This window comes from Blochmannia endosymbiont of Camponotus sp., from assembly GCF_023586085.1.
Lineage (GTDB): Bacteria > Pseudomonadota > Gammaproteobacteria > Enterobacterales > Enterobacteriaceae > Blochmanniella.
Map to the genome: position 1 here is coordinate 576,713 of NZ_CP097757.1, position 57,671 is coordinate 634,383.

The following is a 57,671-nucleotide window of genomic DNA, read 5'->3' on the forward strand; positions in this document are numbered from 1 at the left end:
AATCAATCCAATAATTACTTATATTATCATTTATAATTAAATTAAATCTACGAAACAAAATGGTACAGTCATATTTACATATAAATTATGATATCTACCAAAATTAATGGATAATAAATTCATTAATTGCGCTTAGTACATGTGAGGGATTATCCCAATGTACCCAATGACTTGCATGAGATATCATACAAATACGGGTTTGCGGAAATTGATGGTATATGTCATGTAAATAATGATTATCAATATATGGAGACAATGAACCCCTAATAAATAATACTGGACCCCACCAAATTTGATACGTATTCCAATCACTAATATGTTTATAATTATCTCTAATAGATGAAACATTGAACATCCAAGATCCTTGACGGAAAGATTTTAATAAAAACAATATTAATGTTCGATCAATAAAATACTGCTGCATAATGTATGCAGCTTCGTCTCTATTTTTTACTCCGGATACATTAATACACTCAATCGCATTAAAAATATTATCATGCTTCCAAATATTATATTTTACTGGCGCTATATCAATAACCACAACCTTACTTACCCGAGTAGCTGCCAACGTACACAGCCTCATCGCAACTTTTCCACCCATTGAGTAACCAATAACTATAAATTGCTCTATGAACAACTGATCAAGTAAGTCCAAAATATCTTTTGCCATTATAGAATAAGTCATAGATTTTGAATGAGGAGAATGACCATGATTACGTAAATCAACTTGCACAACACAACAATACTGAGCTAAGCTCTCAGCAATTATTCCAAGATTGCTAAGATCACCAAAAAGTCCATGGATTAGTACTACTGGCGTTCTCTGATATATAGTTTTAAGAATTCGTAATCTATAATTAAGTTGCATAATATACGTTATGCCAATAATAACAACATTTAGATATTTTATTAATCACAATCAAACAACATATGTTTATTATATATAAAAGTCTCATTTAATCAACATATGCAATTATTTCTTAGATATTAAACCAACGATAATTTTTATAAAATATCGTAATATTTTTGTCTAATTATATAAAATAATCAATTAAGGAGATCTGTATATGCAGAATCACATTCGCGCTGGAAAACTAGCATCACATAATGAAACTATTAATACATCTCAATTAATAACACAATATTATACTTTATCTCCAGATCCAAGCAATGATGCTCATAGTATTGTATTCGGAACATCGGGTCATCGTGGCAGTTCCCAGAAATATAGCTTTAACGAAGCACATATATTAGCAATCAGTCAATCAATTGTGCAAATACGTACACAACAAGGTATAACTGGCCCATGTTATGTTGGAAAAGATACTCACGCTCTTTCCGAGCCAGCATTTATATCTGTACTTGAAGTATTAGCAGCTAATTATATTGACGTTATCGTTCAAAAAAAAAATGGTTATACTCCAACTCCTGCTATTTCTCATGCTATTACTCAATATAACAAAAATCATCATAATAATCATACAAAAAAAGCTGATGGTATCATTATTACATCTTCTCATAATCCACCTGAAGATGGCGGGATAAAATATAACTCAGTATATGGAGGACCAGCTTCTACTAATATTACTCGTGCAATTGAACTAACTGCTAACAGGTTTTTAATAAATAATTTAAAAAATGTACATCGTATGACATTGGATAACGCTTGGAAAAGCGGATATATACATACACAAGATTTTATTTTAAATTATGTAAAAAAACTATCTACAATAATCAATATGAAAGCTATACAAACATCTGGTTTAAAGTTAGGAGTACATCCTTTAGGTGGATCAAGTATAGATTATTGGCAAAATATTGCTCAATATTATCAATTAAATTTAAACTTAATCAGTAAAAAAATTGATAAAACCTTTAGTTTTATGCATCTTGATTATGATGGCTGCATTCGAATGGACTGTTCTTCTAAACTTGCAATGACTGGGGTATTAAAATCGTCTAAAAATTTTGATCTGATTTTAGTTAATGATCCCGACTGTGACAGACATGGTATTATTACTCCTTTTGGTTTAATTAAATCCAATCGTTACCTTACTATTGCAGCTGATTATCTTTTTAACAATCGGCCATTGTGGCGTAATCGTGCATTATCTATAGGAAAAACTTATGTATCTAGTATTATGATAAATCGAGTAGCATATAATCTTAATCGTCAACTATTAGAAGTACCAGTAGGTTTTAAATGGTTTGCAAAAGGATTATTTAATAATCGTTTAGGTTTTGTAGGAGAAGACAGTGCAGGAGCATCTTTTTTAGATTTTTATTGTTCTCCATGGTCTACTGACAAAGATGGAATGATTATGTGTTTATTAGCAGCTGAAATAATTGCTGTTAGCGATAAATCTTTGCAGAAGTATTATGATCAGTTAATTAAAAATTTTGATATATCTAGTTATAATCGCATTCAATTACCTATTAATTACGCACAAAAATCCCTCATTTCTAACACATTGTTTAGTCAAATTAATATGCAAGAATTAGCGAACGATCCTATCATTAGAATCTTAAATATAGTGCCATTAAAAGATCGAATATCCATGGACGGCGTAAAAATAATAACTCACAACGGTTGGGCAGCATGTAGATTATCTGGTACTGAGCCAATATATAAAATTTATTGCGAAAGCCTTTTACATGTTTCTCATAGAGAAAAAATTGAAAGAGAAATAATAGACACCATCCAGTCTATAATAAATTTATCTTGACACAATATGCATAATACATGAGCTAAATAAAATTATTATTCGACAACAATCTCATGTCATTAGTTACTATATTATAGATATTTATAATTTCGAATCTATTTTTCAAATATATTATTCTTAAATAAAAGTCGAATAAATTTGGTAGTCATCGGTACCTTTTTCCATTTATTTTCCGTAGCCATTATATATTAGCTATATAATGGCTACGGAAAATAAATCTTTAACTACAATTTCGCATCGTACCGCATCTATTATTCATCCTATAAAAAATTCATTATATAAAACCATAGTAAATATGAATATTTCAAGATATCCACATCTTTTAAAATAATATTTATATAAGAACTAATAATAAGATAATTTTTTTATTTAATACAATAAAACCCATGTAACCTAAAGTTGTAATTATTACCATATCTAATAACATCTATAGATTAAACCACACTGTATCAGTAGTATTTTCAATATATAAATAAATCTATTATTATTTTTATAAATTATCTTATACATTCTTTAAACTACTATGCTAAATAATTACGATTTACATATATCTATTTAAATGTGATCATAAACACATTTGTTGATAATAAAATCAACAAGATGCATAAAACAAAAATACAATTTATTATTAGTTTTACAATAAATATACAGATAATCCATTATATAAAAGTACAACATAATACACGATCAAAATTAACATACAAACTTATTGTTAAGAATGAACAAAACTTGGTCTTAATACATTCTCAAAATAACACAAATATTAATACTGAATAAAAACTAAAAATATTCTTAGACAAACCAATCTATAACATATTTTACATTCATTAAAATAATTACAAATTTTGTAGTTATTTATATGCTACATGCTTTGTAATCTATAACTTCAATAATTTCTAAAAATTTAATGAAAATACACTAATATTTTTTATTTATTATAAATTTACTATCAATTTAATTATTTTTGTCCATAAACAATAAATTTTTAAAATCTATAAAATTAATAGGCATAATATCAAAATTACAAAATAAAATGTCCACACCAGTTATTAACTTGTATCTTACTAAACTATACATATCTCTTCTTTAAGAAGACTGATGAATACTTCAATTTTTTTACAAAATAAGTATGCCCAACTTTAGCCTATATCAGGATAAGGTGAAAAATAATAAAAAAATTTAATTTGGTGATTATATTATTAGGATTCTGAAATTTTCAGCTTTTTAAAATTTTCACCTTATCCTGATATAGGCTAACAACCAAAGTTATAATTAATCTTTCCCCATTATTATAAAATATATTATTTATCAAACATAAAAACAACTGAATCCATTTCAAATTTTATAATATTATTAAATTGTTAATAATATACAAGATATAGTATTACATATAGGCTTATCATTTGTTATAATACAATGGAGATTAACATAACTTAAAGATTTTAGATTTAAAGATGACATATTATTAAAATAATTATATTTGCAATATAAATCATAATAATAATCATTAGTTATCTGTTGTTGTATGACTTTATATATAAATCATCATCATTATGATGATATGTTTGCCATTATATAACTTAAGAGTATTTATATGATCAAAGAAAATCGAAAACCAATACATTTAAATCTAAGAACCATACAATTCCCTATCACTGCTATTGCTTCCATTTTGCATAGAATCTCAGGAGTGTTGTTATTCATAATCATGGGACCAATTCTTTGGTTATTAAAATTATCTTTATCTTCTAATAACGAATTTTATAAAATTTATAACTTTTTACTAGTAAATTACTATATTTCAAAATTTTTATTTTGGATAACTATAATAGTGATAATTTATCATATAGTCGCTGGCATTCGTCAAATTTTAATGGATTTTGGATATTTGGAGCAAACACTATTAATGGGAAAAATAAGTGTAAAAGTTATATTTATCTTAACTATTTTATTATCTGTTTTAAGTGGAATTTTAATATGGTACCCATTAAATCGACCTTGAAACGTCATGGAGTATATGAATGGTTATTGGTCCGGTTTTCCGCCATTCTAATATTATTATATATTGTATATATATCTATTTTTATTATTTTTACTAATACCTTATCCTATGATGAATGGTATGATTTCTTTGGTAAAAACACCACCAAAATTTTTAGCATAATGGCCCTAATTTCCGCTTTAAGTCATACTTGGATTGGCATACATCATGTGTTAGAAGATTATATAAAATCAATTATATTAAGACGAATAAGCATATGGATAACCAATTCTGTATTATTCATATACCTATTATTAGGAATAATTATTATTTGGAGTGTATAGATGCGCCATCATATACCAATTAAAGAATTTTTTTCTGTTGTCATTGGAGCTGGCGGAGCAGGTATGCGCGTTGCCCTGCAAATTTCTAAAATGGGATTCTCTTGTGCCCTAATATCCAAAGTATTCCCTACACGTTCGCATACAGTGTCGGCTCAAGGAGGAATTACAGTTGCTCTTGGTAATAATCACGAAGATAATTGGCAATGGCATATGTATGATACTATTAAAGGATCTGATTATATAGGCGACCAACATGCCATTGAATACATGTGCAAAACAGGACCCAAAGCAGTCTTAGAATTAGAACATATGGGATTACCATTTTCTAGGTTAAAAAACGGTCGCATTTACCAACGTCCATTTGGAGGACAAACTTTACATTATGGCAAAAAACAAGCAGCGCGCACCGCTGCAGCTGCTGATCGTACTGGACATGCGCTATTACATACTTTATATCAACAGAATTTGAAAAATAAAACAACTATATTCTCAGAATGGTACGCATTAGATTTAGTACAAAACCAAGACGGAAGAATACTAGGTTGCACTGCTTTTTCTATTGAAACAGGAGAATTAGTATATTTCAAAGCACGCGCTACAGTACTTGCGACTGGAGGTGGAGGACGTATTTATCAATCCACTACTAATGCTCATATAAACACCGGGGATGGAATTGGAATGATATTGCGTGCAGGTATTCCTGCTCAAGATATGGAAATGTGGCAATTTCATCCTACTGGTATAGCTGGCGTTGGAATTTTAGTAAGTGAAGGATGCCGTGGTGAAGGGGGGTATCTTTTAAATATTTTAGGAGAAAGATTTATGGAACGATATGCGCCTAAAGCAAAAGATTTAGCTAGTAGAGATGTAGTAGCTCGAGCAATTATGCTAGAAATTCAAGAAGGTCGAGGTTATTCAGGCACATGCGGTCCCCATGTCAAATTAAAGATAGATCATTTAGGCAAAGAATTACTAGAATTACGATTACCTGGTATTTTAGAATTAGTGCGTACTTTTTCCTATATAGACCCTGTAAAAGAATTAATTCCAGTGTTTCCAACTTGTCATTACATGATGGGTGGTATCCCTACGACAATACACGGAGAAGTAATCACTATAAATGATTCAGGCATAGATACAACAGTACCAGGTTTATTTGCAGTTGGAGAAACTGCTTGCGTATCAGTACATGGTGCAAATCGACTCGGTGGAAATTCTTTGCTAGATTTGATCGTATTTGGGCATGCCACTGGAGCATATATACAATCATATTTATCAGAAGAAGAATGGCCAGTTCGTGGACCTACCGATTCTGATATTGAAATATCATTAGCCCGTTATATTCGTTGGAATAATAATAAATCAAGCGAAAAAGAAGACCCAGTAACAATACGTCAGGATTTGCAATTGTGTATGCAAAATAATTTTTCTGTTTTTAAAGAAAAAGAAAAAATGTTAAAAGGTTTATCAGAACTAAAAGAAATACGTAATCGATTAAATTATGCTACTCTAAGCGATAAATCTTACACATTCAATACACAACGTGTTGAATGTTTAGAATTGGATAATTTATTAGAAACTGCTTATGTAACCGCCATGGCTTCAATTTTTAGAACTGAAAGCAGAGGAGCTCACAGTCGTTATGATTTCCCTACGCGTGATGATAAAAATTGGCTATGTCATACATTGTATTTACCAAAAAATGACCTTATGATCCGTCGTAATGTAAATATGCAACCAAAATTTCGTCCTCCTTTTCCTCCAAAAATCCGTGTATATTAAAAATAGAGTCTTAACGTATGAAAATTAAATTTTCTATTTATCGTTATCATCCTGAATTCAATAAAAATCCTTATATGAAAAATTATACTCTTAATTTATTACATGCAAAAAATATGACGTTATTAGATGCTTTAATCAAATTAAAAGAACAGGACCCAACTTTAACATTTCGTCGTTCTTGTAGAGAAGGAGTATGTGGTTCTGATGGAATGAATATAAATGGCACAAACAATCTAGCATGTGTCACTTCCCTAACAAAATTATATGATGATAATCATCATAATGTAATTGTAGTACATCCATTGCCTGGATTTCCAATAATTCGTGATTTAGTAGTAGATATGAGTCAATTTTACCTTCAATATGAAAAAGTACAACCGTTTCTAATTAATGATCACTCCAATCAACAATCTAAATTGTCACACGAATATTTACAATCTCCAGAGGAGCGCTCTAAATTAGATGGATCTTATGAATGTATATTATGTGCGTGTTGCTCCAGTTCTTGCCCCTCTTTTTGGTGGAATCCGGATAAATTCATTGGTCCCGCTGGATTATTAACATTATATCGTTTTTTAATGGATAGCCGGGATACTAATCATAAAGAAAGACTGAAGAATTTTAAAGATTCTTTTAGCGTTTTTCGTTGTCATAACATTATGAATTGCGTTAATGTATGTCCTAAAAAATTAAATCCAGCTAAAGCCATAGGTCATATTAAACGAATATTAGCAAAAAATGCAATAAGCATTAAATAACATAAAATGCAAATAATAATAACTATTAAAAAATAATTTAAAATAACATACAGATAAAAATTTAATGAAAATATCAACATTATCCGTACACAATTATAACAATTAATATAGTTAAAAATCAATTTATTAATAGTATAATGCTTTATCAAATTAGTTAATTTAACATTAGGTATTTAGACATTAAAAATATAAATATAACAGAATACAAGGATTTTTGTAATGTATAATAACACACTAAAACAATGGTTAGATTCCTCTTATTTGTCAAAAAATAATCAGTCTTACATAGAGCAAACTTATAAGGATTTTTTAAAAAATCCTAATTCTGTAGATTCTAGTTGGATAAAAATCTTCAAACAATTATTTATTGAAAAAAAATATGAACATAAATTTCTTGATAATTTAACAAATAATACCTATATTCAACTAAAAAATAAAACTATACCTAATGAATCATATATCAAAACTAATACGTACTGCAGCAATATTACTTATACACAGATAGCACAATTGATAAATTCTTTTAGAACATATGGGCATCAACATTCTACATTAGACCCTTTAAGATTATGGAAGCATATATCTAAAAATAATCTTTTAAACTTAAAAAATTATAATTTCTCCTTGCAAAATATTCACAAAAAATTCGATATGAAAATTTTTGGAATAAACAAAGAGTCAATGACTTTATCAGAAATATATCAATTCCTTAAAAAAACTTATTGCGACTCTATAGGCATAGAATATATGCATATTCTTGATATAGATATAATGCTGTGGATTCAAAATTATTTTGAATCCACAGCAGGAATATTTGATTTTAATTCTGATGAAAAAAAACAATTTCTTAAAGAAATAATTGCAGCAGAAGGAATAGAACGCTATTTAGCAACGAAATTTCCAGGAGTTAAAAGATTTTCATTAGAAGGAGGTGATGCTTTAATTCCTATGTTAAAAGAAATTATACGTTATTCCGTCTGTCATCAGAATATTAAAGAAATATTTTTAGGAATGGCTCATCGTGGGCGCCTAAATGTTTTAATTAATGTTTTAGGCAAAAACCCTCAAGATTTATTTAATGAATTTTCCGATAAACACCAAACTACATTTGGAAGTGGTGATGTCAAATATCATCAAGGATTTTACTCAGATATTACGGTTAATAAACAAATTATACATTTATCTTTATTATGCAATCCTTCCCACCTCGAAATTGTTAGCCCAGTAGTCATGGGGTGTGCTAGAGCACGAATTGATCAACTACTTAAAAAATCGACCTATAACAATGACAAAAAAGAACATAACACAGTACTTCCGATCTCAATACATGGAGATGCAGCAATCAGTGCGCAAGGAATAGTTCAAGAAACTTTTAATATGTCTAAAGCTGATGCGTATGACGTAGGAGGAACAGTACATATTATTATCAATAATCAAATAGGATTTACAACATCGAATATCCATGATATTCGTTCTACACAGTATTGTACAGATATTGCAAAAATGATACAAGCTCCTATCTTTCATGTTAATGCGGATGATGTAGACTCCGTTATTTATGTTACTCGTGTTGCGTTAAATTTTCGTAATACTTTCAAACGTGATGTAATGATTGATCTAATTTGTTATCGTAGACATGGACATAATGAAGCTGACGAACCTAGTGTCACTCAACCTCTTATGTACAAAAAAATTCGTAATCATCCAACTTTACTCAGTATTTATTCCAATATTTTAAATAAAAATGGGATACTAAGTATAAATGACACCTCTAACATAATTAATGCGTATCGTGAAAAATTAGATAAAAAGTGTTGCGTTCTACAAAAATGGCAACCAATTCATATTCGCAATTCCCTGTGCACAAATAATTTAAATAATAATAAAACCACGCTGTATTCTGATAAAATAGATAACCAATACTTAAAAAAATTAGCCTATCGTATCAACGATATTCCATCAAGTATCACTATGCATTCTAGAGTAGCAAAAATATATCATGACAGAATAGAAATGGCGTTAGGTAATAGATTGTTTGATTGGGGAGCAGCAGAAATTCTGGCATATGCAACTTTATTAGATCAAGGAATTTCTATTCGTTTATCCGGAGAAGATGCTGGACGAGGAACATTTTTTCATAGACATGCTGTGATATATGATCAAAATAATGGAACAAAATTTACTCCTTTAGCGTATTTTAATAAAAAATCAAATGGAAAAGGATCTTTTTACGTCTGGGATTCAGTATTATCTGAAGAAGCAGCTTTAGCATTTGAATATGGTTATGCCAGTTTGTCAAATAATATGTTAGTAATTTGGGAAGCACAATTTGGGGATTTCTCTAATGGAGCGCAAATCGTCATTGATCAGTTTATTAGTTCTAGTGAACAAAAATGGGGTCAATTATGCGGGCTAGTAATGCTTTTACCTCACGGATATGAAGGTCAAGGACCAGAACATTCTTCTTCCAGAATAGAACGATATTTACAATTATGCGCTGAATATAATATATACATCTGTGTACCTTCTACCCCAGATCAGCTCTATCATATATTACGTCAACAAGCAACATATAGTATCAAAAAACCACTAATTATTATATCTCCAAAATCCCTATTAAGACATCCCATGGTGACGACCTCATTAGAAAATTTAGTACACGGATCATTTAAAACAGTATTTAATGAAATAGATAATAATATCATTCCACATCAAACCAATCATGTGATAATGTGTACTGGAAAGATATATTATGATTTGTTAAATCAACGACGTAAAAATAAACAATATAATATAGCTATTATTCGTATTGAACAGCTATATCCCTTTCCTTATGAAAATGCACGAACTATTCTTAATTCCTATTCGAATGTAAAAAATTTTACTTGGTGTCAAGAAGAACCTAAAAATCAAGGAGCTTGGAATTATATACAACATTATCTTCGCAACATAATACCTGCACATATTACATTAAACTATATAGGACGACCTGATTCTGCCGCGCCTGCAGTAGGATTTTTTTCAGTACATCAACAACAACAAAAAAAAATAATTGACGATGCATTAAATATAAATTAATTTTTAAAAGGATATAAAATGAGTAGTGTAGACATTTTGGTTCCGAATTTACCTGAATCAGTTGCAGACGCCACCGTTGCTGTTTGGCATAAAAAAGTAGGCGATAAAGTTAGCCAAGATGATATCTTGCTTGAAATTGAAACAGATAAAATAATGCTAGAAGTACCTGCGCCAGACACAGGAACATTAGAATCAATTTTAGAACAAGAAGGATCAATAGTAATATCTGGTCAGATTGTGGCACGTCTAAATATTATTGATCAAATCGTTGCTAAAAAAGATATAAAACAAATAATTAAAAATCAAAAATCTGTTGCATCAATAGAATCTCAGGAACATATCACCACCCAAAAAAATGAGGAGGAACATCATAAAATTTTAACCCCGTCTATTCGAAAATTAATAGCAGAACACAATTTACAATCAAAAAATATTAAAAGTAGCGGAACAAAAGGACGTCTAACTCGTCAAGATGTAGAAACACATATTCATTCCACAAAGGAAACACACTATACCGATCAAAAAAATTATATAGACACAAACCATCATCAAATAAAAAATATAAAAAATGATCGTAAAGACACACGTATCTTGATGAGCCGCTTACGCAAAAAAATTTCAGAACGTCTGCTGGCCGTTACTAACACTACAGCTATGTTGACTACTTTCAATGAAGTTAATATGCAACCCATTATGATATTGCGGGAAAAATATGGAGAATTATTTGAAAAACGTTATGGAATTAAATTAGGGATAATGTCTTTTTACGTAAAAGCAGTTTTAGAGGGTTTAAAAAATTTTCCTGCAATCAATGCATCCATTGATGGAGAAGAAATAGTATATTATAATTATTTTGACATAAGTATTGCAGTATCCACAGTACGTGGATTGATTACACCAGTATTACGAAATATTGATACATTAAGTATATCTGACATCGAGAAAAATATAAAAACTTTAGCTGAAAAAGGAAAAAATGGAAAACTAACAATTGAAGAATTAAATGGCGGTAATTTTACTATTACCAACGGTGGGATTTTTGGCTCATTAATGTCCACCCCTATTATTAATCCTCCACAAAGTGCCATTCTCGGCATGCATGCAATAAAAGATAGACCTATGGCTTTAGATGGACAAATAATAATTTTACCTATGATGTACTTAGCCTTGTCTTATGATCATAGACTAATAGACGGGAAAGATTCAGTAAGCTTTTTAGTATATATTAAAGAATTACTAGAAGATCCAATGCGTTTATTTTTAGAAATTTAATTATAATCATATCATATATACGTATAATCATATAATATGCGTATATGGCTAACTAATTAGTATTATTAGTTTTTTAATTATTATATGAATCTTCAGAAACCACTGTAAAAATGGTTGCGTATTATGAATCTATATGAATATCAAGCAAAAGAACTGTTAATAAAGTATAATTTGCCTGTTTTAAAAGGTTACCTGTGCAATAATTTAATGGATGTAGAACAATTTATATCGTCGTGTAGTATAAAAAACGGCCCATGGGTAATAAAATGTCAAATACAAGCAGGTGGGCGCGCAAAATCTGGCGGAGTGTGCATCGTACATAATACAACAGATATATTATCTTTTTCCACTAAGTGGCTTGGCAATAGTTTAATAACATATCAAACAACGGATACCGGGGAATTAGTAAATTCTATTTTAATAGAACCATCCGTTAAAATTATTCAAGAACTTTATTTAAGCATACTTATTGATAGAGATGAATCACAAATAATATGCATAGCCTCTACACAAGGCGGTACAAACATTGAAAACATAGTACAAAAAACACCTGATCTTATCCATAAGATCACTATAAATCCTTTAGTTGGAATATATCCTTATCAAGGACGAATTTTGGCATGTAAGTTAGGTTTGTCTGGAGTCAAAATAAATCAATTTGCTAAAATTGTCGTTGACGCGACACATATGCTTCTCAAAAATGATCTTATGTTAATAGAAATAAATCCATTGGCTGTCACTGATAATGATCAATTTTTTTGTTTAGACGCTAAAATTATTAGCGACCATAATGCTACATTTAGACAATCAGAATTATTAAATATATGTGCTATAAATAAAACCTATAATACATTACCCGATAACCAATGGGATTCTATCAACTATGTTCCGTTAGATGGAAATATTGGTTGCATGGTCAACGGAGCTGGATTAGCTATGGCTACTATGGATGTAATTAAATCATTAGGTGGCATGCCTGCTAATTTTTTAGACATCGGAGGAAATGCTAATAAAGAATGTATAATGTCATCTTTTTATATGATTTTAAAAGATACTAAAGTAAAAGCAATACTCGTAAACATATTTGGAGGTATTGTATGTTGTGATTTAGTTGCTGACAGTATAATAACCGTATTGTCTGCATATAATGCAACACATATTCCTGTCGTAGTTCGATTAGAAGGAAACAATGCTGCATTAGGTACTAATCGATTAATTGACAGCAAATTAAACGTTGTTGTTACCAATAACTTAGTTTATGCAATTCAACAAATTGTAACCGCGGTAAAATTAAACAATGCCAATATTAATTAACAAAGATACAAAAATAATTTGTCAAGGATTTACTGGTAAGCACGCTAGTTTTCATTCTAAGCAAGCATTAAGGTATGGTACGAAAATTGTAGGTGGAGTTACTCCAGGAAAAGGAGGAAACGTTCATCTCGGATTGCCAATATTTAATACTGTTAATGAAGCAATAAATAATACTCATGCAACAACTTCTATTATTTACGTACCCGCTCCTTTTTGTAAAGATGCGATTTTAGAATCAATCCATGCAGGTATTAAATTAATTGTTTGTATTACCGAAGGAATTCCGATATTAGACATGTTATTAATAAAACAACAATTAAAAAAACATAATACCTGTATGATTGGACCAAATTGCCCAGGAATTATTACTCCAGGACAATGTAAACTTGGGATAATGCCAAGTGATATTCATAAACCAGGTCATGTAGGGATTGTATCCAGATCAGGTACTTTAACATACGAAGTAGTAAAACAAATAACTGACCTTGGATTAGGCCAATCTACATGCGTTGGTATTGGAGGAGATCCAATACTCGGTTCTAGTTTTATTGATATATTATCATTATTTGAACAAGATCCCCAAACGTTATTAATGGTAATGATTGGTGAAATAGGAGGGAGATCTGAAGAAAAAACAGCGATTTATATTAAAAAGTACATTAAAAAACCAGTAATTGCATATATAGCTGGAGCTACTGCCCCCAAAGGGAAACGTATGGGACATGCAGGCGCCATTATTTCTGGAGTTGGTAGTACTGCTTACGAAAAATGTGCAGTTTTATCTAAATCAGGAGTACACGTTATTAATAACTTCACTACCATTGGCCAATATATCAAATCTATCGGCACAGAACAATAAAAACAACATTTATATTAAATATATATAACACTTCAAGTATAATGGTGTTATTTAATAAAATCTGCGGCTTTGAGGACTTAATAATTTTATTTTTAACTACACATGTAAGTTGTGTTTTACTCTATATGCTTTCAAAAATGTTATTAGTATTAATAGTTTTTTATAAAAACTATATTTTACAATTATTATGTATATAATTATACTATATTAGTCTAAAATACCTTTAATATGATTAAAGGTATTTTCTGTAATAATTTGTATTATAAACCCTGATGTAACATAAAAATTAATAATCAGATATGAATATCTTTAATTTACTTTTAGAAGCTGATATTTTAGTACAAATTAGTATATTCATTCTACTTGGATTTTCTATCTTATCTTGGAGTATCATCTTCCATCGTGTTTTCGCACTTAATATAGCTCATAAAAAATTAAAATTATTTGAAAATGAATTTTGGTCTGGAATAGACTTAGCCAGTTTATATCAAAAATCTTTATCTCGTCGTAATAAATTAAACGGCGCTGAACAAGTTTTTTATATAGGTTTCAAGGAATTTTCTAGGCTATATCAAATGAAACATTGTTCATCTGAAATAATAATATCCAGAACACTAGATACTATGCATACTGCAATAAATATAGAACTAAAAACCTTAGAAGATTATATCCCATTAATTGGTACAATAGGATCCATTAGCCCATATCTTGGCTTATTTGGAACCGTACTGGGAATTATGCATGTTTTTGTCGAATTAGGTAAAACTACTAATAATACCGCTACTCAGATGATTCATTTACAAATCATTGCACCGGGTATTGCTGAATCATTGGTTGCTACAGCAATTGGTTTATTCGTAGCTATTCCAGCAGTCATGGCATTTAATTATTTAACTACACAAATAAATAATTTAGATCAAGATTATAATAATTTTATAGAAGAATTTATAGCAATTCTATATCGTCAGATTTTTCTTAATCTTGACGCTGTGCTAAGTAAGGAAAATAAACATGAAGAAACAGAGAATAAAACGCGCTATTAAATCAGATATTAACATCATACCGTTTTTAGATATATTATTAGTTCTTTTAATAATTTTTATAATAATACCGTCTAAATTAATACAAAGCTTTGAAGTAAATCTTCCAAACAGTGAAGTAGCAACAAATATTGTCAGTAATGAAAAACTTATAATGACCATTGAAATTTTAGGAATGGGATTTTATAATCTGATAATTAACAATAAACACATGAAGAAAATATGTCTAGATCAGATTTCATCAGAAGTGAATAACCAAATATATATTACCCCTGATATTACATGCCTGATTGCTGCTTCTAAAGCCATAGCGTATGATGAAATCATTAAAGTGTTAAGCTTACTCAGCAAAATTGGTGTACACTCTATTGGAATGATAACAAATCCTACCACTTAAATATATAAAAAGATCTATATTACTCAATGAGACTAGCATATTTACTTAATAAATATAATAAAAAACTCAAATTTGCTATTATAATATCGATTATTATACATGCGGTTATGTGTTTATTGTTAAATAAACACATAACCGCAAAAAAACAGCAGTATACTACCAATACTACTGATAATAAAAAACCAATTAATACTTTTATACAAATGCCTGATGCGAAAATAGAAAAAAAGAAAAATCAAGATCAATCAAATCGATTAAAAATAACCGAAACACAACGTCCGTTGGAAGGACGCACGATAAATAACATCACTGAAAAAAAGAAAAATCAAGATCAATCAAATCTATTCAAAATAACCGAAACACAACGTCCGTTGGAAGGACGCACGATAAATAACATCCCTGAAAAAAAGAAAAATCAACACACTACATCCACAAAAAATACACTAGTACATAATGAACCAAACAATATACTTCATGATTCTAACGTATTAAACAATCTATTAAATACACTAATTAATAAGCAAAATTCCGTAAAAAATAACGAAAAAATTAAATTAAACTTTATAATAAAAAAAAATAACAATCATGGTGATATCACAAGCAACATAATTAAAAACAATGAGATTAATACATATAAACGCATGATTAGTGAATCAATTCAAAAAAAATTTTATAATGCCTCTAACTATGCTGGTAAAAAATGTGACCTGCGCATCAAATTAGCACCTGATGGTACCTTGTTGTCAATAACCGCCATATCTGGAGATATTTCGCTATGTCAAGCGGCAACTATCGCTACTAAATCAGCAAAGATACCCAAACCACCAAATACAGATGTATATGAAGTCTTTAAAAATATAATTTTAAATTTTTCTCCTCAATAAACTAAATATTTACACATTCATAAAATAAGAATATATTAATCTATTAAATAAATTTAATTTTCATGCAAAATTTTTCAATGCATTTAATAATTAAAAAAACTAATAAACCATCAATATGGAAAAACTGGCTGATACGAATATCTTTATCAATAATGTTAATATTATATTTGTACCAATTTTCATTACTGGCAGATATGCATATTGAAATCACGTGCGGAGTAAATACTGCGTACCCCATTGCTGTAATGCCTTTTGAACATATCAATAATCAAAATGAAAAATCTGAATCAGATGAAGATATAGCATTAATAATAGCCTCCGATTTACGCAATAGTAGTAAATTTAATACTGTACCCGTAGAGTATTTACCACATAAACCTGCCAAAATATCTGATATAATTCCAACTTTTTGGGAAAAATTGGGCATTAATACTATTGTATTAGGAACAACACATATAAACTACGATGGGAATTACATTATTTCATATCACTTAATAGACACTTCTAATAATCCTGCTTTGATAATTTTAGAAAACCAATATTCAGTAGAAAAAAAATGGCTACGTCATGCGGCTCACACTATAAGTAATGAAATTTTTGAAAAATTAACCGGTATAAAAGGTGCATTTTGTGCACGTATTGCTTATATATCACATATCGATGATCATAAATATCCCTATGAATTACATATTGCTGATTACGATGGTCATAACCAAATTTCAATTTGCCGATCAACTGAACCATTGATGTCTCCAGCCTGGTCTTCAGATGGGGAAAAAATTGCTTATGTCACTTTTGCTTCTGGTCATTCAGAACTTGTTATTCAAACATTACGAACTGGATTAATTAATCATATTGTTAATTTTCCAAATCATAACGGAGCTCCCGCTTTTTCTCCCGATTGTAAAAAAATAGCTTTCGCATTATCAAAAACAGGTAGCTTGAATTTATATATTATGGATTTAGAATCTGGAGAACTTAAACAATTAACTAAGAACAGAAATAATAATACTGAACCTAGTTGGTTTCCAGACAATAAAAATATAGCTTATACTTCTGATCAAGGAGGAAAACCACAAATATATAAAATTAATATCAATACTACTGATACCCAAAGACTATCTTGGCTATACACTAGTAATCAAAATCCACAAGTTAGTTCAGACGGAACATTTATAATGATGGTAAATAGACATCAAGGGAAACAAAACATTGCTAAATTAAATTTATTAACTGGTCAAGAAGAAATATTAACAGATGTATTATTAGCTGATACCCCTAGTATAGCGCCTAATAATACCATGGTGGTGTATAGCAGTATTAAAGATTTTACAGCAACATCCAATTTAGAATTAATTTCTACAGATGGACATTTTAAAGCTCATATAAAAGGAGGGAAAGGGAATATAAAATTTCCTACTTGGTCTCCATTATATGTAAAATAAAATATACAGCTATTTCCATTACAATCAACAATTTGATAAAATTATGAGTAATGAACATATAATGAAATTAAATAATTTTTTTAAACAATTAATATTTGTAGCAAATATAAGTGTAATTATAACCGCATGTTCTGTGTTCCCCAAACGCACTATTATTCATAACCAGGAACAAATGGAACCGGATCCTTTTAAACAGATTAACATAAACAATAATAAATTAATCGATGAAAAATTAGAGCTAAAAACACAAGAATTACAATCTAACAATATTGTTTATTTTCCTTTAGATCAATATGATATTTCTTCGCAATTTTTTTATACGTTAAACATTCATGCTAATTTTTTATATAATAATCCATCGTATCGTATTAAAATTGAAGGCCATGCCGATGAACGAGGTACCCCAGAGTATAATATTGCATTAGGTGAACGTCGAGCTAACTCAATAAAATTATATCTACAAAGTAAAGGTATATTACCCGGACAAATATTTACTGTATCCTACGGTAAAGAAAAACCAGCTGTACCAGGACATAACGAGGCAGCTTACTCTAAAAATAGACGTGCTGTATTAATATATAAATAATATTTAATATAATGAAATTATTACTATTTTTGTTTAAATTATACATAGTCATCATTATGGTCACTGGGTATTTTAATATTACAAATTATAATATTGTATACGCCAAAAACACAAACAATAAAACATATAAGAATCACAGCATCAATCAATTACATCAAATATCCGACGCTCACAGTCAATGCTTAATTCAAATACAACAACAATTAGCTGAAAATCAACAAGATATTGACATATTACGTGGATATATTCAAGATATGCAACATCACATATCAGAAATTATAAATAATCAAAATGAATCATGTCAAAAAATAAATAATATCTTAAAACAATATAGCGATAAACATTGTTCCAATAATGATTCTGACACATTATCCATTAACTCAAACACTCAAAAACATCAAGAAATTAATAACGCAATAATAATTGATGCCGATACTGCTTATAAAAAAGCAGTATTATTGGTATTAGAAAAAAAACAATACAATCAAGCAATAGAAGCCTTTCAAAATTTTATAAAAAACTATCCAAAATCAACTTATCAAGCTAATTCTCATTATTGGTTAGGACAACTTTATTACAACAAAGGAAATAAAGACGATGCTTCTTATTATTTTGCGCTAGTAGTCAAAAATTATCCTAAATCAATAAAAGCATCAGACGCATTATTAAAAATTGGCATCATCATGCAAGAAACAGAACAAAAAGATAAAGCTAAAGCAATATATAGGCAAGTAGGCAAATTATACCCTAATAGTGACGCAGCTAAACAAGCGCAAAAACGTCTAATACACTTATAATATAAGGACACATATTATATGTAGAAATATATAATATTAATTACACGATTACAAATAAACAATAATTTAATAGACTAACATTAAATACTATAACATTAAAATGTAATGAAATTAAAATTCTATTAAACCGAATTTAAACTCAAAGGTATATATAATTTTTATATTATTATTGTCTTTATTTTCAAATTTATTATGAACAATTTCTCTCAATAATTAAAATACTATTATTGATATAGTATTAAATGCTACTAAATAATAACAAAATAAAATAAAAAATAATAAAGAAACCCAAAACCATCTACAATTATCATTGCACTTTATAATAAGGACACGGAGCACAATCTATTTCAATCATAATTATAAACTCTATTTAATATTTAAATGCAAATTATTACTTAGCACATTTATAGTTAAATCTTATTATATAAGATATATCCCCGTACCTTTTATAATAAACACACAAATTGCAGCAAAAACAGTAATACAGGCTATTATTAATAATAATAATAACTTATAGACTCATATATAATTAAATTACATAAGAAATATATCATGACATAACTAATTTTATACATTTATTCATAAAAAGACACTATATTGACCCACATAGGACCTTTTCCTGCCAAATAACGAGATAATATGGTTAATTTCCCGCTATTTGTATCAATTTGATACAAAGAAATATAATTTGATTTTTGACCTGCAACAACCAAAAATTTTCCTTTATAATCAATTGCAAATCCACGCGGCTGTTCCTCAGTAAATTGGTAGTCAACAAATTTTAATTCTTTTGTGTCTTTTGACACTTCAAAACAACTAATGATATTAGCAGCTCTGTCAGAACAATATAACCAACGGCCGTTAGGAGTAATATGTATGTCAGCTGCCCAACATCGTTCAAGATTTATATCTTTAGGCATTAAACTTATTGTTTGCATAATACTTGGAATTTTTTGTAAACTACCGTATTTTATGACATCAACAGTACTCGTCAATTCATTGATTATATACGCATAATAACTAAAATTATGAAAAATCATATGACGAGGACCAGAACCAATATTAGTTTTAATAATACATGGATTATCTGGTATTAAAGTACCAAACGAATTTATTTTAAATAACCTAATAGAATGCTCTTGTAAACATGGAACCCAAAGTGAGGCTGCACATTTATTATCTATGTTAGCAGAATGACAACCTAACAAGCCTTCTATAATTTGTATTGGATAGCGTCTAAGTACCCCTAATCTACCTATAGGAATAACACTTACTGTGTTATTCCTATAGGATGTACAATACAAAAATTTACCTTTTTTATCACTAATCAAATGGGTAGGACTACTGAGTAATTCGATTGTTCCAACATCTGTTAGCAATCCCTCCTGACTTATACGATAAGTAGTAATTCCAAAGTTAGGACGCACTCCAACATATAAAAATTGTTTATTAGGGTGCGCAGCTATAGGCTGCGCACCCCCTAAAGTAGATACTACCTGAATTAATTTTAATAGTCCATGAACATCATCCAATTTCCAAACAGAAATTTGTTGACTTTCTGGACTTGCTACATAAATAATTTGCATCATACATTTATTTATTTTTATGATAATATGCTACGTATAAACTCTAAAATCATATCTCACGTTATATCACATATATGTATAAAACCTACAAAATCATACTAAATAATTATATAATTTAGCGAAAAAATTACTATTTCTAACTATTATAAAAAAATTATTAATATGTAGGTATATTAATATATATTAAGTAACTTAATTATTAAAAATAATCTCAATATTACACATATTAATAATATAGCCAATCTAAAACAAGCGGTATATAATTTGTTTATATATTTATAAGTAAAAATAAGAGAATAAAATTATGAATATGACTAAACTTGTTATTATAAGACATGGAGAAAGTCAATGGAACAAAGAAAATCGATTTACTGGATGGGTTGATATAGATTTATCAGATAAAGGACGTGCTGAAGCACAATGCGCTGGTCAAACATTAAAAAAAAATGGATTTTTTTTTAATTGTGGGTACACTTCAGTATTAAAACGAGCAATTCACACTCTATGGATCATACTAGATCAACTAAATCAAGCATGGTTACCAATTGAAAAATCTTGGAGACTAAATGAACGACATTATGGAGCACTGCAAGGATTGAACAAAGATGAAGCCGTAAAAAAATACGGTTATGAAACTATTCAAAAATGGCGTCGTAGTTTTTATGCTGTTCCCCCAAATATTTGTGAGAATAATCAATTTATTGCAACAAATGACAACCGTTACCATAATATAGATACTAACGAATTATCTAAAGGTGAAAGTTTAGAGCTAACTTTAAATAGAGTAATTCCGTACTGGAACAACCATATAGTTCCTCATATTAAAAATAACAAAAATCTTATTATTGTTGCCCATGGCAATTCTATACGCGCTATCATAAAATTTTTAAATAACTTAAACGAATCAGAAATATTTCAAATTAATGTACCAACTGGCGTTCCATTAATATATGAATTCGATAAAGATGTAAATCTCATGCAATATTATTATTTAAATAATTATTAAATAATAATATTGAATATACATTGATCTTAATTAAACAAATATGCTATACTGCATCTAGTGTTCATTAGAGACAAACTAATCACAATAACATCCATACTTTTCAGATATAGGTATTATTGTGTATGAGATTTAATTTTTAATTCGTTTTTAAAATCATGTACTGCAACATTTTGTTGCTCACATGATTCACTTGCGATATACTTTAAAAAAGTATTCTATATTTCAATTATTTCTGAAGGTGATAAGTATGGATCGATTTACCCGTTTTCAAAATACAGTATCAGAACGAGCTAATAACGTAATACAACCATACATCGCGCAAGTTTTTGGTTGGATGTCTTGTGGATTACTGTTAACTGCTTTTGTTGCTTGGTACGCTTCTAGGACTCCAGCAATACTGCAATTACTTTTTTCTAATCAAATAGTATTTTTCGGTTTAGTTATTGGTCAGTTAGCATTAGTATTCGTTCTATCTGGCATGGTGGCACGATTAAATGGTTCTCTAGCAACTACATTATTTATGCTATATTCCATGTTAACAGGATTAACTTTATCTAGTATATTTATACTATATACTACTTCTTCTATATCTAGCGCATTCGTGGTAACATCTGGTATGTTCGGTATTATGACGTTGTATGGGTATACTACTAAGCGAGATTTAAGCAGTTTTAGTAATTTATTCTTCATGGCATTAATTGGAATAATACTAGCTTCAATAGTTAACATATGGTTAAAAAATACAGCTTTAATGTGGTTAATTACGTATGTTGGAGTTATAATTTTCGTTGGTTTAACCGCATACGATACTCAAAAACTAAAATCTATAGGAGCCTCTTTATCTATAGATGATCAAGATCAGTTTCGTAAATACTCAATTATAGGTGCTTTGACTTTATACTTAGATTTCATTAATTTATTTTTAATGATAGTTCGTATTTTTGGAAATAGACGTTAATTCTAGAATATGTATTGGCACATTTTCATTTAAATAAGCTATGATCATAGCTTATTTAAATTAAAATGTGCCAATACATATTCTTACTATACATCACATTAAGTCTTAAACAAAAACTTTAATATATCCCCATCCTCTACACGATAATCCTTCCCTTCATAATATATTTTACCACCTCTCTTTACTCCTAATTCTCCGTTATAAAGAATAAAATCATTAAACTTAATAACTCGAGCACGGATAAAACCCTTTTTAAAATCACTATGTACCATTTTGGCTGCTTCCAACGCGGTAGTTCCAATAACACATATCCAAGCCCGTGTCACATTTAAATTAATAGTAAAAAAAGTACACAAATTCAACACAGAAAAAATAGTATTATTTATATCATGTAATACACTTTCTTTCCGTTCCATAGTAACTCTAGTGCCGTTATTCTTATTTTTTAATAAAGGCAACATTGCACAACATGAAACTAATGGTGCTTGTTCATTAGATGCTAATGCATGTAGTCTATTTAAATAAATATTATTTATGACAGATTTTTCATCAATATTAGCAATGTAAATAATTGGCTTAATAGTTAAAAAATTAAATCTTTCAATATTTATTCTTTCTATATTAGAAAACTGTATTTTTCTTAAAAAAACCCCATTATATAAACACTCCAAACATTTTTTTAATAAAAATAACTGTTGTTTATTACTAACATCAATAATCTTACGTTTTTTTTGTAAAGCACAAATACTTTGTTCACACTGAAAAATATCAAATAATATCAATTCAGTGTTAACAACACTAACATCTCTACAAGGATCTATATCATTAAAAACATGAATAATTTGATTATTATCAAAACAACGTACCACATGACACAACACTTTTGTTACACGAATATGATTTAAAACTTGAATACCCATTCCATGCCCTTGAGCAGCCCCTTTTATTAAACCGGCAACGTCTATAAATCTCATTGTCCCATGTACTGTTTTATGTGATGGAAAAATATCTGTTAACTGACATATACGTAAGTCAGGTATATAAACTATAGATATATTAGGTTGAATAGTACAAAAAGGGAAATTGGCCACTTTAGCAGATACATGAGTTAATAAACTAAATAATGTAGACTTACCTACATTAGGTAATCCAATTATACTGCAATCAATTTGCATGATACCTTAACAATTAAAATTAAATAAAATAAAATACCATTATCAATATTTTATAAAAAATTAATAAAACTTCCTAAATAAATATCCCTTAAACATTAGGCTTATAAGAATGCAATTGATTCATAACTTTAACAAAGTTTTTAGCCACTATATTCTCAGTATATAGTATTACTTCATTAATTACGTTATCAATTCTAAGTTTCTCATAAATAGATGGCTTATTTAAAACAAAATTAATCACCTTACTTTTTTCACCAGGATGACCTATACCAATACGTAATCTATAAAAATTAAATTGATTATTCAATCTAACAACAATATCTCTTAATCCATTATGACTATCATTAATTTTTTTACCCAATTTAATACGTATTACACCTGGCGGTAAATCAAGATCATCATGTGCTATCAATATTTCTTCTACATGTAACTGATAAAAATCAACGAATTTAGATATTGCAAGCCCATTGTTATTCATATATGAGTCTGGTATTAATAAATACACAACATTATTTTCTAGCGCTAACTTCCCGACATACCCACATAACATATCACTTTTACTTAACATTACTCTATATTTTTTAGCTAACAGCTCAACGTATTTAGAACCAAAATTATGCCTAGTATTAAAATAACGCGCCCCAACATTACCCAAACCAGCAATAAGCTTAATAGCCATCTTTCTCGCACAAATTATTATGTAATCTTATCAATTAAAATTTATTCAACATTGTTATGAAATTACTAACACAATTATTAATTAAAATATAAATATATTCTTAAATCAATTTTACACATCCTGTTACTAAAAGATTAACTAACTTCCTATAGTGATTATTTTAAAATACTAACAGAATACACCAAAGTGAAAATATATAATGAAAAATTCATTTAATGTTCAAACATAGCAGAAATAGATTCCTCATTACTAATACGACGAATTGTTTCAGCAAGCATACCAGACAAAGTTAATGCACGCACATTAGGTAAAGATTTTATTTTTGGTTTTAATGGAATAGTATCGCAAACTATAATCTCATCGATCATAGAATTTTGAATATTCTCATAAGCATTACCGGAAAAAATTGGATGAGTAGTATAAGCAAACACTCGGCATGCTCCTTTTTCTTTCAAAACATCTGCAGCTTTACATAATGTTCCGCCAGTATCAATCATATCGTCTACTAATATGCAATCACGATTACATACATCTCCAATAACATGCATAATTTGAGAAATATTAGCGCGAGATCTTCGTTTATCTATAATTGCCATATCAGTATCATTAAGTAATTTTGCAATAGCGCGAGCACGTATCACTCCTCCAATATCTGGAGATACTACGATCGGATTATTAAAATTTTGTTGCATCATATCTTCTAATAAAATTGGACTTCCAAAAACGTTATCTACTGGTACATCAAAAAATCCTTGTATTTGTTCAGCATGTAGATCTACTGTCAAAATACGATCTACTCCTACGCTAGATAAAAAATTTGCTACAACTCTAGAAGTAATAGGCACCCTAGAAGAACGAACTCTTCGATCTTGGCGAGCATAACCAAAATAAGGAATTACGGCAGTAATCCTAGCAGCCGATGCACGTCTTAATGCGTCTACCATAACAATCAATTCCATTAAATTATCATTTGTTGGAGCACAAGTAGATTGAATAATAAACACATCGCCCCCACGTACATTCTCATTAATTTGTACACTTACCTCACCATCACTAAAACGGCCAACAGAAGCCTTTCCAAGATTAGTGTATAATCTATTAGCAATGCATCGAGCTAACTCTGGAATAGCATTTCCAGTAAAAAGTTTCATATCAAAAACATCTCATAGTTTCATTTTCAATGATATCACTAATGCCTCAGGATATATAATAATATATATAACAACATTTATTAGCGTAATAAAATTATAATACTAATGTATTATATTTTAATAATTTTTGATGTAACGGAGACAAATTTACGCCTCGTGTCACAATACTTTTTATCCATGATGGCAAATAACTTTGAACTTGATAAGCAAGATATTCGGTATTAAATTCAGAAAAAATACAAGAACCTGTTCCCGTAAGTCGCGTAGATGCATACTGTGACAAATACTTAAAATATACCTTTGTTTCAGGAAATATCTCTTTTACAATTTCTTCCAAATCATTACTAAAAGACATAGATAATAACTCTCGTATCGAACGATATGGAGAATAAAAACGATTTTTTAATTTATACATTTTAAAAACCCACGAAGTATTAATACTAATCGGTGGTATCACAAGAAGATACCACTTCTCAGGTATAAAAACTGGTGTAAACACATCACCAACTCCTTCAGCAAACGCTGAATATCCATATATAAACACTGGTACATCAGATCCCAACATCAAACCCAAACGCATTAAAATATTTTTATTCAAATAACAACGCCATTGCTGATTAAGTATCATTAACACAGTTGCGGCATTAGAAGAAGCGCCGCCTAAACCAGAACCAATAGGTAACACCTTATTAAGAAAAATATCCGCACCAAGCACTGATTTTTTATCAGGACAACAATAATGTTGTAACAACTTTGCCGCTCGCACAACTAAGTTATCACGGTGCATTACACCATCCATCTTAGTAAACAATCTAACTCTACCACTGTCTGTTACCAATACTTCGATACTATCACCATAATCAATAAATTGAAACAAAGTCTGCAAGTAATGGTAATTATCTGCACGATACCCGGTAATATATAAAAATAAATTAAGTTTTCCTGGAGATGGCCATTGATAATTCATTGTATATTCCAGTTATTTATTATTAATCTGACAGAATATTGGTCATAATATATATCTAAAACTTTAGGTAAAATTGGTATGCTATTAGCATAATAATGACGATAATATATAGAAATGTTTTTGTTATTATAATAATAATTTATATGGGATAAACAACCGATAGAATTTAAATTATATTCCGCATCGCTATTAGGCAACCCGATAATCCATTGTTGTAATTGTTCTAAAAAATAACTAACATCCATCATAAACCATTTTTGAACTTCATTTTTTAAATCATCATTTTTACGAGATATATTGTTCCAGATAGAAACAACTCCGTTTTCTACAGATATGGAAATTATAGTTAATCCAAAAACATTAAATAACTTTATGTGACAATTATCATTATCTTGAGTCCAAATAAACGGAACATACACCTTTCTTTGATTATTAATCATATAAATAATAGCACCTTGTGCTTGATAATTAAGTATGTTAGATATTGATGCCTTATGATTGTTCCACATATACGCTACTAATTTGTCTTCATGTAAACTAAAATTCTGATGATGAATACAAGAAACACAAATAAAAACAGCTGTTCCAAATAATCTAAAACATATATGTCGATACATTTAAATATTAGCTTTAAAAAAGTTTTTATATAAAATACAGATTTTATTTATTGCGTTTATATCAATGCTATATTTTTCATACAATCATCTATCTATTCTTCACAAATAAAATTTTTAATGATATCAGATATTAATTTAATCTAATTAATATTAGAACAAATTTTTAATAATAACATACGATATATAACTAATTTATTTAATTTTTAAATTTCAATATTTTATTTATTGAAGATGTACTACAACATGCTACATAACATCAATTTTATTATAAAATACTGATAATAATGAAATATTTAAATTAAATAATAAAACTTACACTATTTTTAATAATTTTAAAATATATACATACACACAAGTACAATCTTTAATAAAAATATTTTGTAGACATCTAAATAAATATAGATTCAATTGCTATATATATATCTAACAACAAAAATTTTTAAATTATTTTTTATACACAGAATATATATGATATCATTCCATTGTATTAATGATTTTAATACTATTCATAATAAACATACGATAGCTATTCAGATTTATATCTAAATATAACTAAGATACAATTTATCTCGCAAAAATATGGTCACAAAATATTATTTAAAAAACTAATATAAATTTCAATTATACTGATAACTATTAGTATCAATAATTTTTATATAAACAAAAATATATATATCACTATAATATAAATATGTATGAATTCTGCCATTACTAAGAAACTAGTAGTATTACAAGAACGTTTTAATATACTGGAAAAATTACTCAATGAACCTGATATTATTTGCAATAAAAAACGTTTTTGTGTTCTATCTAAGGAACATGCACGGTTGTCTGAAATAGTTATTTGTTTTAAACGTTGGTTAAATATTCAACAAGAAATAACTAACATAAAAGAAATGCTTACGGATACAGATATGCATGATATTGCTCAAGATGAATTAAAAGAATTTTATTTAGATCAATATAATCTTGAGCAAAATCTAAAAATACTATTGTTACCAATAGACCCAAATGACAAATTAGGTTGTTTTATAGAATTGCGAGCTGGCACTGGTGGGAAAGAAGCAGCAATTTTTGCGGGAGAATTATTCCGAATGTATGCTCGTTATTCCGAGGTACGTCGATGGAAAATAGAAATTATCAATGCTACTTATGGCGAATACGGAGGTTATAAAGAAATAATTGCCAAGATTCCTGACAAAGGCACATATGGACAATTAAAATTTGAATCTGGAGGGCATCGTGTACAAAGAATACCTCACACTGAATCTCAAGGTAGAATTCATACTTCCACTTGCACGATAGCGGTAATTCCAATAATACCAAATATTGAACTTCCTGGTATTAATCCTCATGACTTAAGAATTGATACTTTTCGATCATCAGGTGCAGGAGGACAACATGTAAATACCACTGATTCAGCAATTCGCGTTACCCATATACCAAGCGGATTAGTCGTAGAATGCCAGGATGAACGATCGCAACATAAAAATAAAGCTAAAGCATTATCTGTGCTGACTTCTAGATTACATGCTATTGAAATGAAACGTCGACAAAAAGAAGTATCGTGCACCCGCCGTAATCTACTAGGTACTGGAGATCGATCTGATCGTATTCGTACATATAATTTCCAACAAGGTCGTATTACCGATCATCGTATTTCTTTCACATCATATAAACTAAATGATATAATGAACGGAAATTTAGATATTTTAATGCAGTCGATCTTTGATAAGCATCAAGCCAATCAACTTGATAAACTATTAGAGCCAGAAAAATGACATGGGAGCAATGGTTATATTGGGCTAGTTTAAATCTAAAGAGATCTATGAGTCCAAAGAGAGATGCTGAAATTATTTTATCAAAAGTCACAAATAAATCTCGTGCCCAATTGTTGGCATTTGGAGAGACATTATTAAAATATGATACCATCATACAACTAAAATCATTAATTTATCGCAGAAAAAAAGGAGAACCCATAGCTTATATAATTGGTTCAAAAGAATTTTGGTCCTTAGATTTTAAGGTAGTTCCAGGTGTATTTATTCCCAGATCGGACACTGAATGCTTAGTAGAGCACGCGCTTAACTTACTATATAAACCTAGATTAAATGTTTTAGACCTAGGCACTGGAGTAGGTACAATAGCTTTAACTCTCTCATCAGAAAGACCAAATTGGAATATTACAGGGGTAGATTGCCAGAATCAGGCGTTACTTATTGCTCGCCAAAATAAAATTTCTTTCAATTTAAAAAACGTAAAATTTTTATATGGAAATTGGTTTAAACATTTAGTGGGGAAAAAATTTAATCTTATTGTCAGTAATCCACCATATATTGATAAACATGATTCATGTCTACAAATTAGTGACATGAATTTTGAACCTAAAAATGCATTAATATCAGGACAATCAGGGTTGGCAGATTTAACTGTAATTTGTAAACTTTCTACTCAACATCTGCACCAAAATGGATGGCTATTTTTAGAACATGGCTGGAATCAAGGAAGATATATGCGCGCATTATTTTATAAATTTGGATTTACTCATATTCATACAATACGTGATTATCATAATTATGAACGAGTAACATTTGGAAAATGGATTTCTCATTAAATATTTTATTTGACATACATATCCTACTTGTTACGATAATATAATTTTAAATAATTAAATTTAAAAATAAGTAAAGACAAATTATTTAAATTAAAAAATAAAATATGTAAATGTATAATAGAGCATATTTAATTTAAAATCTAATTAGTACTGCACATGTGAAATAAAAACATTTGGAAATGTAATACATGCAACAATTAACAGTTGACATCATCGATATAAAAGTAGCAAATAATTTACCGTTAGTACTATTTGGCGGAATGAACGTTTTAGAGTCACGAGACATAGTGATGAAAGTTTGCGAACATTATGTTAACGTAACTCAAAAATTAAATATACCCCATATATTTAAAGCATCTTTCGACAAAGCAAACCGTTCATCGATTGACTCATATCGTGGCCCAGGACTAGAGAAAGGTTTGTGCTTACTTCAGGAATTAAAAAAAGTGTTCGGAGTTAAGCTTATGACTGACGTACATGAAATTAATCAAGTAAATATTGCGTCAGAAGTAGTAGATGTATTACAAATCCCAGCGTTTTTAGCTCGTCAAACAGACTTAATTGAATCTGTAGCAAAAACTGGAATGGCAATTAACATAAAAAAACCACAATATATGAGTCCAACACAAATAGTACATGTTGTTAATAAATGTCGTTCATTTAAAAATAACAAAATCATTTTATGTGAACGAGGTACTTCTTTTGGCTATGATAACTTAATAGTAGATACGTTAGGATTTAATATAATGAATCATATTTCTAAAGGTTGTCCAATAATAGTAGATGTTACACATTCCTTACAAACACGTGATCCTTTAAGTCCTACTTCTGGAGGAAGGAATACACAGATTTACGACATAGCTAGAGCCAGCACTGCAGTAGGTATCGCCGGACTATTTCTTGAAGCACACCCAAACCCAAATTGTTCCAAATGTGATGGACCATCTGCATTACCCTTAAATAAGCTAGAACATTTTTTAAAACAAATGAAAGCTATCGATGAACTAATAAAATCCTTTTAGGAGTTATATATATTATATTAAATAATAACGAACAGACAACATTCTTTAAATTAAAAATTCATTGAAATCCATTTTATTTCAATCTAATTGAAAATACTTGAATATCAAAAGCGACAACACCATAATAATTATTTATACAAGACAACAAACAATACCATAGTTCAATATAATTCAAACAAACACTCAACATCTTTGAAATTAAATTTTAAATATCTAAATAAATAACAAATGTAAAAAATAGTTATAAAATAATAATTAATTTAAGCCACCTAAATTAGTGTAAAAAATAAAATCCATTAAAATTAATATTAATAAATGTTCAATAATTTTTCTAATATTATTTAAATAAATTTATTATTATTGTACATGTTTTAAATTTTTATTAATTTCAACAAATACTACAACAGATATATTTTATATAATATAAAACGTTTATAACACTAAAAATTACTATATTAGTTATATTAATTAATATTACATGATATTATTTGAAATAAAAAATTAAAACAAAAATATAATAAAAATTATATTACATATTCATATATTAAAATAAAAAACAAATATATACTCACACTTTCTTTTTGTATACGAAAAAATAAACTGCAATTTTAAATATAACAACATCAATTACTATAAATATTATTATACTTATAAATTCTACTGTATTCTATTATCAAATTATTCAAAATTTGCACATTTTTATATCCAATAAAAATTTCAGTCAAGAATTATAGACTTTAAAAAATTAAATTTAGTTAACAATTAATTATTAAAATTGACGATGATTTAAATAAAAATAAACAACTCCTATACACTCACAAAGTAATAAAAAAATCATAAAAATTATTTTAAATACATCAGTTTAACAAACAATTACAATATTGCTTAATAATAATTACTAATATAAAACAAAACATAATACAGCCTCGAATATTTATCCGAATATCTTCTATTATAAAATAAAAGTGATATTAATATCATTTTTATTAATCAATTTTCAAACAATATTAATTAAATTAAACATAATTTTTATATTTATATTTCTTACTCATAATAATAATATGCTAGAATTATTTAGCTTTGTATTAAAAACATATAATAAAAATTATTATAATAATAAATAAAATCTGCAATCTTATGCAAGATTTTCAATTATTTAACTTATCATAAATATGGTCTATATATAAATAAAAACAAAGATATGATAAGATTGTAATACTTGATGGTTCTACATTATAAAATGATATACGATGAAAAACTAAAGAATACACTTAAAAATTTAATATCTTATACGATAAAAAAAAGTATAAGATATTAACAATATAAGGGAATCATCAATGCTTGTAATCATTTTAAATAACGGAAATAAATATCAATATAATTATCCAGTATCTCCTTTACAAATTGCTAAAGATACGGATTCAGCATTGTCTAAAAATTGCGTAGCTGCACGAGTCAATGGCAAACTTATTGACGTTATAGATTTAATATATCACGATGCAACATTAGAATTTATCAACTCAGAAGGAAATATAGGATTAAATATAATTCGACATTCTTGCACGCATTTATTAGGACATGCTATCAAACAATTATGGCCTGCAGCTAAAATGGCGCTCGGTCCAGTAATAAGTACAGGATTTTATTATGATGTAGATCTGGATTATCGTCTTACTAACAATGACCTAATCACTCTAGAAAAACATATGATTCTTCTCGCTAATAAAAATTACAATATTACAAAAAAAAGCGTTACTTGGAAACAAGCCAAAGAAATTTTCTTATCCCTGGGAGAAAAATACAAAGTATCTATTCTCAACGAAAATATTAACCCGACTGAGCATATTGGATTATATTATCATGAAGAATATGTAGATATGTGTCGCGGACCACATGTACCTAATATTAGTTTTTGTAGAAACTTTAAATTATATAAGATTTCTACATCTTATTGGCGCGGAAATAATAAAAATAAAAAATTACAACGTATCTATGGTTTTACTTGGAGTAACGAACAACGATTCAGAATGCCAAAACACAATACATTACACGACCCTATTAAGCAACATGACCACCGTAACCTTGCTAAACAATTACATCTATATCACACGCAAAAGGATGCTTCCGGAATGATATTTTGGCATGAAAATGGATGGATTTTGTTACAAGAATTAAAAAAAATTATACGAACACAACTTAAAACATATAAATACCAAGAAGTTAAAAGTCCCATTATGATCGATCATGCATTATGGAAAAAAACAGGCCATTGGGATAATTATCATGAACACATATTTACTACTTCTTCAGAAAATCACGAGTATTGTATTAAACCAATGAATTGCCCAGGACATATTCAAATTTTTAATCAAGACATTAGATCTTATAAAGACTTACCTTATCGTATTGCTGAATTTGGAAATTGCCACAGAAATGAACCATCTGGATCCTTACATGGATTGATGAGAACACGAGAATTCACTCAAGACGACGGTCATATTTTTTGTGCAAAAACACAAATATTCGATGAATTAAACCACTGTATTAAAATGATGTATGATGTATACAATACATTCGGATTTAAAACAATTTTAGTAAAACTATCCACTCGTCCAAAAAAACGGATTGGAACAGATTCAGTATGGGATACAGCGGAACAACATTTATCTACCGCACTTCAGCATAATAATATCTCATTTCAATATCAACCTAATGATGGCGCGTTTTATGGCCCTAAAATAGAATTTATTTTACTTGATTCTTTTAATAGAGCTTGGCAATGTGGTACAATACAGCTAGATTTTTCTTTACCAAACTTACTAAACGCGCGTTATATTGATCATAAAAATAATCGCGTAGCTCCCGTAATGATTCATAGAGCAATCCTTGGTTCCATGGAACGATTTGTTGGTTTAATTACAGAAGAATACGCGGGCTTTTTTCCAACATGGCTAGCTCCAACACAAGTTGTCCTGATGAACGTCACTAGTAAACAATCTGAGTATGTTTCTATATTAGAAAAAAAACTGACAAATAAACAAATAAGAACAAAAGTAGACTTGAGAAATGAAAAAATAGGATTTAAAATTCGCTATTACACTTTACAACGTGTGCCTTATATGCTGATTTGTGGTAATAAAGAAATGAATCAAAATACAGTAGCCATACGTACTTATCGTGGTAAAAAATTAGATAACTGTAACATTGATATATTTATAAAAAAATTACTATATGAAATTAAAAATTACAGTTTTCATCAAATGGAGGAATAACATATTCTTAAATCAGGAAAAAAAATACAATCAATACGATTGAATCGTATTAATAGAGAAATTAGTGCTCACAAGGTTCGTTTGACCGGAATAGACGGAAAACAAATTGGTGTAGTTAGTTTACATGAAGCACTTAAACAATCTGAAGACATCGGTCTTGATTTAGTTGAAGTTAGTCCTAATTCTGACCCACCTGTATGTAGAATTATGAACTATGGTAAATTTATATATGAAAAAAATAAATCTACAAAAGAACAAAAGAAAAAGCAAAAAGTGATTCATGTTAAAGAAATAAAATTCAGACCAGTTACTGATGAAGGAGATTATCAAATTAAATTACGTAATTTAATCAAATTTCTCAAAGAAGGAAACAAAGTAAAGATAACTTTACGCTTTAGAGGAGGAGAATTAATCCACCATCAACTTGGTACAAAAATGTTACACCGTATACGTAATGAATTAAATGAATTAACAACAGTAGAATTTTTATCCAATAAAATTGAAGGGCGTCAAATGACCATGATTTTAAATCCTAAAAAGAAATAATAAGCCACGAAAATCAAAAATTGAATAATAATAATATTATTATATATATTAGTGTTCAAAACATACAATTAAAAAGATTATCGAGACTGATTTATGCCTAAAATTAAAACACTTCAAGCAGCTAGTAAACGATTTAAAACAACAGCTTTAGGGAAATATAAATATAAACACGCTCATATGCGACATATTTTAACTAAAAAATCTACTAAACATAAACGCCATTTACGTCAGAAATCTATACTCTCTAAAATTTATCTAGCTACAATTATGAGATGTTTACCATATATATAGGACAATCCAATTTGACTTATTATTAAGATTATTTTAAACATCATACCACATTATCTGCATTATTAGGAGAATAGTACATATGACGCGCGTAAAAAATAGTGTAGTGGCACGTGCTCGCCATAAAAAGATCTTAAAACAAGCAGCAGGTTACTATGGCGCTAGATCTCGTACTTATCGTGTTGCCTATCAATCAGTCATAAAATCTGGGCAATATTCCTATCGGGATCGTCGTCGGAAGAAACGTTTATTTCGCAGATTATGGATCAATCGCATCAATGCTGCATCGCGAACATGTGGTATTTCTTATAATTATTTAATAAATGGATTGCACAAATCTAATGTTTATATTAACAGAAAAATACTTGCTGAAATAGCTATTTGCGATAAAGAAACCTTTTCTATTTTAGTCGAAAAGGCAAAAATTTGATTAATAACATTTGTATCCCATTACAGGGTAAATACAAAAAATTTTAATTAAACATTATATTCTAAATATTTCATTCAATAGTAATTTTTTAAAAAATTCAAATAAAAACTAGCATTAATAAATGATTATACACAAATGTAGTTTCCTTAAATTTCGCTTTATACACAATCATGTATTACACATGACAGTAATTAAATTTAATTATAAATAGTGAATATATAATTAATAATGACGCAAGGATTTATATATGTCATTAGATCTGATACACAAACTAGTGATGCAAGCACGATCAGATATAATACAATCTAATAGCATAAATACTTTAGAATCGATACGTATTAAATTTTTAGGTAAAAAGGGATATTTGAATCAACAAATTAAAACCCTTAATAATTATTCATTAGATATACGACCTAAATTAGGCGCAGCTATTAATCAAGCAAAAAAAGATATATACACATTATTCATTGAACAACAAAATATTTTAAAATCAAAAAATATAAAAAAAACCTTAATTACTGATACGTTAGATGTTACTTTACCAGGACGCCTATCAGATATAGGAACACATCACCCAATAACAAGCACCATAAAACGTATGAAGCTTTTTTTTAACGCTTTAGGATTTGCTATAACACACGGACCAGAAATTGACGATAATTATTTTAATTTTGATGCATTAAATATTCCCGCGCACCACCCTTCCCGAGATGAACACGACACCTTTTGGTTTGATGAAAAAAGATTACTTCGCACACATACCTCTGGTATTCAAATACGTGCCATGGCTAACAAAACTCCTCCAATGCGGATTATTTCTTTTGGACGAGTATATCGTAAAGATTATGATCAAAACCACACACCTATGTTTCATCAAATGGAAGGTTTCATGGTAGATTACAACATTAATTTATGTCACCTGAAAAAAATATTATATGACTTTTTATATAATTTTTTCGAAGAGAAAATTTCTTTACGTTTCAGACCATCTTATTTTCCATTTACAGAACCATCTGCAGAAATAGATGTAATAGAACAAAAAACGGGAAATTGGTTAGAACTGTTAGGATGTGGTATGATACATCCTAATATATTGCACCAAGCAAATATTAATACAAAAAAGTTTTCAGGATTCGCCTTCGGAATAGGAATAGAACGACTAACAATGTTGCTTTACAATATTAACGACATACGAATTTTTTTTAAAAATGATTTACAATTCCTTAATCAATTTCAGTAACATAGAGATATTAAAATGAAATTTAGTGAGATGTGGATACGAGAATGGACAAACCCATCCATTAGTAGCATCGAATTATCTGATCAATTAACTATGGCTGGATTTAAAGTTAATGAAGTAAAACCTGTTTCTAATATTTTTCATGGAGTAGTTATTGGTGAAATTATAGAATGTAAAATACATCCAAACTTCAACAATGTATGGATAACAAAAGTAAATCACGGTAGTAATAAATTATTGAATATCGTTTGTAATGCTGCTAATTGTCGTAAAAATATCCGAACAGTTGTTGCTAATATAGGATCAATATTACCAAATGGACGCAAAATTAAACTAACTGTTATACGAGGACAACAATCAGAAGGCATACTTTGTACTTTTTCAGAACTAGGAATAATCAATCAAACAGTAGGTATAATTGAACTACCTACGGATGCCCCTATTGGGCAAGACTTTTATAATTATTTGAACCTTAATGATAATATCTTTGAAATAAATATTACTCCTAATAGAGGAGATTGTTTTAATATAATCGGAATTTCTAGAGAAATAGCAGCTATCAATAATCTGAAATTAAAAAAAATAAAAATAAATTCAATTACACCGACAATCAACGAAACCATTCCAGTTTCTATTGAAGTTCCTGATGCATGCCCACAATTTCTAGGAAGAATTTTAAAAAACATTCATATTACTGTTCCTACACCCTTATGGATATCAGAAAGACTACGTCGTTGCGGAATCTGTTCAGTAAATGTAGTTATTGATATTGCCAATTATGTGTTACTAGAACTGGGACATCCAGTTTATATTATTGATTACGAAAAAATTGAAGGAAATATAATACACATACGGCTTTCCCAAATCGGGGAAATATTAAAACTCTCAAATAACAATAATTTAAAATTATTGCCCAATACAATAGTAATCTCTGATGTCAGAAAGCCATTATCAATAGCCGGGATAACTATTCCTAATCAATATTGCGTTTGTTCCAACACCCGTCATATCATGTTACAATCTGCTTTTTTTAATCCATCTATTATCGCAAATCAATCCAAATTATACCATACACATGATCTTTTTTCTTTTCGTTATACAAGAGGAGTAGATCCAAGCATATCTAAATTGGCTTTAGATCGCGTTACATCATTATTATTAAAAATTTGTGGTGGTTACCCCGGTCCAATAATAAGCATGATCAATAATGATATATTACCAAAACCAACCAATATTATATTACATCGTACTAAATTAGACAAAATTATTGGGTTTAATATCTTAGACAAAGAAATCGCGCATATTTTAACACGACTTGGATTTAAAACTAAATTTTTAAATAATAACTGGAAGGTACTGACGCCATCTTGGCGTTTTGATATTTCTATAGAAGAAAACGTAATAGCAGAAATAATACGTATTAATGGATACAACAACATCCCTCATGTTTTTATTTCTACAAAATTAACAACAAATTATAACCACACATCAACTATATCATTATCAAGGGTAAAAAATCTATTAATAGATCGTGGTTATCAAGAAATAATAACATATAGTTTTGTGGATCCTAACATTCAAAAATTATTGCACCCACAACAAACGCCATTAATTTTAAAAAATCCAATTACATTAGATATGTCTACCATGAGGCTATCTTTATGGCCAGGACTAATCAAATCAGTGATTTATAATCAAAATAGACAAAAAAAACAAATTAAATTATTTGAAACTGGCATGTGTTTTATTCCAGAAAAAACTGCTGAAAACCAAGTACATCAAAATTTTATGATATCTGGAATACGATCTGGTTTTAGATTTAATGAACATTGGGATTTAACAGAACATCCAGTAGATTTTTATGATATAAAAGGAGATGTAGAATCATTACTAAATATAACCAACAAATTAAATCATGTAAAATTTAAAAAATACACACATCCTGCATTACATTCTGGACAAAGCGCAGCGATTTATTTAAATAATATATGTATTGGATATATTGGAATGATTCATCCTGTTATACAAACGAAATTAAATTTACGACTACACACATTGGTCTTTGAACTGTCATGGAATATAATTTCTCAATCCACATTGTCTAAAATTACCACCATTTCTAAATTTCCGAAAAATTACCGTGATATTTCTATAATAGTACCAGATAATATTTCTGCAGAATCTGTTATTACTGAATGTAAAAAAATTACTCATAAAGATCAATTAGTTGAAATCAAGTTATCTGATGTCTACAGGGGTCAAGGTATACCAAAAGGTTTCAAAAGTTTTACTATTAAATTATGTTTACAAAGTAAAACCCACACTTTAAAAGAAAAAGAAATTTCTGATATTGTTAATCAATGCTCAACAATTTTAATAAAACGTTTTCATGGTGCCTTAAGATAATAACAAATATTATCTTATATCAAAACCATTGAAATATTACTAACAGAACATTAAATACATAAAATAGAATTAAAAAATTACTTTAAATAAATTGAATAAAAACAAGCATATATGTTTTTAATTTTTAATTTACATAATTTTTTTACAAAATAAAAAGTTTCATATAACTATTTAAGTAATAATATTAAATTTATATAAAATTAAAAACATATATAAAAATTATTTCCAGCACTGATAATTTAATTAAAAATTTAAAAAACTTACTATTATCAGTAATAATATAGTATATCTATTTAAATGTACGTATATGTATGGATATATAAAAATTATATATCAGATATTAAATACCGACAAAGGAAGATTTATGTGTTGTTTAAGATTATTGTTTTCTAACTCTTATGATCCATGGTTTAATTTATCACTTGAAGAATATATGTTTCAAAACATACCTAAAAAACAATCCATACTATTTTTATGGAGAAATCAAAACACAGTGGTAATAGGACGAGCTCAAAATGCATGGAAAGAATGTAACACTCGCCGTATGGAACGAGATGGAATTAAATTAGCTAGAAGAAGTAGCGGAGGGGGGGCTGTATTTCATGACTTAGGCAATACTTGTTTTACCTTTATATCTACTCAGGAACATTATAACAAAAACTTATCCACTAATATAGTTTTAAATGGATTGAGTCGTATTGGAATTAAAGCCATCTTCTCTGGAAGAAATGATCTTGTCATCAATACAACAGAAGGAGAACGTAAAATTAGTGGTTCTGCATATCGTAAAACACCTAGATGTCAATTTCATCACGGAACATTGCTCTTACACGTTGATATTGATAAACTTACTTATTATCTTAATCCAGATCTCAAAAAGTTAAAGACTAAAGGCATTTCCTCTGTTCGCTCTCGTGTTGCTAATTTAAATACATTAAAACCTGATATTAATCATGAAGAAGTATGTCAAGGATTAACAGAAGCATTTTTTGAACATTACAGAATGAGAGTAACACCAGAAATATTCTCTATAGAGAATGCTTATCATATGCCAGGATTTTCTGATCAATTCAACAAACAACGCGATTGGAACTGGAATTTTGGCAATACTCCTATATTTACACATCAGCTAGACACCCAGTTTGATTGGGGTAATGTAACATTATATTTTAATATAAAACGCGGAATAATTGATTATTGTCACATTTTTACCGATTGTTTAGAACCAGACCCTTTAGAAATGTTAGAAAAAAAATTAGTGGGCATACCATATAACACCACAAGTATTTCATATTGTTGCGAACAATGGATCAAGAACTGGCCTCAACATAAAAAAGAATTGCTAGAAGCTTCTGATTGGTTAATCAACAATATATCATAATTTATTACTAATTTTATGTTGATCTTAATTACTAATGATATATTCATTTAATTTTTTAATATGATTACATATATAGGTTTACGCCTACTGATTATAATGAATCGTATATAATATAATTTCATTAATCTTAAAAAAGAGACCATACATACGATATATATTAATAACATGGCTTCTAAAATAAATTATATTTACTGTTCAAAAGCATAAAAATTAATTTTGAAACATTAATTAAAAAATTAAACCTATGCTGTTTACAGAAATTATGCTATATGATGACATAATACAGTACATAAATAAATCATATAAAATATGAAAATATTTTACGAATATAAATATTTAATACAGCAAAAATAATTAAAATATTTACTTTAATAAAAATATTACATAATAAATTTAACAGGTAATTTATAATGAAAAATGATATCAAAAAAAATACACATTATATACTTAAAAACCATGTTTCTTGGAATGGTCTAACCTTAACAGATGCAGCAGTACAACAAATTCTTAATATAAAAAATAAAGATCCTGATATTTTAGGATTAAAAGTAAGCATAAAAAAATCAGGGTGCGCGGGCTTTACATACATTATGTCTAAAGTTGTATCATTAAATGATAATAATCTAATATTTGAACGTAACGGAGCTAAATTATTTATACCATTAGATATAATGCCATTTATTGATGGAACTGAATTAGATTATGTAGAAGACGGATTAAATCATATATTTAAATTTAATAATCCTCAAGCTCAATATTCCTGTGGATGCGGTGAAAGTTTTGGAATTTAAAAACAGGTATTATTATGGTACGCAATAATTTTAACATACACGATATTGATAAAAATTTAACTAAAAAAAATGAGTCGTATTATAAAGAAGGTTTTTTTACTAAACTAAGCAATGAAGAACTAAAAAAAGGTATTAATGAAAATGTAGTATATGCTATTTCAAAAAAAAGATCAGAACCAAAATGGATGTTAGAATTTAGACTTGCAGGTTATCATGCCTGGTCTAATATGAAAGAACCACATTGGTTAAAAGGACATTATCAAAAACTTGACTATAATTCTTACAGTTATTTTTCTGCTCCAGCATGTGTCGAAAACAAAAAAAATCACAAAACCCAAAAAAATGCAAATACTACCTTAAATAAATCAAAATACTTAACTAAAGAAGTAAAGAAAACTTTTAATAAACTAGGTATACCAACACATGACAAGGGAAACGTAGCAGTTGACGCTATTTTTGATTCAGTTTCTGTGTCTACTACATTCCATACTACTTTATTAAAAAAAGGCATTATTTTCTGCTCATTTTCAGACGCCATTCGCGATTATCCAGATTTAGTACGTCAATATTTAGGAACTGTAGTATCTTTTAAAGATAATTTTTTTGCTGCACTCAACGCTGCAGTTGTATCTGATGGTACGTTCGTATACATTCCTAAAAATGTACGTTGCCCTATGGAATTATCAACTTATTTTCGTATGAATTCTAAAAAAACTGGACAATTTGAACGCACTATTTTGATTGCCGATACAGGCAGTTATGTTAGCTACATTGAAGGATGTTCAGCTCCAATACACGATAGTTATCAACTGCACGCAGCAGTTGTAGAAGTTATCGTACTAAAAGACGCCCAAGTAAAATATTCAACAGTACAAAACTGGTTTTCTGGTAATCAACATTCTCAAGGTGGAATTTTCAACTTCGTTACTAAACGAGCGCTATGTGCCGGAGAAAATTCTAAAATGTCTTGGACTCAATCTGAGTCTGGTTCTGCTATTACTTGGAAATACCCAAGTGTAATCTTAAAAGGAAACAATTCTATTGGAGAATTTTTTTCCGTTGCTATTACTAATGGCATACAACAAGCAGATACTGGAACAAAAATGATTCACATTGGAAATGATACACACTCAACCATTATTTCAAAAGGAATTGCTCTTGGAAATAGTCAAAATACTTATAGGGGATTAGTAAAAATTGCGAAAACTGCTTCAAATTCACGTAATTTTACGCAATGCGATTCAATGTTAATAGGTAAACAATGTAGTTCTCATACATTTCCAATCATCGAATCACATAATAATAATACACAACTAGAACACGAAGCTACAACTTCACGAATCAGTGATAATCAACTGTTTTATTGTAGACAACGAGGTATTAATGAAGATGATGCTATCTCTATGATTGTAAATGGATTTTGCAAAGACATACTTTCTAAATTACCTTTAGAATTTTCTATAGAAGCACAAAAATTGCTAGCAATTACTCTAGAACACAGTGTTGGATAACATTTGTATTTTAAGTATCGTAAAATATAGTCATTCAAAAAGGAGAATCACAATGTTATCAATAAAAAATTTGAATGTCAGTGTACAAGATATATCTATTTTAAAAGGACTAAATCTAGAAATTAATCCAGGTGAAATACACATTATTATGGGTCCTAATGGATCTGGGAAAAGCACATTATCTGCTACACTATCTGGTCAACAAGATTATATTGTTACTGATGGGGAAATTTTATTTAAAAATAAAAATTTGTTGCTTCTAAAACCAGAAGAACGTGCCGGTGAAGGAATTTTTGTAGCATTTCAACACCCAGTAGATATTCCAGGAATCAGTAACCAATTATTTTTACACAGTGCTGTTAATGCCATACGGAAATACAGGAATCAATCTCTTATTGATCGATTTGATTTTATCCAACTCGTTCAAAAAAATATGAGATTATTAGAAATGCCCTCTGATCTTTTGACTAGATCAGTAAACGTCGGATTTTCTGGAGGTGAAAAAAAACGCAATGATATCCTGCAAATGATAATGCTAGAACCATTACTATGTATTCTTGATGAAACAGATTCTGGTTTAGATATAGATGCGGTAAAAATTGTTTACAACGGTCTTAATATGTTAAGTAATAAGAAACGTTCATTCATCATCATCACGCATTACCAAAGAATTTTAGAATACATTAAACCAGATTATGTTCATGTACTACACAAGGGCCATATTATAAGATCTGGTCATGTCGATTTAGTCAAAAAACTCGAGGAAAAAGGCTATGGCTGGTTATCTTGATAATAAAAATCGAGTATTAAACGAATGGTACCAATTATTTAAACAAAAAAATAGTAGTAATTCAAGCCTGATACATAAGCGTTGGAAACACATTGAAACACTCGGATTGCCAGACCTAAAAAATGATAATTGGAAATATACTTCTCTTGAAGAATTTTTAACCCACAATTTTGATTTCTCAAGAAATATTGAATTTAACGAATTTCAATATAAAAAACTAGGACTTTCTATAGATTCCTATTGTCTAACATTTATCAACGGTAAATTCTCGCCAGAATTAAGTGATAAAAATATTGATCCATGGATAATTAAAATCAATCGTAATCCCAATTATTATGAAATACCTAATCCAATTCAACCGGAAATGTTCTTATATTTAACTGAATGCCTCAGCGATGCAACAATACATATAACTTTACCTGCACAAAAAATAACAAAAAAACCACTATATTTGCTATATATAAATGAAGGATCTAATGAAAAAAATAAATTAATTACATCGCATTATTATCATTATCTTGAAATCGGTTGCCACTCCAATACCTGTGTTATAGAACATTTTATGAATATAAATAAAAATGCACACTTTAGTGGTGCACGTATGTCTATGAAAATAGAAAATAACGCTAAATTACGTCATATTAAATTAGTATTTGAAAATAATGAAAGTTACCATATAGCACATAATGATATTAACGTAGGACAGTATTCAAATGTAGACAGTAGTATCTTTGTTATTCTTGGCCCTAAACTTACATGTCATCAAACTAGCGCTCAGATCAATTACTCGGGAGCATCTTTGTCACTAAATAGTTTAATTTTACTATCAAAAAAAGATATCGGAGATATACGAACTTATTTAGAACATAACAATCAAGAATACGCTATAAGCAGACAAATACATAAAATAATTGCATGTGATTGTAGTACTGGCGTATTTAATGGATTAATAAAAGTAAATCCAAATTCTATGAAAACTGACGGAAAAATGACGAACAATAACTTACTATTGCACCAAGATGCAAACATTAGCAGCACTCCTAAACTTGAAATTTACTCTGATGATGTAAAATGCAGTCATGGATCAACAATAGGACAAATTAATGCTGAACATCTATTTTATCTGAGCACACGAGGTATTCCAAAAAAAGATGCATTAAAAATGCTTATTTACGCTTTTTCTGTCGAAATTATAGGATCCATTGAAAATCCTATAGTGCGAGATACCGTTTTGGAAAGAATTAACAAAGCTTTATCAAGGATCACAACATGACAATGTATCCTATAGAAAAAATTAGATCAGATTTTCCTATATTAAATCGTATTATAAATCAACATCCTCTTATTTATCTTGATAGCGCCGCAGCTGCTCAAAAACCCAATATTGTTATAAACGCGCAAGCTCATTATTATCGCAATGAATATGCTGCCGCACATCGAGGCACTCACACGTTAAGTACTGAATCAACTGATCAAATGGAAATAGCACGCTTACATATAGCTAATTTTATTAATGCATCTAGAGAAGAAATTGTTTTTGTTAAAAATACTACTGAAGCTATTAACTTAATTGCCAATAGTTGGGGTCATAATTTTACAAATTACGGAGATAATATTATTTTGAGTGAAATGGAACATCATTCCAATATCGTTCCATGGCAAATATTAGCAAAAAACAAAAAAATAATACTGCGTTATATACCATTAACTCCCAACGGTACATTAGATATATCCAGCTTATCAAAGCTGATTGATCATCGTACTCAACTCTTATCAATATCACATATGTCTAATGTTTTAGGAACTATTAATCCGTTAATAGAAATAAGTAATATAGTGAGGGAAAAAAGCGATGCTTTAATACTAATAGATGGTGCACAAGGAATTGCGCACCAACCAGTAGATGTACAGAAATTAAATTGTGATTTTTATGTATTTTCTGGGCATAAAATATATGGACCTTCCGGTATTGGTGTCATGTATGGCAAAAAAGAACTACTTCAAAAAATGCCTCCATGGATAGTAGGAGGGGGGATAGTTCAAAATGTAAGTTTAATTCAAGATACAACGTTTATAGAGTCTCCTTGGAAATTTGAATCAGGTTCTCCTAACGTTGGTGGTATAGTAGGATTAGATAATGCAATAGCATATATCAAAACAATAGGTACTGACAAAATTTATACGTATGAAGACCAACTAACACATTATGCTACAAATGTACTACAAAACATTCCAGGTTTAACACTATACGGCCCAAGAAATATGAGAAGTAGCGTTATTTCCTTTAATATAGATACACACCATTCATACGATATTGGAATGTTATTAAATCAATACGGTATTGCCATACGAACAGGCCATCATTGTGCGATACCTACTATGAATTATTTTAAAGTACCAGGTATGTGCCGCGCATCATTTGCTATGTATACAAGTAAAAAAGATATCGATCGCTTAGCGCACGGATTAACTAAAGTACAATATTTACTTAATCAATAACAATTATACTAAAACAAAAATGATAAATTTACCAACAAAATCACAATTACTACGAAATTTTCTAAGTTGTACCAATTGGGAAGAAAGATATATGTATATAATCGATCTAGGAAAGTTATTACCTGAATTTCCAAAAAATATGCGAATAAAAAAATATTTAATTTCTGGATGCCAAAGTCAAACATGGATCGCTTTAACTAACTCTATAATTCCCAGTAATAATTTAATAATACTACACGGATATAGCGATTCTTCTATTGTCAAAGGAATTATCACCATAATTTTCAGTTTATACCAAGGATTAAGTTTACAAGAAGCTGTTAACGTTGATATTAAACCATTTTTAATAAATCAATTACAACTAAAACAAAACTTAACTATATCTCGATCCCAAGGAATATACTTAATATTAAATTCCATACACTCTCAAGCTCATGCTTTATATAAACTATAATTCTTATATTCTACATACATTAATAAAATTATAATTAATTGTTCTTTTTAAAAATTGTCAATAACACTATAGAACACAACACCATTAATTTACTATCAGCATTTGATAGGAAATTAATGGTGTTGTGTTCTAACTTTCTTTATCTTATCGTGATAATAACAATCCGTAAGTCATATTTAATTTTATGTATGATTCATAATTATAAAAATATATACTTTCTACATTCCTGCTTAAATTACTTATGATAAGAAGTGATTTGGTTATCAATACGTTGATTAGCTCGTGCTGCCTCTATTTTATTTTTTTCTACCTCAGGACGTAAACTATCAATATCACTACTGATCTGATCAATTTTTTCACTTAAATCATGAACTTCAGAAGACAATTCTTTTATTTTAGTTGTACTTGCGCAACTAGCTAATACAAAAGAACTTAAAATAATTGCAGAACATATTAATCTATCACGATTCATCTTTAATATTCCTCTTTATTAAATATACTTAAATTATATATAACTTATATCGCAGATATCTTATATTAAGATATTATTTATTTTCATTTTTAATCAAAAAATATCCATGTTATAAATATAATTATATAATAATAATAATAACTTTTTATACTTTTTCTATAAAACAGAAAACGTGTTGTATTTTATATAAATAAAAATCACAGTTTTATTTTATATTCAGTACTACCAATACATTGGGTTAAATAATTTTATCATTTATGTAAAAATCAACTTATAATCATTTTATTGTAGTATATTTTATTACAACTAATGCGTTCTAATGGACTTGAACCATCGACCTCTACCATGTCAAGGTAGTGCTCTAACCAATCTGAGCTAAGAACGCACGCAACAACAATAAAACTATATACTACACTTACTCCTCGGTGTCACTCTGCATTCCACTGATTTCAATTATTTAACTATTCTATAAAACCTAACCAATATACTTTAAAAATAAAACTAAATAACCCCTCTTCACAAAGATTAATCACACACGATATTATCACATATCAAATGTTTTGAAAATATCCTATATCATGAAAACACATTTTTATTACAGTTATTTAAATGTTTTCAAGATATGTTTAACAAAAAAAAGGCGTATGTTATACTAGGTATTAAATACAACTTGACATTATACATGATAGTATTTGAAAAAATATGTTTTCAGGTATTATACAAGCTATCGTTCCTGTTCATGCAATTAATGTAACAACTAATTTTAAAACATATATAGTTACATTACCCACACATTTGCTTTCAAATTTAAAAATTGGCTGTTCTATATCAAATAATGGATGTTGTTTAACAGTTATTGCGATTAAACACAATTTAATCAGTTTTAACCTAATACATGAGACATTAAAACTAACTAATATGGGCATGCTAAACGTAGGGGACCTAATTAATATAGAAAGACCACTCAGTTATCATTCTGAAGTTGGCGGACATTTAATGACCGGGCATATTGATTGTACTGGAAAAATCAAAAAAATAATAACTTCAAGAAATAATAAAATAATATGGTTTAGAATAAAAAATAAGTATTTTCAAAAATATATCCTACCACAAGGATCAATTGGCGTGGAAGGAGTAAGTCTTACGGTAAGTAAAATATGTAATAATTATATACGTGTGTGTTTAACTCCATATACCGCAATAAAAACAACACTTGGAAATAAATTAATAGGCAATATAATAAATATTGAAATTGACATTATTACAAAATCTGTTATAAACAGTGTTGAAAGAATATTATCAACTGCTAATCTGAGACGCGGTACTTTTGTTAAAAATAAATAAAAATATACAGCTAAATTTAAAAATTAATTATAAGCACTGAATTGCTGTTAAAGATAGAAAAAATAAATAAAATTACATAATAAATTTACTAAATATAATTTGAACTTTTCACTAACAATAAAAATGAATAATGCAATAGAAAAAATTAAAAATCAAATAGAAAAAAATACCATTGTATTATATATGAAAGGTACTCCAGACGATCCTAAATGCGGCTTTTCTTCAAAAGCTGCACAGGTGTTATCTACTTATATCCAATCCTTTCTTTACGTTGATGTATTAGTCCATTTAGATATTAGATGTGCTTTACCAACGTTTTCCAATTGGCCTACTTTCCCTCAATTATGGATAGAAGGAAAATTAATAGGAGGCGCAGATATCATAATTAACATGCATCGAAAAGGAGAACTAAAAACTCTAATTGATCAGGTCAAATTGAGAAATAACTTATAATTATATTAATTTACTTACTAACAAAATAATACTGAATTATATAGCGTTATACACATAATACTAAGGTCTTTACTTCTTACTATAAAAAAAATTTAAAAACAATAATATAATTAAAAATCAGAGCTATAAGGAGTTAATGGCCATCCACCAAGTCTTTTCCACTTATTTACCAATTCGCAAAATAACATCGCAGTCCGCTCAGTGTCATATAACGCAGAATGTGCTTTTTTTTTATCAAAAAAAACTCCTGCATGAGCACATGCCTTAGCTAATACTGTTTGTCCAAATACCAAACCACTTAAAGTAGCAGTGTCGAATGTAACAAAAGGATGAAATGGATTATTTTTCATAAAGCTTACGCGTTCTACTGCCGCCATCAAAAAACTATGATCAAAAGACGCATTGTGCGCCACAATAATAGCACGACTACATTCTTGAGTTTCAATACCCTGACGTACCATTTCAAAAATTTCACGTAATGCTTCTTGTTCTGTCACTGCAGATCTTAAGGGATTATTTAGGTCAATTCTATTAAATGCCAGTGATTCTGGTTGAATAACAGCTCCAGGAAACGATTTAATATGAAAATTAATAGAATCATCAACACACAACCAACCATATTCGTCCATCTTAAGAGTAACAACAGCAATTTCTAATAAAGCATCAGTATTTGCATTCAGACCTGCTGTTTCCACATCAATTACAACTGGATAAAACCCGCGAAACCGCGCTCGAAGAGTATTTTGATCATCTTTATAAATCATATTTATTATTAGATTATATCTATATGAAATAAACAATTAATATTATCACAGATTTTAATATATCTTCACCATTTATTATATAAAATTACGATGGTTTTATTACTAATATGTAACAAACAATCAGTTTATTACAACAACAGAATTTACTTATTTCAAAAACAATTTAATAAATATAAATGTCCCTTCAAATTTAAAATATTAATTTAATTTAATGCAACACTACTATTAAAATTTATTACTTATTTATTAAACAAAATATTTTTACTCAGTCAAGTAATTATAATTACTTATACCAAAAATATTAAAATATAAAATAGACTATAATAAATTTATTAATATTATAAATATGTAGATACTGTATATATTACTATACGAAATTATAAACAAAACTAATCTATTCATAAAAGCACACCACTCTTGTTAACTTTGGTTGCTTCATATATTTATCACTTAAAAATACACAATATTAATATAATAAAATTTTTAAAAAATTATTTACTCTTATAAATATATGCTATACTTTAATGAATTAAACTCTATATAATAACATATTATAATTGCTTACCTATAATCATAATCATGTATAATATGACATCTTATTATTATAAATAATACATTTATATAAATAATAATTAACTTACTTATAACCAATAGTATATCTAAATAAAATAAACTTAATCAAAAGGAAAAAAAATTGGAATCACCATTAGGATCAGATTTAGCACGTCTTGTAAGAATATGGCGCGCTTTAATTGATCATCGTTTAAAACCTTTAAAACTTACACAAACACATTGGATTACATTACACAATATTTGTCAACTACCTCCGGAACAATCCCAAATACAATTAGCAAAAGCCATAGGAATTGAACAACCGTCTTTAGTAAGAACACTGGATCAACTTGAAGAAAAAGCATTAATTATCAGACACACTTGTGTTAATGATCGACGAGCTAAACGAATTAAATTAACTGACAAGGCTCAACCTGTTATTATCGAAGTAAATCGGGTTATTTCTACTACTAGAAACGAAATTTTTAGTGGAATTAATCATGAAGAAATAATTTTTCTAAATAAAATTATTTCTAAATTAGAAAAAAATATCATAAACTTACACAATAAAAATTAAGAATATTTATAAAATTTAAAATATATACTTATTAATAAGATCAATAAACTTTATAACAACATACTTCCTTAATCCTTATCTCATTATAAATGAATAACAATTACTATTTATAACTGATATAATAATAATGTCTTTACAAGAAAATAGTCTATGTTATAAGTACTGAAATCTATCAATTATTATTCTTATCTTTTTTAATGTTATTATATATTTTAAACAATAACACAAAATATGTTATTGTATTTTACAACAATTAATGCTAAATCACATTTTATGTCAATAGATAATACTAATATCTCTCACATCAGACGAGAATATACATCCGGACAACTACGTCATTCAGACTTAACTGACCAGCCTATCCAATTATTTTCAATATGGCTAAATCAAGCTTATTTTGCCCAAGTACCTGATCCGACTGCAATGTGCTTAGCTACAGTAGATCACACTGGTCAACCTTATCAACGTATAGTGCTATTAAAAGAATTTACCAATAAAGAAATGACATTTTTTACTAATCTTAATAGCCGTAAAGCTACACATTTAGCTAATAACCCAAAAATTAGTTTATGCTTCCCTTGGAACATAATAGATAGACAAGTAATAGTAACCGGAACCGTTTGTAAACTTTCAGAAAAAGAAGTTTTAAAACAATTTTATACACGCCCAAAAAATAACCAAATTAGTACATGGGTATCCAATCAATCTAAAATTATCTCCTCTAAAAATGTTCTTAACAATAAATTTTTAGAATTAAAAAAAAAATATTTAGATAAAAAAATACCATTTCCTGAATTTTGGGGTGGATACAAAATCAATATAAATAGTATGGAGTTCTGGCAAGGCGGAATAAATAGATTACATGATCGATTTATATATCAAAGATGTAGTCATACATGGTATGTTTACCGTTTATCTCCTTAATTATAACTACTGTAATTCCAATAAATTTGATAATATACTAAAATAAAACCAGATTAATACAGTAATATTCAATGTATAAATACATATAAAATCCCTATTTAATTTACTAAAATATATCTATATGAATAATGAAAATTTAAATATAATACAATATTTATATAAACGTAATTTAATAGCACAAATAACAGACAAAAAATCATTGATTGAAATATTAAAATCAAAACCAATAACTTTATATTGTGGATTTGATCCAACATCTGACAGTCTGCATATAGGACACTTAATTCCACTATTATGTTTAAGACAATTTCAGATATCTGGACATCGCCCTTTAATTCTGATAGGAGGAGGTACTGGATTAATAGGAGATCCAAGTTTTAAAAAATCAAAACGAAATATCAATTTAATTGATACAGTACAAAAATGGTCAGAAAAAATAAAGCGCCAAATTTCTCTATTTGTAGACTGTTCTTGTGGACTACATTCACAAGCTTTTATAGTTAATAATTATAACTGGTTATCTTCTATTTCATTCTTAACCTTTTTAAGAGATATTGGAAAATTTTTTTCTGTAAATAAAATGATTAACAAAGACTCTATAAAAAAAAGATTACAAAAAAACAATTATGGAATCTCTTATTCTGAATTTTCCTATAATTTATTACAAAGTTACGATTTTGCTCATTTGTACAAAAACTACGACGCAATACTACAAATTGGAGGTTCTGATCAATGGGGGAATATTGTATCAGGAATCGACTTAATACGTCGCATGTATAAAAGTACTACCTACGGACTTACTGTTCCTTTGCTTACTAAATCTGATAATATTAAATTTGGAAAAACAGAAAAAAATACAATATGGCTAGACGGAAAAAAAACTAGTCCTTATAAATTTTATCAATATTGGATTAACTCTTCCGATAAAGAAGTATATCATTTTCTTACGCTCCTTACCAATATAGACATAGATACAATTAACATATTAAAACAAGAAGATAGTATTAGTCATTCAAAACCACAAGCTCAAGCTATATTAGCAGAAAAACTTACCCAATTAGTTCATGGAAAAGAAGGATTGAAAACTGCTCAAAATATTACTAACAATCTTTTCACAGGACAAACACATAAACTAACTTTAGATGATTTCGAACAACTATTACAAGACGGCGTACCAGCTGTGCTACTTAAACTAGGGATTACATTACAACAAGCACTGGTAGAATCTAACTTAGTATCTTCTCGAGCGCAAGCACGAGAATTAATCATGTCCAGCAGCATTACCATAAACTCAAAAAAACAATTAAAAACAGAATATGTTTTTCATGCTACTGATAGATTATATGATCGGTTTACTTTATTAAGGCGCGGAAAAAAACACTATTGTTTAATCAAGTGGGAATAAACAACTTACAATAGTACATTAATGCGTAATCAAATTTATATTTTTGTTAAAAATATTAAAAGTTTATAACCTCATCCCATCGATGATTTTTATGGATGTATATCTTCTACATGTAGATCATATTTTTTCTTTAAACTCACACAAATCTTTAATTATACAAATACAGCAATTTGGACGTTTAGCTCGACAAATCCTCCTGCCATGTAACATTAACCACTGATGACATTTATTTTTAAATTCTTTTGGAACTACCGATAACAATTTCTTTTCTACAGACAAAACATTATTTCCTGAAGCAAAACAACTACGATTGCAAAATCTAAACACATGTGTGTCCACTGCAATTGTAGGCCGACCAAAAACTAAATTTAAAACAACATTAGCAGTTTTACGCCCAACTCCAGGCAAAGATTCTAATCCAACGCGACTTGATGGTAACGTGCTATTATAATTTTTTACTAACAAATGACAAGTTTCAATAATATTTTTAGCTTTAGTGTTAAACAACCCAATAGATTTAATGTAATTTTTTACTCCATCTAAACCAAGTCGTAGCATACCCTTTGGGGTATTAGCTACTTGAAACAACTTCTTTGTCACTTTATTAACTTGAACATCGCTTGTTTGAGCTGAAAGTAACACCGCGATTAACAATTCAAATTCCGATCGATAAATTAATTCTATAACTGGATCTGTATTATTATCTCGCAATTTACACAAAATTTGATAACGTTTAATACGATTCATTAATGGAACTTCGTTCCTTTATATTATTTTATAAAGCAATACATAAACTTACCGTCAATTAAATCTTATATATCATTATCACCCACAATGACGGTTTTATAAGATTTTAGAAGAACTAGTCATATTTTTAGGACAAACCCATGCATCAAATTGTTTTTCATTTACATAACCTAACTGCAATGCAGATTCTTTTAAACTTAACCCTTCCACATGTGCTTTTTTAGCAATTTCCGCTGCTTTATCATATCCAATATAAGGATTCAATGCAGTAACTAACATAAGCGAACTATCAAGCAATTCTGCAATTCGTTGATGATTCGGTTGAATTCCTATAGCACAATATCTATGAAAGCTATCTATGCCATCTGATAGCAAGCGCACTGATTGCAAAAAATTATATATAATTAATGGCCTATATACATTTAACTCAAGGTGCCCAGATGACCCACCAATATTTATACTAACATCATTCCCCATAACTTGAGCACATAGCATAGTCATAGATTCACATTGAGTTGGATTAACTTTTCCAGGCATAATCGAACTGCCTGGTTCATTTGCAGGAATACTTAACTCACCTATACCACATCTAGGACCAGAAGATAATAAACGCACATCATTAGCAATTTTCATCATAGAAACTGCTAAACCTTTCAAAGAACCATGGCTATGCACTAATGCATCGCATGTTGATAACGATTCAAATTTATTTGGTGCGCTAATAAAATTGTATTTAGTAATAAGTGATAAAACACCAGCAATACGTTTAGCATATTCCGGATGAGCGTTAATACCTGTACCCACTGCCGTACCTCCCAATGCCAACTCACATAGATAAGGAATAGTAACTTCTATATGATCTACACTATTCCTCAACATAGATACCCAAGCAGAAACTTCTTGCCCCAAAGTCAACGGAGTAGCATCTTGAAGATGAGTACGTCCTATTTTGATAATATCATTAAATTTAACAGACTTATCAATCAGAGTTTTTTGTAATATTTTTACTTTGGGTATTAACTGCTCATTTAAATTCACTACTGCTGCAATATGCATTGCACTAGGAAAAACATCGTTTGAACTTTGACTTTTATTGACATGATCATTTGGATGAACAAATTTATTATTTATCTTATGTTCATTACTCAATAATTCATTAGCTCGATTAGCCAAAACCTCATTCATATTCATATTACTTTGAGTTCCAGATCCGGTTTGCCAAACAGATATCGGGAATTCATCTTTATGTATTCCAGACAGTACTTCATCTGCAGCTTGAATAATCGCTTGAGCTCGTTTACAATCTAATAGCCCCAAATCACGATTTACTTGTGCCGCTGCACGTTTAATTTGTGCTAATGCATTTATCAATGAACAAGGCATTTTTTCATTAGAAATATTAAAATATTTTAATGCGCGTTGTGTTTGGGCTCCCCATAACCGATTATTTGATACTAATACTGTGCCTAGTGTATCTTTCTCTATACGTACCGTCATAATAATAGCTTTTAACTATAAACTCATCAATTCATTTATATTAATCTCAAAAATATGTACTAATTTTTACACTATATAAATTATTAATGGTATTATTTTAAAGTTTAGATTTTAAAACCAAATTTTATTAATTTTATAAATTTAGACATATTATCACTTATTTAAAATAATAAAATTAAAATTAACATACAAAATACATTATTTATGTATATAAATACACCAAATTAATATTAAAATTTAAAAATGTTTATTTTTATTATCCTGGGAGTAATATTACAAGCGCTTATATATAATGAAATCGCTTGGTGTGACATACTCAAAAACCGTACTAAATTTAATATCAGCGACAGTATATTTCAAATTGATTCATATCAACAAAAAATGAAATTATATACGTATGATGATCATAAACATAACACTCTGAACATTTATCCCTATACAATTCATAAACCAAATGTTCGCAGTCATTATAACTATAAATCTCCGTTTTCTTCTGTCTATAGATCCAAAATACAATTACAAAATGATTCAATAAACGTATTTCATTCATTTCGAGTGCAACATAATATATATCAAGAAAATCTATCCTTTATGCAATTAGGAGTACATAATCTTTTATCAAAACAGATTTTAAATTTTGGAGGAGGTAAAAGACGGCTATATAACAACAAACATGCCATTGGATGCAATACCTTATATCATTGCCCTATTTCTAATCAAAGCAACCAACCATGCTCAATTAATTTCGGTGTAGAATACTGGCTGCGTAATACATCATTCATGCTAAGTAATTACTATAATTTAGACAATATTTTTACTTCTAAAAAATCATTACAACAATATGATATAAAAAACCCAAACAGTGGTTATCAAATGCATGTTCAAATTAAATTTCCATATTTTTTAGAATTTACTGGAAAAATAAAATTAGAACGACTTTTTTATGATAAAAAATATGAAAAAATTTTTAATACAAAAAATAATGAAAATTGTTTATCATTAGATCTAAATTATAAACCCATTCCAATATTAGGTTTTAATATAAATAACGTTTTTATGAATAAAAAATATTATAATACTATTTGTCAAATATTAATTGACTACCAATTTGGTACTCCTATTTCAGAACAAATACAGTATACGAATAAAAATAATACATCCCTATCGAAATATCTTGATACCATAATACAACCATTTATACCTACTGTAATTCAATACAATAATTGCATGCTTCTTACTAGTCACAGTAATGAAAAATCATGGTCATATGCTCAACAAATAACAGGCTATCCCGGGGAAATTAAAATAATTGAAACTAACGATCATAATGATAAATCTGCGCAATGGAATTTTAATTTATTACAAAATCAAGGAGGTAATATTATTCCAATAACAAATAATACCTATGCGCTTTATTTACCTAATCATCCTATCACTAAAGAAGACAACATTTTTATTTCATATATTACTGATACAACCCAAAATGATCAGAAACAAAAAAAACAAAATATACACATTCTAGTAAAAAATTTTTCACATAAAAAACCATCTAATACACAACAAAATAATATCTCTGCTATTACTGATAATAATGATTCCGGAATCAATGTTACAGAGAATACAATAAAACATTCGTTAATGAACAAAGAAAATCATCATAATTTTAAAGACAATACATCAATTCCCAATCTCATTATAAAAAATGATACTACAACAGAAAAACCTAAAAATCTAAATGAGATACAAAATGATTTTGTATTTCCAGCGCCCCCTCCCCCTCCAATTCCTGTTCTGTTTTCAGAAAAACAACCAACAACTGCAGCGATGGCATCTTCCACGCCAAATACTACATTGTTATCATCTTCGTCTTACTCAATTCCTTTGAACAAGGAAGACCAAACTTATTTCTCAAGAAACGATGAATATCACATAACACATGATAATACTTTTCCAGAATATTCTGATATTGAATTTAATGCAAATAATGATTTATCACAGCGCTTATCAATACACAAAAAATCTAAATTTTCTTCAATAGGTACTACAGAACATATAACTAAACTTGAAAATGTCATATCAGAACGCAAAAAAACTAACTTCCCTAACAGTGATATGGCGAAAATATTTTTTAAATTAAATCTTAACCAATCTTCGTCATCTATTAGCGAAGATGGTGATACAACAGACGACAGTGATGATAGCTTTAATACCAAAAATTAAAATTGATGCTTTATAAATTATTGAACTAATTTTATTTTTTAAAAATTTTAAACCTGAATTATCAGTATCG

The 57,671-nt window shown here is 28.6% G+C and carries 50 protein-coding genes and 1 tRNA gene; 39 read left to right on the forward strand and 12 right to left on the reverse strand.

What is annotated here, in order from left to right; translation table 11 throughout:
• Positions 1-103: 103 nt before the first annotated feature.
• On the reverse strand, positions 104-868 hold the full coding sequence (locus M9400_RS02440; RefSeq protein WP_250232269.1) for an alpha/beta fold hydrolase: 765 nt from the start codon (positions 866-868) through the stop codon (positions 104-106).
• Positions 869-1,067: 199 nt separating this feature from the next.
• Here M9400_RS02440 and M9400_RS02445 point away from each other — a divergent pair, with 199 nt between their 5' ends.
• The 15 genes from M9400_RS02445 to ybgF all read left to right on the forward strand — a co-directional run bounded on the left by M9400_RS02445 (position 1,068) and on the right by ybgF (position 19,263).
• Complete coding sequence (locus M9400_RS02445; RefSeq protein ID WP_250232270.1) at positions 1,068-2,726, forward strand: phosphoglucomutase; 1,659 nt, start codon at positions 1,068-1,070, stop codon at positions 2,724-2,726.
• Positions 2,727-4,320: 1,594 nt separating this feature from the next.
• Complete coding sequence (sdhC, locus tag M9400_RS02450) at positions 4,321-4,728, forward strand: succinate dehydrogenase, cytochrome b556 subunit (RefSeq protein WP_250232271.1); 408 nt, start codon at positions 4,321-4,323, stop codon at positions 4,726-4,728.
• Positions 4,704-5,051, forward strand: coding sequence for a succinate dehydrogenase, hydrophobic membrane anchor protein (gene sdhD / locus M9400_RS02455; protein ID WP_250232272.1), 348 nt, complete (start codon positions 4,704-4,706; stop codon positions 5,049-5,051). The genes sdhC and sdhD overlap by 25 nt, the downstream gene beginning before the upstream one ends.
• A complete protein-coding gene (gene sdhA / locus M9400_RS02460) occupies positions 5,052-6,833 on the forward strand; it encodes a succinate dehydrogenase flavoprotein subunit (protein WP_250232273.1) in 1,782 nt (593 codons plus the stop codon). It abuts the gene before it with no gap.
• A gap of 17 nt (positions 6,834-6,850) precedes the next feature.
• A complete protein-coding gene (locus tag M9400_RS02465; protein ID WP_250232274.1) occupies positions 6,851-7,591 on the forward strand; it encodes a succinate dehydrogenase iron-sulfur subunit in 741 nt (246 codons plus the stop codon).
• A 219-nt stretch (positions 7,592-7,810) separates the two neighbouring features.
• Positions 7,811-10,669, forward strand: a complete 2,859-nt coding sequence (locus M9400_RS02470; RefSeq protein ID WP_250232275.1) for a 2-oxoglutarate dehydrogenase E1 component — start codon at positions 7,811-7,813, stop codon at positions 10,667-10,669.
• Positions 10,670-10,687: 18 nt separating this feature from the next.
• Positions 10,688-11,941 carry a 2-oxoglutarate dehydrogenase complex dihydrolipoyllysine-residue succinyltransferase gene (odhB, locus tag M9400_RS02475; RefSeq protein WP_250232276.1) on the forward strand — a complete coding sequence of 418 codons (1,254 nt, stop codon included), beginning with the start codon at positions 10,688-10,690 and terminating at the stop codon, positions 11,939-11,941.
• Positions 11,942-12,064: 123 nt separating this feature from the next.
• Positions 12,065-13,255, forward strand: coding sequence for an ADP-forming succinate--CoA ligase subunit beta (gene sucC, locus M9400_RS02480; protein ID WP_250232277.1), 1,191 nt, complete (start codon positions 12,065-12,067; stop codon positions 13,253-13,255).
• Entirely contained in the window at positions 13,239-14,114 is an 876-nt protein-coding gene (gene sucD, locus M9400_RS02485; RefSeq protein ID WP_250232278.1) for a succinate--CoA ligase subunit alpha, read from the forward strand. The genes sucC and sucD overlap by 17 nt, the downstream gene beginning before the upstream one ends.
• A gap of 299 nt (positions 14,115-14,413) precedes the next feature.
• Complete coding sequence (gene tolQ, locus M9400_RS02490; RefSeq protein ID WP_250232279.1) at positions 14,414-15,157, forward strand: protein TolQ; 744 nt, start codon at positions 14,414-14,416, stop codon at positions 15,155-15,157.
• Positions 15,126-15,551 carry a biopolymer transporter ExbD gene (locus tag M9400_RS02495; RefSeq protein ID WP_250232280.1) on the forward strand — a complete coding sequence of 142 codons (426 nt, stop codon included), beginning with the start codon at positions 15,126-15,128 and terminating at the stop codon, positions 15,549-15,551. Before tolQ ends, M9400_RS02495 begins: the two co-directional genes overlap by 32 nt.
• Positions 15,552-15,658: 107 nt before the next feature.
• On the forward strand, positions 15,659-16,435 hold the full coding sequence (gene tolA, locus M9400_RS02500) for a cell envelope integrity protein TolA (RefSeq protein WP_420022269.1): 777 nt from the start codon (positions 15,659-15,661) through the stop codon (positions 16,433-16,435).
• A 152-nt stretch (positions 16,436-16,587) separates the two neighbouring features.
• Entirely contained in the window at positions 16,588-17,880 is a 1,293-nt protein-coding gene (gene tolB, locus M9400_RS02505) for a Tol-Pal system beta propeller repeat protein TolB (RefSeq protein WP_420022276.1), read from the forward strand.
• Positions 17,881-17,941: 61 nt separating this feature from the next.
• Positions 17,942-18,466, forward strand: coding sequence for a peptidoglycan-associated lipoprotein Pal (gene pal, locus M9400_RS02510; protein WP_250232708.1), 525 nt, complete (start codon positions 17,942-17,944; stop codon positions 18,464-18,466).
• Positions 18,467-18,522: 56 nt separating this feature from the next.
• Entirely contained in the window at positions 18,523-19,263 is a 741-nt protein-coding gene (ybgF, locus tag M9400_RS02515; RefSeq protein ID WP_250232281.1) for a tol-pal system protein YbgF, read from the forward strand.
• Between the two features lie 575 nt (positions 19,264-19,838).
• On the opposite strand, the gene pgl is transcribed toward ybgF, so the two are convergent.
• On the reverse strand, positions 19,839-20,852 hold the full coding sequence (pgl, locus tag M9400_RS02520; RefSeq protein WP_250232282.1) for a 6-phosphogluconolactonase: 1,014 nt from the start codon (positions 20,850-20,852) through the stop codon (positions 19,839-19,841).
• 301 nt (positions 20,853-21,153) lie between these two features.
• Between pgl and gpmA the strand changes: the two genes are divergently transcribed.
• Positions 21,154-21,855: a 2,3-diphosphoglycerate-dependent phosphoglycerate mutase gene (gpmA, locus tag M9400_RS02525; RefSeq protein WP_250232283.1), complete on the forward strand. Its 702-nt coding sequence runs from the start codon at positions 21,154-21,156 to the stop codon at positions 21,853-21,855.
• A 247-nt stretch (positions 21,856-22,102) separates the two neighbouring features.
• The gene (locus M9400_RS02530; protein ID WP_250232284.1) at positions 22,103-22,813 is read left to right on the forward strand and encodes a Bax inhibitor-1/YccA family protein; all 711 of its coding nucleotides are present in this window, start codon (positions 22,103-22,105) and stop codon (positions 22,811-22,813) included.
• 98 nt (positions 22,814-22,911) lie between these two features.
• Here M9400_RS02530 and ychF read toward each other — a convergent pair whose 3' ends face one another.
• From ychF to lolB, 5 genes are all read right to left on the reverse strand, one after another.
• Entirely contained in the window at positions 22,912-23,988 is a 1,077-nt protein-coding gene (gene ychF / locus M9400_RS02535) for a redox-regulated ATPase YchF (RefSeq protein WP_250232285.1), read from the reverse strand.
• A gap of 88 nt (positions 23,989-24,076) precedes the next feature.
• A complete protein-coding gene (gene pth, locus M9400_RS02540) occupies positions 24,077-24,667 on the reverse strand; it encodes an aminoacyl-tRNA hydrolase (RefSeq protein ID WP_250232286.1) in 591 nt (196 codons plus the stop codon).
• A 212-nt stretch (positions 24,668-24,879) separates the two neighbouring features.
• The gene (locus tag M9400_RS02545) at positions 24,880-25,818 is read right to left on the reverse strand and encodes a ribose-phosphate pyrophosphokinase (protein WP_250232287.1); all 939 of its coding nucleotides are present in this window, start codon (positions 25,816-25,818) and stop codon (positions 24,880-24,882) included.
• Between the two features lie 94 nt (positions 25,819-25,912).
• Complete coding sequence (gene ispE / locus M9400_RS02550; protein WP_250232288.1) at positions 25,913-26,785, reverse strand: 4-(cytidine 5'-diphospho)-2-C-methyl-D-erythritol kinase; 873 nt, start codon at positions 26,783-26,785, stop codon at positions 25,913-25,915.
• A complete protein-coding gene (gene lolB, locus M9400_RS02555) occupies positions 26,782-27,402 on the reverse strand; it encodes a lipoprotein insertase outer membrane protein LolB (protein WP_250232289.1) in 621 nt (206 codons plus the stop codon). The genes ispE and lolB overlap by 4 nt, the downstream gene beginning before the upstream one ends.
• A 695-nt stretch (positions 27,403-28,097) precedes the next feature.
• Here lolB and prfA point away from each other — a divergent pair.
• From prfA to M9400_RS02635, 16 genes are all read left to right on the forward strand, one after another.
• Positions 28,098-29,183, forward strand: coding sequence for a peptide chain release factor 1 (prfA, locus tag M9400_RS02560; RefSeq protein ID WP_250232290.1), 1,086 nt, complete (start codon positions 28,098-28,100; stop codon positions 29,181-29,183).
• The gene (prmC, locus tag M9400_RS02565; RefSeq protein WP_250232291.1) at positions 29,180-30,016 is read left to right on the forward strand and encodes a peptide chain release factor N(5)-glutamine methyltransferase; all 837 of its coding nucleotides are present in this window, start codon (positions 29,180-29,182) and stop codon (positions 30,014-30,016) included. The genes prfA and prmC overlap by 4 nt, the downstream gene beginning before the upstream one ends.
• A gap of 188 nt (positions 30,017-30,204) precedes the next feature.
• Positions 30,205-31,038 carry a 3-deoxy-8-phosphooctulonate synthase gene (gene kdsA / locus M9400_RS02570; RefSeq protein WP_250232292.1) on the forward strand — a complete coding sequence of 278 codons (834 nt, stop codon included), beginning with the start codon at positions 30,205-30,207 and terminating at the stop codon, positions 31,036-31,038.
• A 1,337-nt stretch (positions 31,039-32,375) separates the two neighbouring features.
• Positions 32,376-34,310 (forward strand): threonine--tRNA ligase, encoded by a 1,935-nt coding sequence (gene thrS, locus M9400_RS02575; RefSeq protein ID WP_250232293.1) that lies wholly within the window; start codon positions 32,376-32,378, stop codon positions 34,308-34,310.
• A 3-nt stretch (positions 34,311-34,313) separates the two neighbouring features.
• On the forward strand, positions 34,314-34,856 hold the full coding sequence (gene infC, locus M9400_RS02580; RefSeq protein ID WP_250232709.1) for a translation initiation factor IF-3: 543 nt from the start codon (positions 34,314-34,316) through the stop codon (positions 34,854-34,856).
• Positions 34,857-34,949: 93 nt separating this feature from the next.
• Entirely contained in the window at positions 34,950-35,147 is a 198-nt protein-coding gene (gene rpmI, locus M9400_RS02585) for a 50S ribosomal protein L35 (RefSeq protein WP_250232294.1), read from the forward strand.
• A gap of 79 nt (positions 35,148-35,226) precedes the next feature.
• On the forward strand, positions 35,227-35,574 hold the full coding sequence (rplT, locus tag M9400_RS02590; RefSeq protein WP_250232295.1) for a 50S ribosomal protein L20: 348 nt from the start codon (positions 35,227-35,229) through the stop codon (positions 35,572-35,574).
• Positions 35,575-35,821: 247 nt separating this feature from the next.
• Positions 35,822-36,814 (forward strand): phenylalanine--tRNA ligase subunit alpha, encoded by a 993-nt coding sequence (pheS, locus tag M9400_RS02595; RefSeq protein ID WP_250232296.1) that lies wholly within the window; start codon positions 35,822-35,824, stop codon positions 36,812-36,814.
• Between the two features lie 15 nt (positions 36,815-36,829).
• On the forward strand, positions 36,830-39,220 hold the full coding sequence (gene pheT / locus M9400_RS02600) for a phenylalanine--tRNA ligase subunit beta (RefSeq protein ID WP_250232297.1): 2,391 nt from the start codon (positions 36,830-36,832) through the stop codon (positions 39,218-39,220).
• Between the two features lie 364 nt (positions 39,221-39,584).
• Positions 39,585-40,601, forward strand: a complete 1,017-nt coding sequence (locus M9400_RS02605; RefSeq protein ID WP_250232298.1) for a lipoate--protein ligase — start codon at positions 39,585-39,587, stop codon at positions 40,599-40,601.
• A gap of 410 nt (positions 40,602-41,011) precedes the next feature.
• Positions 41,012-41,392 (forward strand): Fe-S cluster assembly scaffold SufA, encoded by a 381-nt coding sequence (sufA, locus tag M9400_RS02610; RefSeq protein ID WP_250232299.1) that lies wholly within the window; start codon positions 41,012-41,014, stop codon positions 41,390-41,392.
• Positions 41,393-41,406: 14 nt separating this feature from the next.
• On the forward strand, positions 41,407-42,903 hold the full coding sequence (gene sufB / locus M9400_RS02615; RefSeq protein WP_250232300.1) for a Fe-S cluster assembly protein SufB: 1,497 nt from the start codon (positions 41,407-41,409) through the stop codon (positions 42,901-42,903).
• 52 nt (positions 42,904-42,955) lie between these two features.
• Positions 42,956-43,693: a Fe-S cluster assembly ATPase SufC gene (sufC, locus tag M9400_RS02620; protein WP_250232301.1), complete on the forward strand. Its 738-nt coding sequence runs from the start codon at positions 42,956-42,958 to the stop codon at positions 43,691-43,693.
• Positions 43,677-44,966 (forward strand): Fe-S cluster assembly protein SufD, encoded by a 1,290-nt coding sequence (sufD, locus tag M9400_RS02625; RefSeq protein WP_250232302.1) that lies wholly within the window; start codon positions 43,677-43,679, stop codon positions 44,964-44,966. Before sufC ends, sufD begins: the two co-directional genes overlap by 17 nt.
• The gene (locus tag M9400_RS02630; RefSeq protein ID WP_250232303.1) at positions 44,963-46,192 is read left to right on the forward strand and encodes a cysteine desulfurase; all 1,230 of its coding nucleotides are present in this window, start codon (positions 44,963-44,965) and stop codon (positions 46,190-46,192) included. Before sufD ends, M9400_RS02630 begins: the two co-directional genes overlap by 4 nt.
• Positions 46,193-46,283: 91 nt before the next feature.
• Positions 46,284-46,646: a SufE family protein gene (locus M9400_RS02635; RefSeq protein ID WP_250232304.1), complete on the forward strand. Its 363-nt coding sequence runs from the start codon at positions 46,284-46,286 to the stop codon at positions 46,644-46,646.
• A gap of 235 nt (positions 46,647-46,881) precedes the next feature.
• Here the strand turns inward: M9400_RS02635 and M9400_RS02640 are convergent, their stop codons facing one another.
• A complete protein-coding gene (locus tag M9400_RS02640; RefSeq protein WP_250232305.1) occupies positions 46,882-47,118 on the reverse strand; it encodes an LPP leucine zipper domain-containing protein in 237 nt (78 codons plus the stop codon).
• A gap of 310 nt (positions 47,119-47,428) precedes the next feature.
• Positions 47,429-47,503, reverse strand: a tRNA-Val gene (locus tag M9400_RS02645).
• Positions 47,504-47,820: 317 nt separating this feature from the next.
• Here M9400_RS02645 and M9400_RS02650 point away from each other — a divergent pair.
• Positions 47,821-48,462: a riboflavin synthase subunit alpha gene (locus M9400_RS02650; protein ID WP_250232306.1), complete on the forward strand. Its 642-nt coding sequence runs from the start codon at positions 47,821-47,823 to the stop codon at positions 48,460-48,462.
• Positions 48,463-48,585: 123 nt separating this feature from the next.
• Positions 48,586-48,915 (forward strand): Grx4 family monothiol glutaredoxin, encoded by a 330-nt coding sequence (gene grxD / locus M9400_RS02655; protein WP_250232307.1) that lies wholly within the window; start codon positions 48,586-48,588, stop codon positions 48,913-48,915.
• Between the two features lie 110 nt (positions 48,916-49,025).
• On the opposite strand, the gene rnt is transcribed toward grxD, so the two are convergent.
• Positions 49,026-49,679, reverse strand: coding sequence for a ribonuclease T (gene rnt / locus M9400_RS02660; RefSeq protein ID WP_250232308.1), 654 nt, complete (start codon positions 49,677-49,679; stop codon positions 49,026-49,028).
• A gap of 694 nt (positions 49,680-50,373) precedes the next feature.
• Between rnt and slyA the strand changes: the two genes are divergently transcribed.
• The 3 genes from slyA to tyrS all read left to right on the forward strand — a co-directional run bounded on the left by slyA (position 50,374) and on the right by tyrS (position 53,137).
• A complete protein-coding gene (slyA, locus tag M9400_RS02665) occupies positions 50,374-50,808 on the forward strand; it encodes a transcriptional regulator SlyA (RefSeq protein ID WP_250232309.1) in 435 nt (144 codons plus the stop codon).
• Between the two features lie 273 nt (positions 50,809-51,081).
• On the forward strand, positions 51,082-51,732 hold the full coding sequence (pdxH, locus tag M9400_RS02670) for a pyridoxamine 5'-phosphate oxidase (RefSeq protein ID WP_250232310.1): 651 nt from the start codon (positions 51,082-51,084) through the stop codon (positions 51,730-51,732).
• 121 nt (positions 51,733-51,853) lie between these two features.
• Positions 51,854-53,137, forward strand: a complete 1,284-nt coding sequence (tyrS, locus tag M9400_RS02675; protein WP_250232311.1) for a tyrosine--tRNA ligase — start codon at positions 51,854-51,856, stop codon at positions 53,135-53,137.
• 117 nt (positions 53,138-53,254) lie between these two features.
• Here the strand turns inward: tyrS and nth are convergent, their stop codons facing one another.
• Positions 53,255-53,884 (reverse strand): endonuclease III, encoded by a 630-nt coding sequence (nth, locus tag M9400_RS02680; protein WP_250232312.1) that lies wholly within the window; start codon positions 53,882-53,884, stop codon positions 53,255-53,257.
• Positions 53,885-53,980: 96 nt separating this feature from the next.
• A complete protein-coding gene (gene fumC / locus M9400_RS02685) occupies positions 53,981-55,384 on the reverse strand; it encodes a class II fumarate hydratase (protein ID WP_250232710.1) in 1,404 nt (467 codons plus the stop codon).
• A gap of 240 nt (positions 55,385-55,624) precedes the next feature.
• Between fumC and M9400_RS02690 the strand changes: the two genes are divergently transcribed.
• Positions 55,625-57,601 carry an inverse autotransporter beta domain-containing protein gene (locus tag M9400_RS02690; protein WP_250232313.1) on the forward strand — a complete coding sequence of 659 codons (1,977 nt, stop codon included), beginning with the start codon at positions 55,625-55,627 and terminating at the stop codon, positions 57,599-57,601.
• Positions 57,602-57,671: the final 70 nt, after the last annotated feature.

What these genes read in the sequence shown, in the direction of transcription:
- ispE (WP_250232288.1), bottom strand. Translation starts at nt 26,785, where the DNA reads ATGAATTATCAATGGCCATCTCCAGGAAAACTTAATTTATTTTTATAT.
- M9400_RS02465 (WP_250232274.1), top strand. Translation starts at nt 6,851, where the DNA reads ATGAAAATTAAATTTTCTATTTATCGTTATCATCCTGAATTCAATAAA.
- grxD (WP_250232307.1), top strand. Translation starts at nt 48,586, where the DNA reads ATGAATAATGCAATAGAAAAAATTAAAAATCAAATAGAAAAAAATACC.
- rplT (WP_250232295.1), top strand. Translation starts at nt 35,227, where the DNA reads ATGACGCGCGTAAAAAATAGTGTAGTGGCACGTGCTCGCCATAAAAAG.
- rnt (WP_250232308.1), bottom strand. Translation starts at nt 49,679, where the DNA reads ATGATTTATAAAGATGATCAAAATACTCTTCGAGCGCGGTTTCGCGGG.
- tolB (WP_420022276.1), top strand. Translation starts at nt 16,588, where the DNA reads ATGTTAATATTATATTTGTACCAATTTTCATTACTGGCAGATATGCAT.
- sucD (WP_250232278.1), top strand. Translation starts at nt 13,239, where the DNA reads ATGCCAATATTAATTAACAAAGATACAAAAATAATTTGTCAAGGATTT.
- rpmI (WP_250232294.1), top strand. Translation starts at nt 34,950, where the DNA reads ATGCCTAAAATTAAAACACTTCAAGCAGCTAGTAAACGATTTAAAACA.
- thrS (WP_250232293.1), top strand. Translation starts at nt 32,376, where the DNA reads ATGCTTGTAATCATTTTAAATAACGGAAATAAATATCAATATAATTAT.
- sufD (WP_250232302.1), top strand. Translation starts at nt 43,677, where the DNA reads ATGGCTGGTTATCTTGATAATAAAAATCGAGTATTAAACGAATGGTAC.
- tolA (WP_420022269.1), top strand. Translation starts at nt 15,659, where the DNA reads ATGTGTTTATTGTTAAATAAACACATAACCGCAAAAAAACAGCAGTAT.
- sdhD (WP_250232272.1), top strand. Translation starts at nt 4,704, where the DNA reads ATGGTACCCATTAAATCGACCTTGAAACGTCATGGAGTATATGAATGG.
- sucC (WP_250232277.1), top strand. Translation starts at nt 12,065, where the DNA reads ATGAATCTATATGAATATCAAGCAAAAGAACTGTTAATAAAGTATAAT.
- odhB (WP_250232276.1), top strand. Translation starts at nt 10,688, where the DNA reads ATGAGTAGTGTAGACATTTTGGTTCCGAATTTACCTGAATCAGTTGCA.
- pgl (WP_250232282.1), bottom strand. Translation starts at nt 20,852, where the DNA reads ATGATGCAAATTATTTATGTAGCAAGTCCAGAAAGTCAACAAATTTCT.
- M9400_RS02690 (WP_250232313.1), top strand. Translation starts at nt 55,625, where the DNA reads ATGTTTATTTTTATTATCCTGGGAGTAATATTACAAGCGCTTATATAT.
- nth (WP_250232312.1), bottom strand. Translation starts at nt 53,884, where the DNA reads ATGAATCGTATTAAACGTTATCAAATTTTGTGTAAATTGCGAGATAAT.
- pdxH (WP_250232310.1), top strand. Translation starts at nt 51,082, where the DNA reads ATGTCAATAGATAATACTAATATCTCTCACATCAGACGAGAATATACA.
- tolQ (WP_250232279.1), top strand. Translation starts at nt 14,414, where the DNA reads ATGAATATCTTTAATTTACTTTTAGAAGCTGATATTTTAGTACAAATT.
- prfA (WP_250232290.1), top strand. Translation starts at nt 28,098, where the DNA reads ATGAATTCTGCCATTACTAAGAAACTAGTAGTATTACAAGAACGTTTT.
- sufC (WP_250232301.1), top strand. Translation starts at nt 42,956, where the DNA reads ATGTTATCAATAAAAAATTTGAATGTCAGTGTACAAGATATATCTATT.
- kdsA (WP_250232292.1), top strand. Translation starts at nt 30,205, where the DNA reads ATGCAACAATTAACAGTTGACATCATCGATATAAAAGTAGCAAATAAT.
- ybgF (WP_250232281.1), top strand. Translation starts at nt 18,523, where the DNA reads ATGGTCACTGGGTATTTTAATATTACAAATTATAATATTGTATACGCC.
- sdhA (WP_250232273.1), top strand. Translation starts at nt 5,052, where the DNA reads ATGCGCCATCATATACCAATTAAAGAATTTTTTTCTGTTGTCATTGGA.
- gpmA (WP_250232283.1), top strand. Translation starts at nt 21,154, where the DNA reads ATGAATATGACTAAACTTGTTATTATAAGACATGGAGAAAGTCAATGG.
- M9400_RS02640 (WP_250232305.1), bottom strand. Translation starts at nt 47,118, where the DNA reads ATGAATCGTGATAGATTAATATGTTCTGCAATTATTTTAAGTTCTTTT.
- pheT (WP_250232297.1), top strand. Translation starts at nt 36,830, where the DNA reads ATGAAATTTAGTGAGATGTGGATACGAGAATGGACAAACCCATCCATT.
- M9400_RS02635 (WP_250232304.1), top strand. Translation starts at nt 46,284, where the DNA reads ATGTATATAATCGATCTAGGAAAGTTATTACCTGAATTTCCAAAAAAT.
- sufA (WP_250232299.1), top strand. Translation starts at nt 41,012, where the DNA reads ATGAAAAATGATATCAAAAAAAATACACATTATATACTTAAAAACCAT.
- pth (WP_250232286.1), bottom strand. Translation starts at nt 24,667, where the DNA reads ATGGCTATTAAGCTTATTGCTGGTTTGGGTAATGTTGGGGCGCGTTAT.
- M9400_RS02630 (WP_250232303.1), top strand. Translation starts at nt 44,963, where the DNA reads ATGACAATGTATCCTATAGAAAAAATTAGATCAGATTTTCCTATATTA.
- M9400_RS02445 (WP_250232270.1), top strand. Translation starts at nt 1,068, where the DNA reads ATGCAGAATCACATTCGCGCTGGAAAACTAGCATCACATAATGAAACT.
- sdhC (WP_250232271.1), top strand. Translation starts at nt 4,321, where the DNA reads ATGATCAAAGAAAATCGAAAACCAATACATTTAAATCTAAGAACCATA.
- pal (WP_250232708.1), top strand. Translation starts at nt 17,942, where the DNA reads ATGAAATTAAATAATTTTTTTAAACAATTAATATTTGTAGCAAATATA.
- ychF (WP_250232285.1), bottom strand. Translation starts at nt 23,988, where the DNA reads ATGCAAATTGATTGCAGTATAATTGGATTACCTAATGTAGGTAAGTCT.
- pheS (WP_250232296.1), top strand. Translation starts at nt 35,822, where the DNA reads ATGTCATTAGATCTGATACACAAACTAGTGATGCAAGCACGATCAGAT.
- lolB (WP_250232289.1), bottom strand. Translation starts at nt 27,402, where the DNA reads ATGTATCGACATATATGTTTTAGATTATTTGGAACAGCTGTTTTTATT.
- M9400_RS02495 (WP_250232280.1), top strand. Translation starts at nt 15,126, where the DNA reads ATGAAGAAACAGAGAATAAAACGCGCTATTAAATCAGATATTAACATC.
- tyrS (WP_250232311.1), top strand. Translation starts at nt 51,854, where the DNA reads ATGAATAATGAAAATTTAAATATAATACAATATTTATATAAACGTAAT.
- M9400_RS02440 (WP_250232269.1), bottom strand. Translation starts at nt 868, where the DNA reads ATGCAACTTAATTATAGATTACGAATTCTTAAAACTATATATCAGAGA.
- M9400_RS02605 (WP_250232298.1), top strand. Translation starts at nt 39,585, where the DNA reads ATGTGTTGTTTAAGATTATTGTTTTCTAACTCTTATGATCCATGGTTT.
- M9400_RS02530 (WP_250232284.1), top strand. Translation starts at nt 22,103, where the DNA reads ATGGATCGATTTACCCGTTTTCAAAATACAGTATCAGAACGAGCTAAT.
- M9400_RS02650 (WP_250232306.1), top strand. Translation starts at nt 47,821, where the DNA reads ATGTTTTCAGGTATTATACAAGCTATCGTTCCTGTTCATGCAATTAAT.
- M9400_RS02545 (WP_250232287.1), bottom strand. Translation starts at nt 25,818, where the DNA reads ATGAAACTTTTTACTGGAAATGCTATTCCAGAGTTAGCTCGATGCATT.
- prmC (WP_250232291.1), top strand. Translation starts at nt 29,180, where the DNA reads ATGACATGGGAGCAATGGTTATATTGGGCTAGTTTAAATCTAAAGAGA.
- M9400_RS02470 (WP_250232275.1), top strand. Translation starts at nt 7,811, where the DNA reads ATGTATAATAACACACTAAAACAATGGTTAGATTCCTCTTATTTGTCA.
- sufB (WP_250232300.1), top strand. Translation starts at nt 41,407, where the DNA reads ATGGTACGCAATAATTTTAACATACACGATATTGATAAAAATTTAACT.